At 50.3% G+C, this 45,220-nt stretch carries 35 protein-coding genes, 4 tRNA genes, 1 riboswitch and 1 other annotated feature; of the genes, 37 read left to right on the top strand and 2 right to left on the bottom strand.

Annotation, left to right across the window (positions count from 1 at the left end; genetic code table 11):
* Positions 1-772 precede the first annotated feature (772 nt).
* The 14 genes from rimP (at position 773) to ACI4N7_RS01585 (ending at position 16,223) form a co-directional block, all read left to right on the top strand.
* Complete coding sequence (rimP, locus tag ACI4N7_RS01650) at positions 773-1,246, top strand: ribosome maturation factor RimP (protein ID WP_439731626.1); 474 nt, start codon at positions 773-775, stop codon at positions 1,244-1,246.
* Between the two features lie 21 nt (positions 1,247-1,267).
* Positions 1,268-2,413, top strand: a complete 1,146-nt coding sequence (gene nusA, locus ACI4N7_RS01645) for a transcription termination factor NusA (RefSeq protein ID WP_439731625.1) — start codon at positions 1,268-1,270, stop codon at positions 2,411-2,413.
* Positions 2,410-2,676, top strand: coding sequence for an RNase P modulator RnpM (gene rnpM / locus ACI4N7_RS01640; protein ID WP_439731624.1), 267 nt, complete (start codon positions 2,410-2,412; stop codon positions 2,674-2,676). Before nusA ends, rnpM begins: the two co-directional genes overlap by 4 nt.
* Complete coding sequence (locus ACI4N7_RS01635) at positions 2,669-2,980, top strand: L7Ae/L30e/S12e/Gadd45 family ribosomal protein (RefSeq protein ID WP_439731623.1); 312 nt, start codon at positions 2,669-2,671, stop codon at positions 2,978-2,980. Before rnpM ends, ACI4N7_RS01635 begins: the two co-directional genes overlap by 8 nt.
* Before the next feature lie 17 nt (positions 2,981-2,997).
* Entirely contained in the window at positions 2,998-5,583 is a 2,586-nt protein-coding gene (gene infB, locus ACI4N7_RS01630) for a translation initiation factor IF-2 (RefSeq protein WP_439731622.1), read from the top strand.
* A 334-nt stretch (positions 5,584-5,917) separates the two neighbouring features.
* Positions 5,918-6,271 (top strand): 30S ribosome-binding factor RbfA, encoded by a 354-nt coding sequence (gene rbfA, locus ACI4N7_RS01625; protein WP_439731621.1) that lies wholly within the window; start codon positions 5,918-5,920, stop codon positions 6,269-6,271.
* On the top strand, positions 6,268-7,233 hold the full coding sequence (locus ACI4N7_RS01620; protein WP_439731620.1) for a DHH family phosphoesterase: 966 nt from the start codon (positions 6,268-6,270) through the stop codon (positions 7,231-7,233). Before rbfA ends, ACI4N7_RS01620 begins: the two co-directional genes overlap by 4 nt.
* Entirely contained in the window at positions 7,233-8,084 is an 852-nt protein-coding gene (gene truB / locus ACI4N7_RS01615) for a tRNA pseudouridine(55) synthase TruB (protein ID WP_439731619.1), read from the top strand. Before ACI4N7_RS01620 ends, truB begins: the two co-directional genes overlap by 1 nt.
* A gap of 7 nt (positions 8,085-8,091) precedes the next feature.
* Entirely contained in the window at positions 8,092-9,036 is a 945-nt protein-coding gene (locus ACI4N7_RS01610) for a bifunctional riboflavin kinase/FAD synthetase (protein WP_439731618.1), read from the top strand.
* 977 nt (positions 9,037-10,013) lie between these two features.
* Positions 10,014-11,222, top strand: coding sequence for a PLP-dependent aminotransferase family protein (locus ACI4N7_RS01605; RefSeq protein ID WP_439731617.1), 1,209 nt, complete (start codon positions 10,014-10,016; stop codon positions 11,220-11,222).
* Positions 11,223-11,579: 357 nt separating this feature from the next.
* On the top strand, positions 11,580-12,428 hold the full coding sequence (locus tag ACI4N7_RS01600; protein WP_439731616.1) for a hypothetical protein: 849 nt from the start codon (positions 11,580-11,582) through the stop codon (positions 12,426-12,428).
* A gap of 545 nt (positions 12,429-12,973) precedes the next feature.
* Positions 12,974-13,191, top strand: a binding site (T-box leader).
* 53 nt (positions 13,192-13,244) lie between these two features.
* Entirely contained in the window at positions 13,245-14,732 is a 1,488-nt protein-coding gene (locus tag ACI4N7_RS01595; RefSeq protein ID WP_439731615.1) for a tryptophan transporter, read from the top strand.
* On the top strand, positions 14,725-15,543 hold the full coding sequence (locus ACI4N7_RS01590) for an energy-coupling factor ABC transporter ATP-binding protein (RefSeq protein WP_439731614.1): 819 nt from the start codon (positions 14,725-14,727) through the stop codon (positions 15,541-15,543). Before ACI4N7_RS01595 ends, ACI4N7_RS01590 begins: the two co-directional genes overlap by 8 nt.
* Positions 15,540-16,223, top strand: a complete 684-nt coding sequence (locus tag ACI4N7_RS01585) for an energy-coupling factor transporter transmembrane component T (RefSeq protein WP_439731613.1) — start codon at positions 15,540-15,542, stop codon at positions 16,221-16,223. Before ACI4N7_RS01590 ends, ACI4N7_RS01585 begins: the two co-directional genes overlap by 4 nt.
* 251 nt (positions 16,224-16,474) lie before the next feature.
* Here ACI4N7_RS01585 and queF read toward each other — a convergent pair whose 3' ends face one another.
* Complete coding sequence (queF, locus tag ACI4N7_RS01580; protein ID WP_439731612.1) at positions 16,475-16,969, bottom strand: preQ(1) synthase; 495 nt, start codon at positions 16,967-16,969, stop codon at positions 16,475-16,477.
* 374 nt (positions 16,970-17,343) lie between these two features.
* On the opposite strand from queF, the gene ACI4N7_RS01575 reads away from it, so the two are divergent.
* The 15 genes from ACI4N7_RS01575 to ACI4N7_RS01505 all read left to right on the top strand — a co-directional run bounded on the left by ACI4N7_RS01575 (position 17,344) and on the right by ACI4N7_RS01505 (position 32,650).
* Positions 17,344-18,555 carry an efflux RND transporter periplasmic adaptor subunit gene (locus ACI4N7_RS01575; protein ID WP_439731611.1) on the top strand — a complete coding sequence of 404 codons (1,212 nt, stop codon included), beginning with the start codon at positions 17,344-17,346 and terminating at the stop codon, positions 18,553-18,555.
* A gap of 10 nt (positions 18,556-18,565) precedes the next feature.
* Complete coding sequence (locus tag ACI4N7_RS01570; RefSeq protein WP_439731610.1) at positions 18,566-21,748, top strand: efflux RND transporter permease subunit; 3,183 nt, start codon at positions 18,566-18,568, stop codon at positions 21,746-21,748.
* A 62-nt stretch (positions 21,749-21,810) separates the two neighbouring features.
* Positions 21,811-22,692 (top strand): DMT family transporter, encoded by an 882-nt coding sequence (locus ACI4N7_RS01565; RefSeq protein WP_439731609.1) that lies wholly within the window; start codon positions 21,811-21,813, stop codon positions 22,690-22,692.
* A gap of 462 nt (positions 22,693-23,154) precedes the next feature.
* Complete coding sequence (trpD, locus tag ACI4N7_RS01560; protein WP_439731608.1) at positions 23,155-24,177, top strand: anthranilate phosphoribosyltransferase; 1,023 nt, start codon at positions 23,155-23,157, stop codon at positions 24,175-24,177.
* 10 nt (positions 24,178-24,187) lie between these two features.
* Positions 24,188-24,973, top strand: a complete 786-nt coding sequence (gene trpC, locus ACI4N7_RS01555) for an indole-3-glycerol phosphate synthase TrpC (RefSeq protein WP_439731607.1) — start codon at positions 24,188-24,190, stop codon at positions 24,971-24,973.
* Positions 24,974-24,991: 18 nt separating this feature from the next.
* Positions 24,992-26,176: a tryptophan synthase subunit beta gene (gene trpB / locus ACI4N7_RS01550; RefSeq protein WP_439731606.1), complete on the top strand. Its 1,185-nt coding sequence runs from the start codon at positions 24,992-24,994 to the stop codon at positions 26,174-26,176.
* A 12-nt stretch (positions 26,177-26,188) separates the two neighbouring features.
* The gene (gene trpA / locus ACI4N7_RS01545; RefSeq protein WP_439731605.1) at positions 26,189-26,959 is read left to right on the top strand and encodes a tryptophan synthase subunit alpha; all 771 of its coding nucleotides are present in this window, start codon (positions 26,189-26,191) and stop codon (positions 26,957-26,959) included.
* Positions 26,960-27,429: 470 nt separating this feature from the next.
* Positions 27,430-27,810, top strand: a complete 381-nt coding sequence (locus tag ACI4N7_RS01540; RefSeq protein WP_439731604.1) for a hypothetical protein — start codon at positions 27,430-27,432, stop codon at positions 27,808-27,810.
* Positions 27,811-27,819: 9 nt separating this feature from the next.
* A complete protein-coding gene (locus tag ACI4N7_RS01535; RefSeq protein WP_439731603.1) occupies positions 27,820-28,485 on the top strand; it encodes a DUF1638 domain-containing protein in 666 nt (221 codons plus the stop codon).
* 178 nt (positions 28,486-28,663) lie between these two features.
* Positions 28,664-28,740: transfer RNA gene (locus ACI4N7_RS01530), tRNA-Asp, on the top strand.
* Positions 28,741-28,742: 2 nt separating this feature from the next.
* A tRNA-Gly gene (locus tag ACI4N7_RS01525) sits at positions 28,743-28,817 on the top strand.
* A gap of 3 nt (positions 28,818-28,820) precedes the next feature.
* A tRNA-Cys gene (locus ACI4N7_RS01520) sits at positions 28,821-28,894 on the top strand.
* 34 nt (positions 28,895-28,928) lie between these two features.
* Positions 28,929-29,017: transfer RNA gene (locus ACI4N7_RS01515), tRNA-Leu, on the top strand.
* Between the two features lie 93 nt (positions 29,018-29,110).
* Positions 29,111-29,210: riboswitch (TPP riboswitch) on the top strand.
* Between the two features lie 42 nt (positions 29,211-29,252).
* Positions 29,253-30,560: a phosphomethylpyrimidine synthase ThiC gene (thiC, locus tag ACI4N7_RS01510; RefSeq protein ID WP_439731602.1), complete on the top strand. Its 1,308-nt coding sequence runs from the start codon at positions 29,253-29,255 to the stop codon at positions 30,558-30,560.
* A 443-nt stretch (positions 30,561-31,003) separates the two neighbouring features.
* Entirely contained in the window at positions 31,004-32,650 is a 1,647-nt protein-coding gene (locus ACI4N7_RS01505) for an ATP-dependent nuclease (RefSeq protein ID WP_439731601.1), read from the top strand.
* Between the two features lie 63 nt (positions 32,651-32,713).
* Here ACI4N7_RS01505 and ACI4N7_RS01500 read toward each other — a convergent pair whose 3' ends face one another.
* Positions 32,714-33,157, bottom strand: coding sequence for a universal stress protein (locus ACI4N7_RS01500; protein ID WP_439731600.1), 444 nt, complete (start codon positions 33,155-33,157; stop codon positions 32,714-32,716).
* 520 nt (positions 33,158-33,677) lie between these two features.
* Between ACI4N7_RS01500 and ACI4N7_RS01495 the strand changes: the two genes are divergently transcribed.
* The 8 genes from ACI4N7_RS01495 (at position 33,678) to ACI4N7_RS01460 (ending at position 44,728) form a co-directional block, all read left to right on the top strand.
* Complete coding sequence (locus ACI4N7_RS01495) at positions 33,678-34,292, top strand: hypothetical protein (protein WP_439731599.1); 615 nt, start codon at positions 33,678-33,680, stop codon at positions 34,290-34,292.
* Between the two features lie 607 nt (positions 34,293-34,899).
* Positions 34,900-35,865, top strand: a complete 966-nt coding sequence (locus ACI4N7_RS01490; protein WP_439731598.1) for an aspartate carbamoyltransferase catalytic subunit — start codon at positions 34,900-34,902, stop codon at positions 35,863-35,865.
* Positions 35,849-37,144, top strand: a complete 1,296-nt coding sequence (locus tag ACI4N7_RS01485; RefSeq protein ID WP_439731597.1) for a dihydroorotase — start codon at positions 35,849-35,851, stop codon at positions 37,142-37,144. The genes ACI4N7_RS01490 and ACI4N7_RS01485 overlap by 17 nt, the downstream gene beginning before the upstream one ends.
* Complete coding sequence (gene carA / locus ACI4N7_RS01480; RefSeq protein WP_439731596.1) at positions 37,141-38,205, top strand: glutamine-hydrolyzing carbamoyl-phosphate synthase small subunit; 1,065 nt, start codon at positions 37,141-37,143, stop codon at positions 38,203-38,205. Before ACI4N7_RS01485 ends, carA begins: the two co-directional genes overlap by 4 nt.
* A complete protein-coding gene (carB, locus tag ACI4N7_RS01475; protein WP_439731627.1) occupies positions 38,205-41,405 on the top strand; it encodes a carbamoyl-phosphate synthase large subunit in 3,201 nt (1,066 codons plus the stop codon). The genes carA and carB overlap by 1 nt, the downstream gene beginning before the upstream one ends.
* Position 41,406: 1 nt before the next feature.
* Positions 41,407-42,174, top strand: coding sequence for a dihydroorotate dehydrogenase electron transfer subunit (locus tag ACI4N7_RS01470; protein ID WP_439731595.1), 768 nt, complete (start codon positions 41,407-41,409; stop codon positions 42,172-42,174).
* Complete coding sequence (locus tag ACI4N7_RS01465; protein ID WP_439731594.1) at positions 42,171-43,079, top strand: dihydroorotate dehydrogenase; 909 nt, start codon at positions 42,171-42,173, stop codon at positions 43,077-43,079. Before ACI4N7_RS01470 ends, ACI4N7_RS01465 begins: the two co-directional genes overlap by 4 nt.
* 341 nt (positions 43,080-43,420) lie before the next feature.
* Positions 43,421-44,728, top strand: coding sequence for a Na+/H+ antiporter NhaC family protein (locus ACI4N7_RS01460; protein ID WP_439731593.1), 1,308 nt, complete (start codon positions 43,421-43,423; stop codon positions 44,726-44,728).
* Positions 44,729-45,220: the final 492 nt, after the last annotated feature.

The raw sequence follows: 45,220 nt of genomic DNA, 5'->3' as shown, positions 1-45,220 counted from the left end.
AGGAAGCTGCTGATTAAGGAAAAGGACATCTGTAAGGATGTCCTTTTTGCTTGCCCTTTTTCCTGCTCAGCCAGGTGTCATCCGTGCTGTTTTGGTCGGAATCGCCGGGAGGAGCAGGCCGCCGATTAAGGGGAAGGACATTTGAAAGGATATCCTTCTGTCTGCCTATATTATGAAAAAGAGCCAGTGGTTGCCCACTGGTTCTTTTGGGCTGTATGGATAGTTCTCTGGGTTAATATTTTCGTTTCTGTTTGGGAATGACTGTATTACTGAAGACTATGTGATTTCGTTTTCGAAAGTTATTTGGTGCTGTGAATATACTGTATTGGAATTCAAGGTCAACTGAAATAATCTCTAGCCTGTCTATGAAAGGGTTTTTCTATTGCTCACTTCCCAAGCGGATGGCGAGGTGTGGTGTCCCATAATAATCCCACATAATAACAGATAACAGGTGACAGGCGATTCATCATTCACAGGGCAGTTTGGCCTTATTTAGACGTAAAGCAATAAATAAAGAACTGCTCCCTTTGCATTCCTCTTTTTACTTAAAATCGGGGATTGCTACAAGTGGGAATAAATATATATAAGTGCTTCTTCTGCTAGTAAGATACCTCGCTTAGGCGGAATAATTTCTGCTTTTTAAGCGGAATCTTCTATTATTTGCTACTCTTTACATGATGTGGTATAATTATTGCGTAAGTGTGTGTATAGAGTTTCCTGTAGAGTGAGCTTCGGCTCACTCTTTCTTATATTAAGGACCAAGGGAGGGTATATGGCGCGCAGAGATGTGGAAGAGGCAGTGGAAAAACTGCTGGAGTCTTCGCTGGAGGCGGAGGGCCTGGAGCTTGTGGATGTAGAATATGTGCGGGAACGGAACTGGATTCTTCGCATTTACATTGACAAGGAAGGCGGCGTAGATCTGAATGACTGCCAGTCGGTGAGTGAGAAGGCAGGGGCGCTTCTGGATGAAGCGGACTTGATACCGGACAATTATATGCTTGAGGTTTCTTCTCCCGGCCTTGACCGCGTGCTGAAGAAGGACAAGGATTTTGTCCGCTATACCGGTGAAAATGTGGATGTCAAGCTGTTTGCCCCCCTGGAAGGCAGGAAGGGAGTCAAGGCGTTTACAGCAAAGCTTTTGGGCCTTGGTGACAAAGGCGCTCTTCTTCTGAAAATGGAAGACGGAGAAAAGCTGGCTTTAGAGAGAGATAAGATTTCGCAGGTGAGACTGCATTTTTCTTTTTAATTCCGGGAGGGAATAGTCATCGTGAATCTCAATTTAATTGAAGCAATCAAGGGCCTGGTGAAGGCGAAAAAGGTTGATGAGAAGGTTGTTTTTGATGCACTGGAAATGGTGCTGCTCACTGCCTATAAGAAGGAAACAGGCAGCAATGCCAAGACCTCTGTTACGCTGAACCGTGAAACCGGCGATTACCATATTTATGAAGAAAAGACTGTAGTAGAGGAAATTGACCCCGCTTCTGAAAATGCGATCAATGAAATTTCCGTGGCTGATGCCAAGAAGATTGATAAGACCTACGAAGCCGGTGATATGCTCCGCATTGAAGTGACACCGAAGAATTTCGGCCGTGTGGCTGCCCAGACCGCCAAGCAGGTCATGATCCAGAAGCTCAGAGAAGCGGAGAGAGGATCCATTTATGATGAATTCTCCGGCCGCGAAGGCGATGTGATTACCGGTACCGTTAAGTGGAGCGAATCCCGTACCATTTTCGTAGATCTGGGCCGTGTGGAAGGCATCCTTCCTTTTGCAGAACAGATTGAAGGAGAAGAATTCCATCCCAATGACAAGATCAAGTGCTATGTGCTGGAAGTCAGAAAAACCACCAAGGGACCGGAAATTATTCTTTCCAGAACCCATCCTGGACTGCTGAAGCGCCTCTTCGAGCTGGAAGTTCCTGAAATCTACAGCGGCACCGTAGAAATCAAGAGCGTTGTCCGTGAAGCCGGTTCCCGCTCCAAGATTGCCGTTTACGCCATGGATCCCAATGTAGATCCGGTAGGCGCCTGCGTTGGCCCGAAGGGACAGAGAGTGCAGAATATTGTCAATGAACTGCATGATGAAAAGATTGATATTGTCCGCTGGGATGAAGATCCGGCCGTATATATCGCCAATGCCCTGTCTCCGGCTAAGGTTATTTCCGTTTCCGTATGGGAAGAAGAAAAATCTTCCTACGTCATTGTTCCTGATTACCAGCTCTCCCTGGCCATTGGCAAGGCAGGTCAGAATGCTAGGCTGGCTGCGAAACTGACAAACTGGAAGATCGATATTAAGAGCGAAACCCAGGCTAAGGAAGAGGGCTTCGGTCAGTCTGATGAGGAAGAGGATGATGATATCCTTGGAGATATTGAAGCCGGCGGCGAAGAAGAGATGCAGGAGGAAGATAAGGAATGAAAGTTAAAAAGATTCCCATGCGCATGTGCGTCGGCTGCAAGGAACTGAAACCGAAGAAGGAACTGCTCCGCATCGTCGTGCTTCCCACAGGGGTGATCGAAGTGGACAGAACGGGCAAGAAATCCGGCCGTGGCGTATACGTGTGTGACAATATGGACTGCTTCAACAAGGCCTATGAATCCCATGGCCTGGAAAAATCGCTGAAGCGTCCGGTTTCCAAAGATGTGTATGAAGCATTGAAATCGCAGATTGAAAATGGATGAACCGATTTACAGGATGCTTGGCCTTTGCATGAAAGCAGGAAAGCTGCTTTCCGGGAATGAACAGGTGTCAGAAGGACTGAAAAAAAGGCAGGCCGTCCTGCTGATTGTTACAGAAGACAGCTCCCCGCGAACAAAGGACGAATATATAAAAGCTGCTGAGAGAGCGCATATTTCCTCAAGAATTTTTGGGGAGAAGGAAAAACTGGGCAGAGCCCTGGGAAAAGGGGTACGGACAGCAGCGCTGATTACAGATAAAGGATTCGGCAGGGCAATTGCAGATAAAATTGACCACCGGAAATCATAAAGGTTGGGAGGCTGCTTATGCAGAAGAAAAAGAGAGTATATGAATTAGCCAGACAGTATGGCAAAACAGATAAAGAGGTGCTGGATGTACTGAAAAGCCACAATGTGGATGTCACCAGCCGACTGAGCGGTGTAGATGATAACGGATGCGCTATCCTGGAAAAGGCATTTGCCGTTAAAAAGAAACCGGCAAAACGTCCGCCCATGCGCACCGTCCGCTTTGACCAGCAGGGCCGGCCTACAGATCGGAAACGGCAGGAAACGGGACGGAAGTCCTATTCTTCCTTTGAAGTGCCGGAAGAACCGAAGCCTGCACCCAAGGCAGAAGCTGTAAAGACAGCACCGAAAGCAGAAAAGAAAGAAGAAATCAGAACCGCTGCCCATGAAGAACCGAAGCAGGCATCCAGAACTGAAAAGAAGGAAATCCGTGGAAGAGAGGAAAGACAGCCCCGCCGCCAGGAAAACAGAAATGAACGGCAGGGAGAAAAGACTGCCCGCAGCGAAAGAAATGACCGCTCCGGCCGGGATGGAAGAAACCGCAGCGAAGGCGGAAGACCTTCCAGAAACGGTGGAGAACGCAGCGAAAACAGGAATGAAAGAAACCAGCATCAGGATAGGAATGACAGAAATGACCATTCCCGTCAGGATCGCAGGAACTCCGATAGAAACAGCCATGCAGCTCCTGTAGAGGAGGCACCGGCTCCCCAGCAGAGACGGGAAAAACCGGCAAAGAAGAAATCCAAGAAGGACTGGGAAAGAAGCAGACGGGAAAAGGAAGGCGGTTCCCTGATGGCCCGCTCTCTGAACCAGAGCAAGAAGAAAAAACATATGGCTGACAAGAAGACCACCTCTTATCCTACAGAAGTGGAACTGCCGCCAAGCGTAACCGTTAAGGAACTGGCAGAACTCTTCGGCCGCGAAGTCAGCGAAATTATTAAACACCTTATGATGGACGGCGTTATGGCTACCATCAACCAGAACCTGGATCGGGATACCATTGAAATCCTGGCAGAAGAATTCGGCGTGACCCTGAAAGAAGCAGCCGCTGCTGCAGATCCTACGGAATACAAACCGGCTCCTGATGATCCCCGGTTCCTGAAGCCAAGACCGGCAGTAGTGACCATCATGGGCCATGTAGACCACGGCAAGACCACCCTGCTGGACGCTCTGCGCCAGACCAATGTAGCCATGCATGAAGCCGGCGGCATTACCCAGCGTATCGGCGCCTACCAGATTCGCTACAAGGGACACAAGATTACATTCCTGGATACCCCTGGCCATGAAGCATTCACCGCCATGCGTTCCAGAGGCGCTCAGATCACCGATATCGCTGTCCTTATCGTAGCAGCTGATGACGGTGTTATGCCGCAGACCATTGAAGCCATCCACCATGCAAAGAACGCCAAGGTGCCCATTATGGTGGCTATCAATAAGATTGATAAACCCGGTGCCAACCCGGACCGCATCAAGGAAGAACTGTCCAAGGAAGGCCTTCTGGCAGAAGACTGGGGCGGCGATGTCATTATGACCCCCATTTCCGCCAAGAAGAAGATCGGTCTTGATGACCTCCTGGAAAACATCCTTCTGGTAGCGGAAATGCAGGAACTGAAAGCAAATCCGAACCGTGAAGCTTACGGCGTAGTAGTCGAGGCCCAGCTGGATAAAGGCAGAGGCCCTGTGATGAGTGTCCTCGTACAGAACGGCACCCTCCATGTAGGCGACGGCATTCTGGCCGGCAAATGCTGGGGCCGTGTCCGCGCCATGACCAATGAAAACGGCAGAAAACTGAAAAATGCCGAACCTTCCGCACCGGCAGAAATCCTGGGCATGGACAGCGTACCGGAAGCAGGCGATCATTTCTACGTCATGGACGAAAAGAAAGCAAGAGCCATTGCTGAACTCCGGGCATCCAGAGCCAAGGAAGAAGAACAGAGAAACGTACAGAAGGTTACCCTGGACAATATCTTTGAAAAGATTAAGGAAGGGGAAATGAAGGAACTGGATATCATCATCAAAGCAGATGTCCAGGGTTCCGTTGAAGCACTGGTACAGTCTCTCCAGGCTATCAAGAGCGAAGAAGTCCGCATTTCCATCGTTCACTCCGCTGTAGGCGCTATCAATGAATCGGATGTTATGCTGGCATCGGCTTCCCATGCCCTCATCATCGGTTTTAATGTCCGTCCGGATGCCAATGCCAGAGCCATGGCAGAAAAAGACGGCGTAGATATCCGCCTCTACCGCGTCATTTATGACTGCATCGACGATGTAAAGGCCGCTATGGCCGGCATGCTGGCACCGACTATCCGCGAAGTAGTACTGGGCCATGCAGAAGTCCGCCAGGTCATTCATACACCGAAGGTCATCGTAGCCGGTTCCTATGTACAGGACGGCAAGATTACAAGCACCTGCCAGCTCCGCCTTATCCGCGACGGCATCGTCATTCACGAAGGCAAGATTGCTTCCCTGCGCCGTTTCAAGGATGATGTGAAGGAAGTGGCTGCAGGCTTTGAATGCGGCATTTCCATTGACAGTTACCGTGATGTGAAAGAAGGAGACCAGCTGGAAGCCTTTGAACTGAAGGAAGAAGCTGCTGAACTGAAATAAGAGAGGCTGCCTGAGGCGGCCTGATGTTTGACAGCGCCTGTGGCGCGAGAGTTTCAATGGGCGCTCTTAAAGTTTGCAGAGGCATCGCTTTTGATAAAAACCGTCTCCCCTCTATGGCGGCAGGCAGATCTGATTCGCAGGGAAATGCGGCGACGCACAAAATGCAGTGAGCCGCTTTTCTCCTTCAAAGTCAAAACCTGCGGCAGAGCCATGTCTCTCTGAACTTTTGAATCCGGGGCCCTTCTGCGGTCCTGCATATACAATGATTTACGTATCCGCCTTTATCCAACTGCATAGAAGGCGGATATTTTTATCAAAATGTGAGGTGAAACCCATGTCAGAATTACGAGTACGAAAAGTACAGGAATTTATCAAGCAGGAAGTGAGCAACATGCTCCTTCATGATCTGAAAGACCCCCGCATCGGATTTGTGACGGTGACGGGCGTGGAAGTGACCGGAGATCTTCGGGAAGCGAAGATTTTTGTTTCCCTTTTTGGAAGTGACGAAGAAAAAGCAGCTTCCCTGGAAGCCCTGAATAAGGGCAAAGGATTTGTACGCCGGGAACTGGGACAGCGTCTCAAAATCTACTATACCCCGGAGATTTCTTTTGCTGAAGATACCTCCCTGGACTATGGCATGCATATTGACGGCCTTTTGAAGAAGATTCACAAGGAGGAAAAAGAATGAGTCTTGCACTGCATCATGCAAAAGAAATCGGGGAAAAAGAAGCCTGGGATTTCCTCATGAACCATCACCGGTTCCTTCTGGTGGGCCATGAGCATCCCGATGGAGACGATGTAGGCTCCATCTGTGCCCTTCATAATGTACTGGTGCAGCTGGGCAAGGAAGCGGATATCCTTCTGCCGGATCCCGTGCCCCGGGTATACCGCCTGGTGAAAACGTCTGCCCTGGTGCATACGGAAATGCCGGAAGGCAGGGACTACGATGCCCTGGTGTTTACGGATCTGGGAAATCTGGACCGCGGTGGTCATTTTGATTTTCCCGATGTAGACAGCCTCTGCATTGACCATCACCGGTCCAATGAGGGTTACACGGACTATCTGTACCTGCAGTACAAATATGCGGCAACTGCGGAAATGCTGGCGGAAATGTTCTTTGACGCAGGCATTGAAATGGACGAGGATACCTGCAATGCCCTCTACATGGCTATCGGCACGGACAGCGGTTTCTTTAAGTTCAGCTGCACCTCCGCCCATACTCTTCTCATGGCCAGCCGGCTGGTAGCAATGGGAGCCAAACCGGACTACATTGCCAACCGTCTGGACGAGAAAACAGAAGAAGCCATGAAGTGCTACCAGCTGGTAGCCGGCACGGTTCATTCCTACCATGACGGAAAAATCGTCATTGCCTATATGGGCAAAGAAGCCATGGATCTGGACGGGGAGAATTCCGATTATTATGCTTCCATTCCCCGCTGCATCCGGGGATGCCAGATTGCAGCACTCTTCAAGTACAAGGGAGAAAAGGAAACACGGATATCCCTCCGCTCCACAGAGCACGCCAATGTTGGCGATCTGGCTGCAGAATTCGGCGGCGGTGGACACTGGAAGGCTTCAGGCTGCACCATTCATGAAAGCTTTGAAGACGCAGAGCCTCTCTTTGTGAAGGCAGCGGAGAAATATCTCTGATGGACGGTGTCATTAATGTAGTGAAACCGAAGGACTGGACCTCCTTTGATGTGATTGCCAGACTTCGCCGGATCTATCATCAGAAAAAGATCGGTCACGGCGGTACTCTGGATCCCATGGCGGAAGGTGTACTGCCGGTCTTTCTGGGACGGGCGGCACGGCTTATCGAATATGCTCCTATACATACCAAGACCTACAGGGCGCAGTTCCGCATGGGACTTGCTACAGATACGGAGGATATGACCGGAAAAGTGGTGGAAGAGGGACCTCTTCCGGAAGACCTTTCTATTTTTGAAAGAGTGGCGGAAAAGTTTCGCGGTCCCATTATGCAGGTGCCCTCCAGCTACTCTGCTCTGAAAGTGAAAGGAGAACGGGCCTACAAGCTGGCCAGGGAAGGAAAGAAAGTGGAACTTCCCGCCCGGCCTGTTACCATTTACAAACTGGAAATCACGGCAGTGGATCCGCCGTTTCTTTCCATGACCGTCACCTGCTCCGCCGGCACCTACATCCGTGCTCTGGGGAGAGATCTGGGAAAGGAAGCAGGCTGCCTCCTCACCATGAGTGCCCTCACTCGCACGGAAATGGGTCCCTTTACTCTGGAGGAAGCCAAGACACTGGAAGAGATAGAAAAGAACCCCGAAGGAGCGGTGATCCAGGATCTTCATCCCATCCTGACGGGCCTTCCTTCCATAGAACTTTCCGAAAAGGAAGGGGAAGATTTCCTCCAGGGGAAACGGCTCCGCTTTGGCGGCAGCGATCAGAAAGCAGCCGCTGTCTTCTGTGGCACCCGCTTCCTGGGGATTGCCTCCCTTTCCGGCGGTATCATTCATCCGAAAAAAGTTTTTTCCTGAGGCATATATGGAAATCTATCATTCATGGGAAGAAATTCCCGGAAATCAGAAAATTGTGCTGGCCATGGGTTTTTTTGACGGCTGCCATCTGGGACACCAGGATGTCTTTCAAAAGACTCTTGCCCTGGCCCGAAAACTGCATGCCAGGCCGGGAGTTTTGACCTTCTGGCCCCATCCCATGGCTGTACTGGCACCGGACATCCATGTGCCCCTTCTCCAGGGAAGAAAAGAAAAAGAAGCCTTCATGGAAAAAGCGGGTATGGATTTTGTTCTTTTCCTGAAGCCGGATCAGGAATTCCTGCAGGAGCTTCCGCAGGCCTTCATGGAAAAGCTGGCTTCTCTTCCGGGACTTACAGGCCTTATTGCCGGAGAAAACTTTACCTTCGGCAGGGGAAGAGCAGGAAACAGCTCTCTTCTGCAGTCCTGGTTTTCCAAGCGGAAGATTCCTGTGGAAATTGTCCGCCTTCTGGCGGAAGAGGGGAAAACAGTCTCCAGTACGGCCATCAGAGAGCTCATTCAGCAGGGACGCATGAAAGAAGCGGCTCTCTTTCTTGGGAGAAACTACACCATGGAAGGTGATGTGGTGCATGGATTCCACCGGGGAAGCGATGTACTGGGCTTTCCTACGGCCAATCTGTCCTTTACCGAAAACCGGGTGCTTCCCAAAGACGGCGTATACGCCGCCAGGGCTGTCATTGACGGCAGATCCTATCCGGCCATTACCAATATCGGGAAAAATCCCACTTTCGGCAACAGCGAAAGAACCATTGAAACCTTCATCTTTCACTTTGATTCTTCTATTTACGGCAGTCCCTTTACTCTGGAATGGGTAGAACGGATCAGGGACGAGATCCGTTTTCCTTCGCCCCGGGCTTTAAAGGAGCAGATAGAAAAGGATATTCGGAAAGCAGAAGAAATTCTGGCAGCAGAACAGAACGAAAAAAGATCCTGAGCATCTGTGCTTCAGGGTCTTTTCTGTGTCATCGAGCCAGTCAATAACTTCTTTCAAATCATAAATAATAAGTTATATAATACATGAATACAAAAGTATTTGACCTGACAAGGACTCTATATGCATGGATCCTTACTTTCAGGTAACCAATATCCTGTAATCAATACATAAATGAAATGATTTTACTATATATTTATGCTATGGGATATATGAATGGCTATTCAAGTGATGAGATAAACTTCGTAAAAGAAATATTGGATAGATGGGTATAAAAGATATATATTATACACATACCAAGTATTTTGCAAAGGGCCCGTCAAGCGGGCTGTTTTAATGGAGGCAGAAACAGACATGAAAGAACAGCAGGTTGAAAACGAAGTTATGGTGGAAGAAGAAAAACAGGAAGAAGTATGCTGGGCATTACTTGAACTGGAATCTTTGAACAAACACTGATTTTTAACCTCCTGCTGCCGAAAGGCAGCTTTTTTTTTGCCCAATATAGAGGCGGATCTGTAAACCTTATTTTATTTGACATCTCTATAAGCTAGTTTTACAATAAGAATACTAAGGAAATACTGGATGAATCAGAGAATCAAATTTCAAAGGCGTTGATCCGATGCTTCAAATGATCCTGCTGCCGGCATTGACTCATGTCCTGCAGGAATCCAAAATGCACAATGAAACTTTGATGCCGATTTAACCGTATTTCCCCGGGTATGCCCTGATTCATTTGCGTTATGGTATTTCATTGATTTTGACGCAAAGCTTCGACCTCAGTTTACATCTGTGAGCCGGCTTTTTTCCTTTATGGAATCAAAATCCGGATATGAAATTCCCGGGCGCTTCCATCAGTGCTTCCCTGATACTGTTTATATTTGCCGGCAGGCCGGTTTCTCCGGCAGCAGACGTAATATAACAAATCTATGGAAACGGAATGAATCTTCATTTCGCTTTCGAGGAGTAAAGGAGAGATTTTTATGGCAATTCGTTTTTCCGATGTACTTGCAAACATGAAAGGTTCCGATCTGGGTCCGCTTCTGGCACTCACCGCGCAGCCTGATATTATTTCCTTTGCCGGCGGCCTTCCTGCACCGAAGACCTTCCCGCTGAAGGAACTCACAGAAGTAGCCATTAAAGTCAGAGAAGAAGACGGTGCCGGTGCTATGCAGTACGGACCATCCCTGGGTTACATGGGACTTCGCCAGGCCATTGCTGACCGCATGAACCGTATGTATCAGCCCATGGGCATGTACAAAGTAGATCCAAAGAACATTATGATCGTTACCGGTTCTCAGCAGGGCCTTGATATTACCGGCCGTGTATTCCTGAACAAGGGTGACGTAGTTGTATGCGAAAGCCCGACATATCTGGGCGCTATCGGTGCATTTGATTTCGAACAGCCGAAATATGTAGAAATCCCCACCGATGATGACGGCATTATTCCGGAAGAACTGGAAAAAGTTCTGGCTACCAATGACAAAGTAAAATTCATCTATGTCATTCCGAACTACCAGAACCCCAGCGGCCGCTGCATGAGCCTGGAACGCCGTAAGAAATTCATGGAAATCGTAACCAAGTATGAAATCCCCGTATTCGAAGATAACCCCTATGGTGATCTCCGCTTCGAAGGCGAAGAAATCGCTCCACTCATTACCATGGACCCGAAACATCTGGTTATGTATTCCGGCACCTTCTCCAAGACCCTGGCTCCCGGCATGAGACTGGCATGGATGGTACTGAATGATGAAATTCTGCCGAAGTTCGATCTTGTGAAAGGTTCCACTGATCTGGCTACTCCGTCTGTTACCCAGCGTGAAGTGGCTATGTACATGAAGAACTACGACTTCGAAGGCCACATTAAAGAAAACTGCAAACTTTATGGTCATCGCCGCGACGTAATGTGCGATGCCATTAAGAAATATTTCCCCTCCAATGTTAAATGCACCTATCCGCACGGCGGCCTCTTCCTCTGGGTAGAACTGCCGGAAGGCTGCAATGCCCGTGACCTCTTCCAGTATGCACTGGACAGAAAGGTAGCTTACGTACCGGGCGATTCCTTCTTCCCTGAATCCAAGAAGAAGAACTATTTCCGTCTGAACTTCTCCTACAATGATGATGATGTCATTGAAGAAGGCGTAAAGAGACTGGCTGATGCTCTGAAAGCTTACCTGGCTGATCAGAAATAATATTGAAAAAAAGAAGCTGCTCCGGCGGCTTCTTTTTTTGTGGCGGAAATTGTAGTATATTTAAGAAAAAGATACACCTTTTGCGCACAGAAGGCCGCTAAGCGGTTCGGGTTCAAAGGGTTCAGAAGGTTTCAAAGGGCGATAGTGCGCCTTTTAAATCATATAAGGTGCCAGTTTGTATAACTATTACGTCCATTCTGGCGGGCGAATAGAAAACAGGCAGACCGTTCTTGCGTATCGTCCTGCGATTCACAGGAAGGTACTTTTATGTGCAGGCGAAGGATCACCTTCTGCACTCTCACGCTGACAAGCCTGACCAAAGCGGCGAAGCCGCATCCAATAAGGAGTTGATACCATATGACATACATAAAACCCATAGCTCTGGCGGCAGCACTGCTCACCGCTCTTACCATTTCCTTTCCGGCTGAAGCAAAGTCCGATACCCTTTCTTCGGCGGAAGAAGCACTGGAGGAAGGGAAGGTTTCCAATAAGGACCTGGATGCTCTCTTTGATCGGCTGAAGGAAGCCTACCGGAAGGGCGGAAAGGAAAACAGTTTTGACTGGAAAGGCATGAGCAGTGTCATTCTGGGAGAAATCCTCAAATCCGATGATATTCAGAAAAACAAAAAGCTGAAAGATATTCTGGATATTCTCACCGACGGAGAAAGTAAGAAGGAAGAGCCTGAGGTGGAAGAAACAGGACCTGACAGGACCATTGACGCGGAAGTGCAGCCCAATGATGCCATCCGACGTGCGGTGATTTCTTCCTTTGATATCCCGAAAAAAGACTGGAAAACCACGAAATACTCCTATAACTTCATGGACCTCGACCATGACGGCAGGATGGAAGCCCTGGTTCTGGTACAGGGACCCTATACCAGCGGTAGCGGCGGGGACACCCTTCTGATTCTGAAAGAAAAGGATGAGGGCTGGGAAGAAGACCAGGCCATTTCCATCGTTCATGCACCTATTCTGGTAGCAGCGCCTGGTGAACTGGACCTTCCCTCAGATCGTAAAATTCTTATTCTCAAACGAAGCGGCGGAGGCGCCAAAGAAGCCTACGTGGCCCTCACCAGTCATGACGGGAAATATATTAGCGTAGGGGAAGCAGAGGAAATTAAAGACCAGGAAATTCACGGCACTCTTCTTCTGGTGCAGAAAGAAGAAGCGCCCACTCTGGAAGAAAAAGAAAAGATCCGGGAATAATGACAGAAGGGGCTTTGAAGAAATGATTGAAACTCTATCAGAGAGTCAGTCAATCAGATTTCAGACGCCCCATTGTCAGTTCGAAAGGAAACAAATTATCATAAGTGCTACTCTCCCATTCGTCATTTCGAGAGGAGGACAGCGGCGGAATGATACAGAGGATGGAGCACTTCTGCCCTTCATTGCTTTTCAAGTGATAATAAGCTGCCTGTTGCTGCGTCATCTCGAGCGGGGCTGCATGGCGGTATGAGGATGAGTTTGCTTTCTCTCTATGAAAACTCTGAGTCGAGAGATCTCTTGGATCAGAGCGGCATGCACCGCTGAGGGATGGGATTACGGGCCTCGCTGCCGACTTTCAAAATGACGGCTGGTGGGGGAGTGCTTCTGCGGAAAAGAAGAAACAGGAATTCTTTGCAACAACAGTATAAAAAGATTTTTTGGGGGGGCAGGAGAGCGCAGAGAAAGGCAGGCGGAGGACGCGGGAATTTGATTTCCTGTTTTCCCGTTGACACTTGTTTCTGCTGGTGATATACTCTGTTCATATACAAAAGCCTTAGAACAGGAAGAGTAGTCCTGATGGAAGCCATCCAAGGGAGCCGGCGCAAGTGGAAGTCCGGTATGGCAGTCTTGATGAATGGGCCTGGGAGGCGCTGCTTTGAGCCGATGCGGGGTAGGAGCAGACGGGAGTCTTCGTTATGGATGATGAGTCGGGCTTTTTGCCAATATGGGTGGTACCGCGGAATTATATCCTTTCGTCCCTTTGCTGTGAAGCAGGGATGAAGGGATTTTTTGATTGATTTTTCAGGAGGTTGCATCATGGAGCAGGTTATGGATGTGTCAAAGCTTGTCTATACGAAGGCGAGGGGAGGAAGGTTCCGCTGGCTCACGATTTCTACGCTGATGCTGGCCATTGGTATGCTTCTTCATCTGGTATCGCCTTCCGTGGCCGGTTTTACGCCGAACTGGATGATTGCCTGCTATGTGGTGGCCATTCTTCTGACGAAGCCCAGCTACAAGCAGTGCCTGGGAATCTGCATGGTGGCAGCTTTGATGGAGGTATTTACCAGTAAGTCCGCATTCCCTTACGGCGATTTTGCTTCCGAGTTCTTCGGCGCCTATGTGGCAGGCTTCTTTGCCCATTCCGTGCCGCCGATTAAAATCGGAAAGTTTTCTCTTCGTCCGGCCATTGCCGGTTTCATTACCACCTGTGTGTCCGGTTTCACTTTCGTTTCTATTCTGACCCTTGTCATGGGCATTCCTCTGAAGGTATACCTGTACGGCATGCTGCCGGCAGTAGCCATGGTAGGCGTAGGAAACGGAATCATCACGCCTTTCCTTTATTTCCCGGCTCTTCGGCTTTTCAAGTCCATGCATTACATGGCGGAATCGGATGTGGAGGACAGTGACCACAGCGGCCTTGTGCTGCATCAGCAGCAGGAAGGGGTCATCAGTGTGGAGCATCTGACCTACACCTATCCTTTTTCTGACAGGAAGGCACTGGAGGATATCAATCTGGCAGTGAAGGAAGGAGATTTCGTGGTAGTAACGGGGCCGAACGGTGCCGGCAAGACGACGCTTCTCATGTCCATGGCCGGTGCGATTCCCCATTATTACGGCGGCACCATGCAGGGCATGGTATTTACCGGCGGAAAGGCAGTAACCCAGCATACCATTGCGGATCTGGCTTCTTCCATCGGTGTCATTCTTTCTGACTACAAGGCACAGATCGTGACTCTGACGGTAGGGGAGGAAATGGCCTTTACTCTTGAAAATCACGGCTTCCCGCCGGAAGAAATCCGGCGCCGGTCGAAGGAAGCACTGGCCAAGGTACATCTGGACGGTCTGGAAGACAGGAAGGTAGCCACTCTTTCCGGCGGCCAGTGCCAGCGTCTGGTGGTGGCCGCCGTTCTGGCAGAGGAACCGGAAGTACTGGTATTTGATGAACCGACTTCGGCTCTGGACCCGGAAGGCATCCGCGAATTTTATGAAATGGTGGGCGAACTGAACCGGAAGGAAGGACTTACGGTGATTGTGGCAGAACACCATCTGGAAGCCACCCTGCCCTATGCGAAAAAGTTTATCCTCATGAACCAGGGACGGATCATCAGCCAGGGCACGCCGGAAGAGGTTATGCGGGTGATGAAGAAGGACCACATTTATGAGGAGGCTATTCCGGATATGTACCGGGCCCAGCTGGAGCTGGAAGAGGCGGGGATTTCCTTTGAAAAGCCCTTCCTGAATATCAAAGACGCAGAGGAATCTGTGGTGGATTCGTTTAAGAAAGGAGAAGGGGAAAATGCTTGAGCTGAATGATATATCCTTCCGTTACGGGAAGGGGCTGCCCCTTGTCCTTGCCCATGTGTCCCTGTCCTTTGACAAGGGAGAATTCGTGGCTATTACCGGAAGAAACGGAAGCGGCAAAACGACCATTACCCGTCTCCTTACGGGATTGGAAAAACCGGCAGCAGGCCGTGTTCTTTATGACGGCAGAGATGTGACGAAGGAGGATGCATCCGCACGGAGCCGTTTCATCGGTTATGTATTCCAGCAGCCCGACCGGCAGATGTTCATGCCTACGGTGCGGGAGGAAATCGCTTTCGGTCCGTTCCATCAGGGGAAACGGGGCAGTGAGCTGGAAGAGGCCATTGACCGGGCCATGGCGGACACAGATACGGAGTCCCTGTCCGGTGAGTACCCCAGAACTCTTTCCCGGGGCGATCAGCAGCGTGTGGCTATTGCGTCTGCTTTGGCCATGAATACGGAATACCTGGTGCTGGATGAACCCACCAGCGGTCAGGACGGCAGGGAAAAGAAGCGGCTGATGGCGCTGATGGAAAGGCTGCAGGACAAGGGCATCACCATCATCCTTGTCACCCATGATATGGATATCGTAGCCAGGGACTGCACCCGGGTCGTGGTTATCGCCAATCACGGAGTGGTTTTTGATGATAAGCCGGAAGTGCTCTTCTCTGCAGCCAACAGGCCGGAAGACTGGGGTCTGGCCTATCCGCCGGCTGTGCTGCTGGGACGGCATCTGCCCGGAGCGCCCTACTGCCGGGATATGGACAGTTTCTGCAGGGAATTCATGAAACGGAAAGGAGGCGTTTCCCAATGAGAAATCTTGTCCCGTTGACAAAAATCCTTTTAACTCTGGGAACGGCGGTATGGGCCATTGTGCTCCATAAGCCGGAAAGCCTTCTGGGTCTCTGCGTGCTGGAACTTTTAATTCTTCTGGTATCCAGTGAGCTTTTCAAAAATATCAAGGCACTGATCATGCTGATTATTTTTGCCGCTCTTCTGGGCGTTATCGAAAAGCTGGGCGGCGGCAGCACGGAGGAATCAGTGGTGGCGGCGCTGCGCATGCTGGGCATGACCATCATCTTCATTTACCTTCTGGGGACAGTCAAGCTCCAGGATCTGACGGCTTCTATGGTGCGCCAGCTGAAGGTGCCCTACGAATATGCCTTCATGTTCACCGCAGGACTTCGCTTTATTCCTGATTTTATCGAAGAAAACAAGGCGGTATCTGAAGCCCAGGCCTGCCGCGGTCTGGCAGTGAAGGGCAATTTCTTCAAGCAGGTAAAGCGGTACATGTCCATCGTTCGTCCGCTCATGCTGCGTTCTCTGGGAAGAAGTGAAACCATGGCTCTGTCTCTGGAGCTCCGCGGATTTGGCGGTTCCCGCAGAACATTCATGGAAAGTGTGGCACCCAAGGGCAGAGACTATCTTTTCATGGTGCTGATTCTTCTGGTGACAGCTGCTGTTATTTACGGACGGCTCAAGCTGGGCATGTAGTGTGAAATCGACCTCCTCCATGGTACGGGTCCTGCTGCGGCGGGAGATCTCTCGACGCAGAATTTTCATAGAGATGAATGCATGCATTCTCATCATGGCCACACCGCTTGAGATGAGGATACCAGCAGACCGCTGCATTGCTATTTCGAGGTTTGGCGGGGGAGCCTGAAAAATCTCGAGAGAAAAAATATAGAAACCATAAAAAAAGGCTGTGAAAAAATGATTGATCATTTTTTCACAGCTTTTTTCATTTACCGGTTATCTATCTTTTCCGGATTCATATCATGATGGAGCAGACGGAAACGAGCGAAGTCCCGCCACTCTGTACCGGGAATGCCGTAGTTGCAGTAGGGGTCAATGGAAAGACCGCCCCGGGGCAGGAATTTTCCCCACACCTCAATGTAGCGGGGACGGAGCAGGCGGATGAGGTCGGTCATGATCATATTCACGCAGTCCTCGTGGAAATCTCCGTGGTTTCTGTAGCTGAAAAGATAAAGCTTCAGGGATTTACTCTCCACCATGTACTTGTCGGGAATATAGGAAATATAAATGGTGGCAAAGTCCGGCTGTCCTGTTTTGGGGCAGAGGCTTGTAAATTCCGGGCAGTTGAACTTGATAAAGTAATCGCGGTCCGCATGTTTGTTGGGGATCTTTTCCAGCAGACCGGGGTCGTAGTCATAGGTATACCGGGTATTTCGGCTGCCCAGCTGCTTCAGCTGGTCCAGCCCTTCTCTTTTTTCTGTCATAGGGTACCTCACATTCAAATCATTCTATACAGTTTATACAAGAATAGCATAGAAAAAGAGGGATGTAAATACAGAAAGGGGATAAGAAGCAGGGCTGCGAAGGTAAAAAATTTCTTATTGTGAATTGATTCATTTTTCGGGTTCCCTGCAGATAGGTGAGAAAAGAGATGAGACCGGGCTTTTTCAGTCATATGGAAAAAGAGAATGGCCTTAAATAATTATCAAAGGTAACGAGTCACATTCACAAACAAGCCTGATTATGGTAAACTGAAAGAAAAAAATGTGTGGAACACCGGCGATGGACTGGTTCATGCTGCATGAATCATTGTAATCCGGGGGAGCAGACATTTTAGTTATGCAGAAAGGACATCCTTATGATTCATAAAAAGTTCAGGAACCGCCTGGCCGTGCTGGCGGCTGTGATTTGCATGGGAGCCGTTTCTCTGACGGCAGGCTGCGGCAGTACGGCCCAGCAGAAGTCTTCCGCTGTTTCGGTGAAGGCTATGAAGGTGCTTCAGCAGGACACCAGCGTGAGCCATGATTATTCAGGACAGATCAAGTCCATGGATGCGGTGGTGATTAAGCCGAAGGTATCGGGGTCTATTGTGGAAAAATATTTCCAGAGCGGCCAGCCGGTGACCCAGGGACAGGCACTGTACAAGATTGATGACCGGCAGTATGAATCTGAGGTGCTGTCTGCCCGTTCCAATGTGGATAAGGCGAGAACTACGCTGAATAACTCCATCATTGATCTGGGACGGTATCAGAAGCTCCAGGCTTCCGGTGCCATTGCTGAACAGACCCTTACCACCCAGGAGGCTACGGTGGCATCGAACCAGTCCAGCTACGATGATGCGGAAGCTCTTTTGAAAAAGGCCCAGGAAAATCTGGATGATACGGTAATTCGTGCCCCTATCAGCGGGAAGCTTTCAGTGGATGATGTGGCTGTAGGTACGTATGCTACGGCAGGCAATACCTCTCTGGTATCGGTGGGCTCTATCAATCCGATTTATGTCCAGTTCTCTATCAGTGAAAATGAATACCTGAATTTCCGTATGGCCGATACGCCGGACAAGGACAGCGGCGTCCATCCGGAACCGCCGAAGGCAACGCTGACTTTGAGCAACGGCAAGAAATATGATGAAGTATCTACCAGTTATCTGGCGGATCGTGAACTTTCGGAAAGTACGGGCACTTTGACCATCAAGGCTGTTTTTGCCAATAATGACGGCGTTCTTCTCCCCGGCATGTTTGCCCGGGTCACCGTGGAGGGACAGCCGCTGAAAGATGCTATCCTGGTGCCTCAGCGGGCTGTACAGCAGGTGCTGAACAAGTCCTTTGTCATTGTGGTAGGGGCAGATAACAAGTCTGTTTCCAAGATGGTGACACTGGGAGATCAGATCGGCAGCTACTATGTAGTGGAAAGCGGTCTGACCAAGGATGACAATGTAGTGGTGGAAGGCCTGACCAATCTGAAGGAAGGACAGGACCTGGATGTGACGGAAACCAATGCAGATGAACTGGGTCTGTCTCTTACCACCAGTGATTCCACCAGCTCCCAGACTGCCACGGTAACGGCGCAGTAAGGAGGCCTCTATGTCAAAATTCTTTATCCGGCGTCCTATCTTTGCCATCGTCATATCCATTATCATTGTGCTTCTGGGGGCCATTTCCCTTTTCTCTCTGCCTATTGCCCAGTATCCGCAGATTTCTCCGCCTACCATCAGCCTGAGTACATCCTATACCGGTGCTAACGCTACCATTGTGAACCAGACGGTGGCCCAGGTTATCGAAGAGCAGCTGAACGGTCTGGAAAATATGTCCTACATGTCTTCTACTTCCAGCAATGACGGCTCTTACAGTCTGTCCATCGTGTTTGACCTGGACAGCGACGGCGATACGGACTCTGTCAACGTGCAGAATGATGCGAATCTGGCCAAGAACAGTCTGCCCAGTGATGTGCAGACCACGGGCCTCACGGTGCGCAAATCTTCCGGCGATATGGTGCTTATGGCCAACCTGTATTCGCCTAACGGCACTTATGACCAGGCCTTCCTGAAGAACTATGCCGACATTTACCTGCTGGATAAGATCCAGCGTATCGACGGCGTCGGCAACGTCAATACCTTCGGCTCCAGCTATGCCATGAGAGTATGGCTGAACCCGGACAAACTGGCCGAAAGAAATCTGACGGTAGCAGATGTTATTTCCGCCATTAAGGAACAGAATATTTCTGCACCGGCAGGTACCGTTGGCGGACAGCCTGCTCCGGATACCCAGGAAAAGCAGTACAGCGCCAAGGTAGAAGGACGTCTGACCACACCGGAACAGTTCGGCAATATTATTCTGAAATCCGCATCCAACGGACAGTTCGTCTATCTGAAAGATGTAGCAACCATCCAGACCGGTACCCAGAATGAAAGCAGCAATTCCAAGATCAACGGCAAGAACGGTATCGGCTTTGGTGTACAGCTTACCAACGATGCCAATGCACTGGATACCATCAGCCAGGTAAAGACGGTGCTGTCCCAGGCTAAGGACAGTTTCCCGCCGGATCTGGACTATACCATCGTCATGGATAACACCAGCTTTATTAATGCATCCATCGGCGAAGTGCGGGATACCTTCATTGAATCCCTGCTCCTGGTTATCCTGGTGGTTTTCGTATTCCTGCAGAAATGGCGCACCACTCTGATTCCGGTGCTGGCAGTGCCGGTTTCCATTGTAGGCACCTTTGCCACCTTTACGGTTCTTGATTTCACCATCAATACCCTTACCCTTTTCGCCATGGTACTGGCCATCGGGCTGGTAGTCGATGATGCCATCGTAGTCATTGAAAACGTAGAAGAGCACATGGCGAAAGACAGGCTTTCCGCCAAAGAGGCAACGGAAAAGGCTATGGAAGAAGTGCAGGGGCCGATTATTGCCACCACAGCCGTGCTGGCCTCCATCTTCATCCCTGTTGCCTTCATCGGCGGTGTTACAGGCGTGCTGTATAAACAGTTTGCCATCACCATCACCGTGTCTGTGGCAATTTCCGCCTTTGTAGCTCTTACCCTGACACCGGCCCTCTGCGGTCTTCTCCTGAAGGCGGACGACAAGGGCATCCAGAGCGGTCCTCTGGGGTTCTTCTTCCGCAAATTCAACAGCGGCTTTGAATCCTGGCGTGAAAAATATACCGGCCGGGTATCCTGGATGATTCATCATCTGAAGTATGCCGCCGTATTCCTCATTCTGGTTACCGGACTGATGGGCGTATTCTATGAAAAACTTCCGTCCACCTTCGTGCCGGAAGAAGACCAGGCCTTCTTCATGGCCAGCATTACCATGCCGGAAGGTACATCCCTGAACCAGACCATTAAGACTGTAGATGCCATTGCCGATGAAACGAAGAGCATTCCCGGGGTAAAGGATATCATGACCCATACCGGTGGATCGACTTCCAACTCCGGCAACCTGTATGTATCTCTGGACACCTGGGATGAAAGAACCACTTCGGATCTCAGTGTCAATTCCATTATTGCCAAATTCAACAGCACCGTGGTTCCGCTTCATCCGGAAGCCCGTGTTTCCGCTTTCAACTCGCCTGCTCTGCCGGGACTCGGCATGGAAGGCGGCTGGACAATGCAGCTGCAGGATAATGTAGGCCTTACGGATACAGAGCTGGGCGATGTGGCTGATAAGGTAGTAGCAGCCTGCAGTGCCCGTCCGGAACTGTCCGGCGTCCGCACCAGCTATGCCACCAATACACCAAGCGTGCAGTATTCTGTCGATCGTGAAAAGATCAAGAATCTGGGCATCGATCTTTCCGATGTATTTACAGCCCTCCAGGCCAATTTCGGCGGTTCCCAGGTCAACGATTTCAACCAGTTCGGCCGTTCCTACAAGGTCATTGTACAGGCTGATACCCAGTACCGTTCCCAGGCGGACAGCCTGAAATTTATTTCCGTTAAATCTTCCTCCGGCAATATGGTGCCTCTGGATACGCTGCTGACAAGCTCCATCACCACAGGCCCGTCCTCCATTACCCGCTTTAACGGTGTAAGAAGTGTCACCATTCAGGGCAGTGCCGCCAACGGCTACAGCTCCGGCGAAGCCATGCAGGCTGCCGAAGCCGCTGCCAAGAGCGTCATGCCTTCCGGCTTTACGATTGAATGGTCCGGCCAGAGCCGTGAAGAAAGTACATCCTCCAACTCCACCATGAAAGTGCTCGTTATGGCACTGGTATTCGCATTCCTCTGTCTGGCAGCCCTCTATGAAAGCTGGTCTATGCCTTTCGCCGTTCTCTTCACCGTGCCGACCGGTATCTTCGGTGCTGTATTCTCCGAATACATTATCCGTACCCTGGCTACCATGCTGGGTGCCAATGCTACCGGTTTCCTGAACAGTGTGTACATGCAGATCGGTATCATCATGATCATCGGTCTGGCGGCCAAGAACGCCATCCTCATTGTAGAATTTGCTAAGGAACGTGTGGATAAGGGAATGGATCCCATGGAAGCAGTCGTCATCGCATCGAAGCTTCGTCTCCGCCCGATCCTTATGACTGCCTTCACCGCCATCATCGGCTGTCTGCCGCTGGCTCTGGCCACCGGTGCCGGCGCCGGTGCCCGCTGCGGCATGGGCGTGGCGGTTGTAGGCGGCATGACCTTTGCTACTCTCTGCGGCCTCTTCCTTATTCCGGCCTTCTACATCATTTCCGAATATATGGCAAGATACTTCCGGAAGGTGACCGGATTTAAGGGAATCAAGTTCAAGTATCGCATGCTGAGAAGGTAATTGTCCGTTTTCGCAGGCAAGAGGGAGCAGACGCCCCCTGTTCAAAAAGGAACGTGACAGACATGACTCTACACGCACAGGAGAACAAAGCCCGTCTTATGCTATGGACCACCGCCCTTATCTGGGGCGGTGGTTTTGTGGCGGGAAAAATGGCACTGACGGGGCTTTCTCCCTGGGGTGTTCTGTTTTGGCGGTTCGGACTGGCAGCGCTCTTTTTTGCACTTGCTTTTCCCCGGGCCATTGGCCGGCATGGAAAATCCCTCCTGCGGTTCGGCGTGCTGTCCGGTTTTCTTCTGGCGCTGGCTCTGGGCGTACAGCTCTGGGGGCTGATGTATACGACCAGCGCCAGGCAGTCCTTTCTCTTTACCACCTATGTGGTGTGGACGCCTTTTGTAAGCTGGCTGCTCTGGAAGAAGAGACCATCCCCCAGGGCCTTTGCCGGCGGCTTTCTGGCTCTGGCCGGCATCGGCCTCATTGCGGCAAAGGGGGAAGGGGACATCCGGCTGGGTGACTGGATTACCCTGGCTTCGTCCCTGCTTTTTACTCTGCAGATCGTGTTTGTAGGGAAATTTATGAAAAAGGACATGGATATCTTTGCCTTCTCCTTCATTCAGTTTGCCGCTGCTGCCCTGGTATCCCTCTGCTTTCTTCTGGTGCAGGGAGATCCTTTTCTTCCTTCCGGCATGGAATGTATGGAAGGAGTCCTTTTCCTGGGCATTCTGAATACGGCGGCCGCATTTACCCTGCAGAACGCAGCCCAGAAGTATCTGCCGGATGTAACGGTATCTCTTATCAGCAGCATGGAGTCCGTCTTTGGGTTTCTCTTTTCCTGCCTGTACTATGGGAATCCGGTGACCCTGCGGTTTTTGGCCGGCGGGGCCCTGTGCTTTGCCGCCATTCTGGTGAATCGTTTGGGAGATACCCGTCCGGAGAGCAGAAACTGAAAGGCCTTTGCTATAAGGCTGGGAGCCTCATAAAAAATTACTTGACATTCAGACAGCGGGGGATTATAATAGCCACAACTTAAGAAAAGCAAACCGTTGAAGCGGAGATAAAAATAATTCGTGCACTCACAGGGAGCCGGGGTATTGAGAAGCCGGCAGAACGCAGGTTATTAAATGGACCGCTGAGGGCGCGGTGAAAAGGATTTCCTTAGTAGCCTGCGACGTAGGGCATACGTCAGTTGCCGGAGATATGCTGGTATCTCGCTAAGAGCAGGGGTCATTCCCTGAAGCAAGGTGGCACCGCGGAATTACATCCGTCCTTGACAAGTATTTGTCAGGGACGGATTTTTTGTTGTCCTCCCTGAAGGAGGAAAAGATGGACTCAATCAGACGATGGCAGGAAACAGGCAGACTTGAATAATTGACAGTATGTGTAAAAGAGAAGTACAGGAGGAATACAAAATGATTAAGGAAGCTATTCAGAAAATCGTCAGAAAAGGGGATCTCACCTACGAGGAAGCTTATCAGGTTATGAATGAAATTATGAACGGGGAAACGACTCCTACCCAGAACGCCGCTTTCCTGGCAGCTCTTTCCACCAAGAGCACCCGGGCAGAAACCATTGATGAAATTTCCGGCTGCGCTGTGGCAATGAGAGAACATGCTACTCCCGTTCCTCATCCGGGCATGGAGGTTCTGGAAATCGTGGGAACCGGCGGAGATAAATCCAACAGCTTCAACATTTCCACCACCGCTGCCTTCGTAGTAGCAGCAGGCGGCGTGAAGGTAGCCAAACACGGCAACCGGGCTGCTTCTTCCAAGTGCGGCACTGCCGATGTGCAGGAAGCACTGGGAGCCAATATTTCCCAGGATCCGGAAAAGGCACTGGAAATGCTGAATAAGGTAGGCATGTGCTTCCTCTTCGCTCAGAAATATCACTCCGCCATGAAGTATGTAGGACCCATCAGAAAGGAACTGGGCTTCCGTACCGTATTCAATATCCTGGGACCTCTGACAAACCCTGCTAATCCGGATTACTTCCTCCTGGGCGTATATGACGCTTACCTGGTAGAACCGGTTGCCAAGGTATTGGATAAGCTGGGTGTGAAGAATGCAGTAGTAGTTCACGGCGAGGACTGCCTGGATGAAGTTTCTCCCAGCGCACCGACCCTTGTATGCGAACTGAAGAACGGCTACTACCGCACCAGTGAAATCAAACCGGAAGACTTCGGCCTTGCCCGTGGAAAGAAGGAAGAACTGGTAGGCGGCACACCGGATGAAAATGCAGAAATCACGAAAGGCATCCTTTCCGGAAAAATCCAGGGCACAAAGAGAAATGCAGTGCTCCTCAATGCAGGCCTCGCTTTCTATGCAGCAGGCGCTGTAAAGACCATGGAGGAAGGCGTCAGGAAAGCAGCTGCTCTCATCGACAGCGGAGACGCTTACAGAACCATGGAAAAGTATATTCAGGTATCCAACGAATAACGGGGGCGCCATGATTCTTGATGATATTGCCGCAGAAGCAAGAAAAAGGACGGCCAGGCTGAAGGCAGAAGGGTATTATGATGCCATTCATGAAAAGGCAGCCCATTTTACTCCTTCTGACAAGCACCTCTTTTACCGGAATCTTTCGGCACCGGGTCTTTCCTTTATCTGTGAACTGAAAAAAGCATCTCCCTCCAAGGGGCTGATCAGTCCTGATTTCCCCTTTGAAGCCATTGCCAGGGAATATGAAGAGGCAGGGGCCTCCGCCATTTCCTGCCTCACGGAACCGAAATGGTTCAAGGGAGACATTGCTTACCTGAAACGGGTGGCAGGAGAAGTCCATATCCCGGTACTTCGGAAGGATTTCATCATTGATGCCTGCCAGATTGAAGAGGCGGCTCTGGCCGGTGCTTCGGCCATCCTCCTCATTGCCGCCATACTGAAGGATGAGGAAATCCGATCCTTCATGAAGCAGGCGGAGGAACTGGGGCTGGACGTGCTTGCAGAAGCCCATGATGAAGAAGAAATGGAGCGTATGCTCAAAGCCGGCGCCAGAATCGTAGGCGTGAACAATCGGGACCTTCGGGATTTTACCATTAAAATGGAAAATACCGAAAGGCTGGCCAGGCTGGTACCGGAGGACGTGCTTCTGGTATCTGAAAGCGGCATGACCGACAGGAATGCGGTGCATCAGATGAGACAGGCCGGCGCCGATGCAGTGCTTATCGGAGAAATGCTCATGCGGGCAGAAAACAGGACAGAACTTCTCCGGCAGATGATACAGGAAAATTCTTAAAAGAAAAGGATGGAATACATGATGAAAACAAGATTTGGTGAATACGGCGGACAGTACGTACCGGAAGTTTTAATGAATGAAGTCAATAAAGTAGGCAAAGCCTTTGAAGAATGCAAAAAGGACAGGGAATTCCAGGATGAACTCCATCGCCTTTTTGTGAACTACACCGGCCGTCCCTCCATGCTTTATGAAGCAGAAAATATGGAAAAAGACCTGGGCGGTCCCCGTATTTTCCTGAAAAGAGAAGATCTGAACCACACCGGCGCTCATAAGATCAACAACTGCATCGGCCAGGCTCTCCTGGCTAAACGCATGGGCAAGACCCGCATTATCGCTGAAACCGGTGCAGGCCAGCACGGTGTAGCTGCTGCTACCATTGCTGCCCTTTTCGGCATGGAATGCGAAGTCTTCATGGGAGAAATCGATACGGAAAGACAGGCATTAAACGTATACCGCATGAAACTTCTGGGCGCTAAGGTCCATGTAGTCAAGACCGGATCCCGGGTGCTCAAGGATGCGGTCAATGCAGCCATGCAGGAATGGAGCCGCCGCTGCGATGATACCCACTATATCATCGGTTCCACCACAGGCCCGGCTCCCTTCCCGGAAATGGTCCGCTATTTCCAGAGCTGCATCGGCCGCGAAGCCAGAGCGCAGGTGCTGGAAAGAACAGGACGTCTTCCCACCAGAGTTTATGCCTGCGTAGGCGGCGGATCCAATGCAGCAGGCACCTTCTATCCCTTCGTACAGGATGCAGGTGTTGCCCTGATCGGCTGCGAAGCCGGCGGCAAAGGCATTGACACCCCTTACCATGCAGCAACCATCAGCAAAGGCAGCGTCGGCGTATTCCATGGCATGAAGTCTCTCTTCTGCCAGGACGATGACGGAAATATTACCGAAGTATATTCCATTTCCGCAGGCCTTGACTATCCGGGTGTAAGCCCTGAACATGCTTACCTCCATGATATCGGCAGAGCCAGATACATTGCCATTACCGATGAAGAAGCGGTACAGGCCTTTGAATACCTGGCAAAGACAGAAGGCATCATCTGTGCCATTGAATCTGCCCATGCTGTAGCAGGAGCAATGAAAGAAGCAAAGAACATGACAAAAGACGACATTGTCGTTATTACCCTGTCCGGCCGCGGAGACAAAGACGTGGCTGCCATCGCCCGCTATCGCGGAGAAAACCTGCATGACTAAGGAGGAAATATAATGAGCCATATTAATGAAGCATTCAAAAACGGTAAAGCACTGATCGCCTTTCTGACCACCGGTGTTCCATCCCTGGAAGACACTGTAAGATATGTACTGGATATGGAAAAAGCAGGAGCCACTCTTATCGAGCTGGGCGTGCCCTTCTCCGATCCTATCGCTGACGGTCCTGTCATCATGGAAGCGGATGTCAAGGCTCTGGAAAATAAGATTCACCTGCCCCAGGTTATGGAGACGGTGAAGGAAATCCGTAAACACACTTCCATTCCTCTGGTACTTCTTACGTATTACAATCCCGTTTTCCGCTATCCGGCAGATAAATTCTTCCAGGAAGCCAGAGACATCGGCATTGACGGTGTTATCATCCCCGATCTTCCCGGCGAAGAACAGAAGGAAATCCGTCCTCTGGCTGATGAAAACGGCGTCGACATTATCCAGATGGTTGCTCCTACCTCGGAAGCCCGCATCCGTGCCAACGTGAAAAATGCCACCGGCTTTGTCTATGTAGTTTCCTCCATGGGCGTCACCGGCATGCGCGGCGATATTAAAACCGACCTGAAGGATATTATCAAAGTGGTCAGAGAAACCACCGATACTCCTGTTGCTATCGGCTTTGGCATCCATACTCCGGAGCAGGCTAAAGAAATGGCAGCCCTGTCTGACGGCGTCATTACCGGCAGCGGTGTGGTAGATATTATCAACAAAGAAGGAAATAAGGCGGATAAAGACCTGGAAGCCTACATCGGCGGGCTGAAGGCAGCCATTGAGTAAAACGGTTCCAAAAACTGACAGTATTTACTTGATAAGGTGATAAGGAAAGGGAAGCATCGCTTCCTTTAATGAAAGAAGATGGGCGTCTGTTGTATGACAGACGCCCATTTGCATTGGAGTGTTTATTTGTATGGAGTATTTATTCATATAAAGAAGGACAGGTCTCCCTGAAGGACGTCATGAAGAAAGGATGATTTACAAATGACCATGGTTATGACAAAATAGAAAAAGAAGCATGATTTAAGGAAGTGCTGACTCATTTATGGAGTCTGATTTCATGATTATTTTTATGTACTGCTTTGTCATGGGATTTTTTAAACAGCCGAATTTGAGGTATTCCATTCCCTGTATTGCCAAAAATGAAATCAGACAGCTATTGAATCGGTGCTTTCCTGGAAATTTCCTTTGGGAATGCAGTGATGAATCTGAAAACAGGTGAATCAGCATGCTCCCGGGAAGATGAGGCTGGTATGGATGAATTTAATTTTCTGTTTCTTGCGCTGGGGCTTCTGGCAACCCTGTGGTGCTGGACAGCAGTGAAGAAACCGGGCCCTGAGAGGGTATATCCTTTCTGGTACCATCTGGTGAGGACAATCTGCTTTCTTCTTATCCTTCTTCCCTCGATTCTGGTCAGTGTCCTGGACGGGGGAGAATCCTGGATTTCCTCTTTCCTTTATGTGGAGGTGGGAGCCTTTGTGGTGCTCCTGCTTTTGGAGGGGGAAAAATCCCGCTTTGGCAGAGTGAAAAAAGAGGCATCCGGGGAGAAGAGAGAAAGCCGGAAGATGGTTATGGTCTGGGGAGGCGCTGTGACAATTCTCATGTGGCTGGCCTTTTTTTATATGTTCAGGTGAGGTGCTTTTATGAATAATCATACAGTCATTCTGGCCTGCCCCACATTGGAAGGGGAACTGAAGAAGGCACTGGAAGAGGCGCATTCTGATAGTGTGGTATATTTTATGCCTCCGGGACTGCATCGGGATCCCAGGGCGCTCCATCATTATGTGCAGGATAAAATTGATCATTTCTATAATGTATCCCGTATTGTGGTCTGCACCACCGGCTGCGGCGGAGGCAATGAAGGCATGAGGGCTTCGTCGGCTCCTCTGATTTATCCGAAAACCCGTGACTGTTTGGATATTCTTCTGTCAGGAAACTCTTTGAAGAATCTGCAGAGGGATATGCATGGCGTCTTTTTGACGGAGAGCTGGATGCGATTCATGCAGGAGTCCTCCATTGATATGGCCAGACTGGAGAAAAAGATGGGCAGGGAGGAGGCCCGGGACTATCTGAAGAAGCTCTATGGCTCTATCCGGGACTTTTATATTATTGATACAGGCTGCTATGATACGGCACCGGTGAAGGCTTATATTGAACCGCTGGTGGAGCTTCTGCAGGGGCGCCTGCACCAGGTGAAAGGGGAGTACGGCATTCTTCGAAAAATCGCCAGGGGCACATTTGATGAAGACTTCTTCGAGGTTCCTTTGGGAGAAACGGTGAAACCGGGATCATTTCCTTCCAATTTTTAAGGAAGGGAGGAAAAAATCCGCAAATTATGGAAAAGTTTTTTCGGCGTTTTATGAATGAATTTCCTGTATGCTATGATTCTCTCCCTTTTTCTCCTGTTTTTACCGCAAAATGATGGGCCTTTGCATTCCCTTGACAAAACGGGGGATGGTGGGTATACTTATTAAGTAACTTACGTGCGGCCCGGTGGTGTAGTGGTCTAACATGCCGCCCTGTCACGGCGGAGATCGTCAGTTCAAATCTGATCCGGGTCGCCAGTGCGGAAGTAGCTCAGTGGTAGAGCACAACCTTGCCAAGGTTGGGGTCGCGGGTTCGAGTCCCGTTTTCCGCTCCATATGGCGGCATAGCCAAGCGGTAAGGCAGAGGTCTGCAAAACCTTTATCCCCAGTTCGATTCTGGGTGCCGCCTCCATATTTAATTATTACATCATCATAATAGACAACCTGCCGGGGTGGCGGAACTGGCAGACGCAAGGGACTTAAAATCCCTCGAATCGTGAGATTCGTACCGGTTCGATTCCGGTCCTCGGCACCATCATGATGATTCAAGCTGGAACGTTATGTTCCGGCTTTTTTTGTTTTGCAGCTCCATCAAATCCTTTGCACCTTTCTTTCATATGGTATAATACATACATGCTGGGGGAGTCAGTAGACTGAGAGGAATGTATTTCCGACCCTTTGAACTTGATGCGGTTCATACCGACGTAAGGAAGCAGATTGCTGTTTGTTCAAAGCCCGCTAAGGCGGGCTTTTTTTCATGGGAGGAATCTATGACACAACTGGAAGCGGCAAGACAGGGAATCATTACAAAGGAAATGGAGACCGCTGCGCGGGAAGAGGGCGTAACGGCAGAATTTATCAGGCAGGGAATCGCAGAAGGCACCATTGTCATTCCCGCCAATATATATCACAAATCCCTTCATCCCTATGCCATCGGGAAGGGTCTTCGCACGAAGATGAATGTGAATCTGGGGATTTCGGAAGATGTATGCAATTATGAAACGGAACAGGCAAAGGCCAAACTGGCCTGGGAAATGAAGGCGGAAGCCATTATGGACCTTTCCTGCTACGGGGAGACGGCGCCTTTCCGGGAATGGCTGGTCAGGAACAGCCCGGCCGCCATCGGCACGGTGCCCATGTATGATGTCAAAGGGGTGCTGCATAAAGGGCTGAAGGACATGACGGCCGATGATTTATTCTCTGTGGTGGAACGGCATGCGAAGGACGGCGTGGATTTCATGACCATTCATGCAGGTCTGAACCGGGAAACGGCAAAGCATATTATGAGAAACAAGCGGATTACGAACCTGGTGTCCCGTGGCGGCTCCATCCTTTTTGCCTGGATGTACATGCATGGCAGGGAAAATCCGTTTTATGAACAGTTTGACCGTCTGCTGGAGCTTTTGAAGAAATATGATGTCACCCTTTCCCTGGGAGATGGCTGCCGGAGCGGAAGCGGCCATGATTCCACCGATGCGATCCAGATTTCCGAACTGATCAATCTGGGAGAACTGGTGCTCCGGGCGAGAAAGGCCGGAGTGCAGGTGATGGTGGAAGGACCGGGACATATGCCGATTTCCGACATCCGCATGAATGTGGAAATTGCCAAAAAGCTGACCCATGGAGCGCCTCTGTACGTGCTTGGGCCTATTGTCACCGATGTGGCACCGGGATATGACCATATTACCGCAGCCATCGGCGGCGCTCTTTCCGCTTCCTGCGGCGCTGATTTCCTGTGCTACGTCACACCGGCAGAGCATCTGCGCCTTCCCGATGTGGATGATGTGCATGAAGGTATTGTGGCATCCAAGATTGCCTGCCACGCTGCTGATCTGGCTAAAGGAATCAAGGGAGCGTCCCGCTGGGATGAAAAGATGTCCTGGGCCAGAAGAAAGGTGGATTTCAAAGAAATGATTCCGCTGGCCATTGATCCGGCCAAGGCCAGAAGATACAGAGAAAGCAGCCAGCCGGAGGATGAATTTACCTGCACCATGTGCGGCTCCATGTGCCCCATGAAAACGCTGGATGAAATCCTGAACAACAGAAATCCGGAAGACGATCCCTTTGAGAATCAGTAAGAAGGGATGCTACGGACTTCCTGCAGGATGCCGGTCATGAATCAGTGAGGAAAAAAGCGGCGCTCTTTGAAATAGGAGGGCGTCGTTTTTTTAGTGGCAGGAGAGGGCGGGAGAGCAAAAAATGACAGTTTGGGAAAGGAGAAAACGGGTAATGCTGACTATAAAAATCCGGCGGCCTTTTATGATGTAAAGGGCGCTGCCATCCCCCCTTGAGCGCCGATGCAACCTTTTTACACGGCCCGCTGCCATAGGCGGTGCACAGTGAACACGCTTTGAAGAAGCAAAGCACAAAATGGAGTAAGTCGTTTCTTCTTCAGGAGCCATGACCTTCGGAGTCGAAGAACCTGGCAGCCTCCCCTTTTGCTCCCTTTGAACACTTTTCACCCCTTCTCATCATGATATAATAAAGAAAAGAAATCATTCAGGTGCAAGGAGGGGTGTCCATGTTTATATCCCATATGGTGGTGGAAAACTACCGTACCTTCCGGCATGTGGAACTGCAGTTTGACAGCCGGGTGAACTATATTGTAGGGGATAACAATATCGGGAAAAGTAATTTTCTCACTCTTCTGAAATTTGTAACCCATGGATATGGATTTAAGGAGAAGGATTTTCTGGATGCGGATGAACCGATCCGGATCAGTCTGACACTGTCATCAGAAGATGACGGTCTTAAGGATACGGCTCATCTGGAACTCCGCCAGCATGTACGGGAAGTGGTGCCCAAGCTGTATAATCTGGATGACGGGAAAGAGCTTCCTCTGGAGTATATGCGCTGCCTTTTCTACATCGATTTTGCGCTGAATGAAGTGCCAAGAAAGATGATTTCCGAAGAGGATATCGCCAAAACCATTTCCATTTTTGAAGGTTACCTGTCCAGCGGGCCCGAAGTGATTCAGGAGGTGGAAACACTGCTGAATGAGCGGGGGTTCCATCTTTCTCTGCCCCGAGAGGATGCAAGAAAAGCTACGCTTGTGCTATTCAATGAAATTTTCCGCTCCATTGCCATCGGCACATCCTACGATTCTACTATGAAGCTCATGATCGCTGTGGGGACATCGCTTCTGATCAAGATGATGAATAAGAAGGAAAGCCGGGCCATTTCCTTTGAAAACATGGTGATTACGGACAAGAAGGGGCGCCGTTTCCTTCCCATGACAGTAAGTATTGATGAACCGGAACTCCATCTGCACCCCTATCTGCAGCGGGCTATGCTGGCGTTCTGTCGCTCTATCCTGAATAATGAGGAGCCCTTTTTCCTGAAGCTGGTACAGACGATCCTGGGCGTGGACGGACTGAACGGCCAGCTTTTCGTAGTGACCCATTCCACCGATTCCCTGGTGAACGATTACCGGCAGATTATCCGCATGTACTGGGATGACAGGAAAAAAGTACAGGCCGCCTGCGGCGCTTCTTTCCGGTTTGACAGCGAAATAGAAAAACATCTGATCATGCATTTCCCGGAAGTAAAGGAAGCACTCTATTCCAAATGCACCATCCTGGTAGAAGGAGAAACGGAGTACGGCTCTTTCGGCTATTTTGCGAAGACGCTGGGAGTTAATTTTGACTACCACGGGATCTGTCTCATCAATGCCAGAGGAGAGAGCTCCATTTCCAAAATTGCCCAGCTGGTACGAAGATTCCATATTCCTGCCGTGTGTCTATATGACCGGGATGTGATGAATACAGCCAGGCAGTCGCCCTATGTATTTTTCACCGATTATATCTGCTATGAAATGGACGTGGTGAAGGCATGCCTGGCCCATCGGGGCAGAAAAGTGCTGGATCAGGTGATAGGAGATATAGAAGAAGCAGGTGATGTGGTAAATACCTCCCTGATCAAGAAGGCAGGAGCCAAGCTGGGGCTTCCCAAGGGGTACTACCCGCCGGCCAAACTGAAAAATATCAACCCCCGAAACAGGGAGGCACTGGAGTTTTACTATTTTGCCTGGCTTTACGGGAACAAGGGCGTCATCATCGGCAGGGCTTTGGGAGAAAGACTGAGCAAAGAAGTGATTCCGCCGGCCTTTGCCAGGGTCATTGATGCGGCAGTCCGTTTCTCTTCAGGAGAAAAAGTAAAAAGTGAGTGAAACTACCTGGGCCTATACAGCAGAAAGGAGGCTTCCTTTAACGGAAGCCTCCTTTTTGCTGCCCTATTTAATAATCCATACGGAACATTTTACATTATTCACCAGGTGGCTGGAAACGGAACCCATGAGGAGACTCTTCAACGCGCCCCTGCCGCGGCTGCCCATGATGATAAGATCAAAGGGTTTCTGCAGGGTCAGTGTTACCAGTTCTTCTCCAGGATTGCCTACACGAAGAATCAGTTCCCGGGGAATGTTTTTTGGAATGAGAGCATCTGCTTCTTCCAGCAGGAGTTCACCTGGATTTTTCGGCGGCGGCTCATCCACGGATGCCGTGGATTTGGAAATCCGTACTTTTTCCTTTGGCTGTTCAGCCGGTGTTACGGTTGCAATGAACAGCACTGCGCCGGGAATCAAAGCGGCCGTATCGCAGGCTGCAGCCAATGCTTTCTTCGCATAGGAAGAACCATCATAAGGAACGAGAATCTTCTTGAACTCTAACATTTTCATCAGCCCACCTTTCTGTATAAAATTGTGATGAAGGAAAAGTTCATCGTTTTCTATATATATTTTAAATCAAAATTGGTTGACGGTCAAAAAATGAGGATGAAAGCTGCCGGATTCCTGCTATGAGGAAAATAGAGTAAATATCGGTCATAAAGGGCTTTGAAAATTATTCTATAAGGATTTAGAGAAAAATTATTATACCATATATTGTATGTAATAATAGAAATAGATACTATATGCAGGATTTGAAAGGACGAAATCAAGATAGGAAGGTTGATGCCTTCCCTCCGGGAAATGATACGGATCTATCCTGCAGGGGGGTTCATGCCTGCTTAATCAAGGTGCTTTTTCATAGACCGGCACGGCTGCTTAAAATTTTTATTTATTTTTAATATTTCTTTGCAGGAGAAGTGCAGCGCATTTTCTTATCATGGTATAATAAATAAAAGATAGGTTTGTTTTTGAAAATCAGGAGTTTTCTGAGGGCCGAGGTCCGGTTTCTTTTGGAGAGGAATGAATGCTGATGAAAAAACAGAATGGACAGGATATTATTGAATATGCACTGATGCTGGCTATGGTAGTAGGCATCGGTTTTGGCATTTATTCCTATGGCGGAGGCGGCATAGGAAATTCCATTTCCAACGTTTTTAATAATGCCGGCAATCTTTTGGATAAGGCGGCGCTTCCGGTGGCCTCTACGTCTGACGATATTATCAGGCGGCTGGGGGCTGGTCGGTACCAGAACCTGGCGGATATGCTGCAGGGAAATCCCTCCGGCCAGGCGCTGGATATTTCTTCCGACAGCGCGGACGGACAGGCACTGGCGCAGAAGCTGAATATCGAGACGCCTGAAGGGGACGGCTGGTATGCCAGGGTCAATACGAACGGATTCTTCGTGGTGTCTTATTATTCGGCGGCAGATAATAAAGGAGTCACCTTTAGTCAACTACAGAGTGATTATAGCAATAATCCTGATAAATATGCTAAGAACGACAGTACCGGCTATTATCAGAATCCCATAAAAATCAATGAAGGATATTATTATCCCAATGGAGATTTAAAAGTTTGGAATAATACAACCGGTCATGTAGAAGGTAACGGGAAAGAGATGACGAGTATTTATCCCGGTGCCAAATGAGAGAGGAGAAAATTATTAGCGGCTTCTTATTTCAGAAACCATGGACTTTCCAAAAATAAATAATCATGAAAGCGGAGACATCCTTAAATCATGAAGGAGGTCTCCGCTTTTTATAAACAGGAATCCTCAGCCGTCCTCCAATTTTACCCATGGCAGAAGCCGCTGCCTTCCTTTATCATTCTCTCAGCAGCTGTTCCCTGAGATCCGGAAACCAGAACCAGGAAACCAGAAACTGGAGTAGATTTCTCGACTTCGCTCGAAATGACGGGGGCGGCCTCCGGCCGGGACTGCAATCGGGACCGGGGCGCAACGACATGAGTATCGCTGTCCGATAAGACGGTGCGGCGGTCAGACGTCAGACTACAGACAGTCAGACCATGAGAATCCCTGGATACGCTCAAAATGACAGAGAAGGCCAGCTCACCAGATTACTGACTAAACTCTACTTCGCCTCTTTATGAACATTTTCATTTCATATATAATACATACAGATGGGACACTGCCTGTCTGTAAGGGAATTTTAATTTTTCTTCCTATTGAAAAAGCAGGTCAATCTCTATATGATTATAGAGATAACTATTTTGATGTTATTTTTTAGGAGGCCGGCATGAGCGCGATTTCACTACAAGGGCGTTCCGTTCTCGGATTGGCTGATTTTACAGCGGAAGAGATCGAACGAATCCTTCAAGTAGCAGCACAGATGAAAAAGATTGTTTTGTCTGACAACAAGAAGAAAGATTTCCTCAAAGGGAAATCCATTGTGACAGTGTTTTCCGAAGCATCTACCAGGACACGCAGTTCTTTCGAGCTTGCCGGTAAGTATTTGGGAGCCGATGTGATTAATATTACGAAGAGCGGCAGCTCGATGACGAAAGGTGAAAGCATGCGAGATACATTGCTTACCGTTTCCGCAATGGGAGTGGATGCAGTGATTATTCGCGATTCGTCAGAGGGGGCCGCTCTTTTTGCATCCAAAGTGATGAGCCCGAAGGTGAAGGTGCCGGTGGTGCTGAATGCAGGAGACGGGGCCCATGCCCATCCCAGCCAGGCGCTTCTGGAACTGTTCACGCTGAAGGAAGCAGGTAAGAAAATTAAAGGAATGAAGTATGTCATTATCGGCGATATCCTTCATTCCCGGGTTGCCAGAAGCGATATTGTGGGCTTTTCCAAGCTGGGGGCAGAGGTGCACCTGGTGGGACCCCGCACGCTGGTGCCGAAGGAACTGGAAGCCATGGGCTGCATTGTGGATGATGATCTGGAAACAGCCCTGAAGGATGCGGACGCTATTAATATTCTCCGTATCCAGCTGGAAAGAGCGGCTGCCGGGTTTATTCCTACCACACGCGAATACGCCCGCCTCTTTGGCATCAACAAGAAACGGCTTGCCCTCTGCAAGCCCGATGTGGCGGTTATTCACCCCGGTCCTATGAACAGGGGCATAGAAATCGGCTATGATGTGGCCTATGATGAAAAATCCTGGATTCAGGAGGAAGTGCGTAACGGCGTAGCCGTACGCATGGCTCTGGAATATTTGACACTGACGGAGGGTAAAGACATTGATGCTCTTAATTAAAAACGGAACGATTGTAAATCCCGCCAGAAAGCAGCATGAAGTGGGAGATATCCTCGTAGAAGACGGAAAGATTGCAGAAATCGGAAAGGAAATCCCGGTTACGGGCAGTGATGTGGAAGTGTTCGATGCCACCGGTCTGGTAGTAACACCGGGTCTCATCGACATGCATGTACACCTTCGGGAACCGGGACAGGAAGCGAAGGAAGACATCCATACAGGCACCCAGGCAGCTGCTGCCGGCGGTATCACCCGGGTGGCTACCATGGCCAATACAAAGCCTGTCATTGATAATTCCGCTGTGCTCCGGGATGTGCTGAAACGGGCCCGGGACGTGGGCGTGGTGAAGGTCAGTGTCATCGGTTCCATTTCCAAAAATCTGGAAGGAAAGCAGCTTTCTGAAATGGGAGATATGGCGGCTGACGGTGCGGTGGCTTTCTCTGATGACGGACACTATGTAGAAAGTGCCAATTTCATGAGACGGGCTATGGAATATGCCGATATGCTCCACAAGATGGTGATTGACCATGCGGAAGACATGACCATGTGCGGCGGCGGTTTCATGAATGAAGGAAAGGTATCCTATGCCATGGGCGTTACAGGACGTCCGGCGGCAGGAGAAAATATTGCAGTAGCAAGAGACCTGCTTCTTTCCGAGCTTACCGGCTGCCATATCCATATTGCCCATGTTTCCAGCAAAAAAGCGGTGGACCTTATCCGGGAAGCCAAGAAGAAGGGCGTGAACTGCTCTACGGAAGTAACGGCTCAGCATCTGTATTTCACCGATGAATGGCTGAAGGATTATGATACCGCTTTCAAGATGGCTCCGCCTATCCGTACGGAAGATGACCGGAAGGCTCTGATCGAAGGCCTGAAGGATGGCACCATTGATGCCATCATGACGGACCATGCGCCTCACTGCAATGAAGAAAAGGATGTGCCTTTCAACTGCGCACCCAACGGCATTGCAGGACTGGAAACCTCTCTGGCCTCCACGCTGACTGTGCTCTATCATACCTGCGGCTTTACACTGGACCGCATTGTGGAACTCATGAGTGTCAATCCGGCCAGACTCCTGGGCGTAGAAGGCGGCGTGCTGGAAAAGGGCGCTCCTGCGGATATTACTGTATTTGATCCGGACAAAGAATGGACAGTGCACGGGAAAGACCTGTATACCAAGTCTCTCTTTACGCCTTATGAAAATATTACCCTCAAAGGTAAGGCTGTACTGACTGTAGTTGACGGAGAAATCGTTATGAAAGAAGGAAAGGTGCTCAAATGAAAGGCCTCTTGATTTTGGAAAACGGCGCCCGTTTTGAAGGGGATCTCCTGGGGTCTGTGGAAGGCCTGGGAGAACTGGTATTTAACACGGGCATGACAGGATACCAGGAATGCTTCACGGATCCTTCCTATGAAGGGCAGATCCTGACGCTCACCTATCCGCTCATTGGCAATTACGGCGCCAATGACCTTTTCATGCAGAACAGAAAACCGGCAGCTGCAGGCTATGTGCTGGATCAGATTGCAGAACATCCGAGCAACTGGGAATGCAAGGAAAAAATTACGGATTTCATTGAAAGATACCATGTGCCCTGCCTGTATAACGTGGATACCCGTGCGGTGACCCGCATGGTCCGCACCCAGGGCGTCATGAAAGCTGTCATTGTCAGCGCTGAACGGAGCGAAGAGTTCATTCAGGCCCAGCTGGCAAAGCCGCTCCACCGGGATCAGGTGGAACGGGTGACCACAGCATATCCCTATACCTACGGAAATGGGAAATACCAGGTATCTCTCCTGGACTGCGGTCTGAAGAAAAATATTCTGGTCAGCCTGGCAGCCAACGACTGCACCGTTCATGTTTTCCCTGCCCATACGTCGGCAGAAGAACTGATGGCAGGCAATCCGGACGGTATTTTCCTCTCTCCCGGACCGGGGGATCCCCAGGATGTGCCCTATGTGGTTGATACAGTGAAAAAGCTTATCGGGAAACGGCCTATTTTCGGTATCTGCCTGGGCATCCAGATGCTGGCCACTGCCCTGGGCGGCCATACCTTCAAACTGCCCTTCGGACACAGAGGCTCCAACCATCCGGTGAAGGATCTCCGTACAGGCCGTGTCTATATTACCAGCCAGAACCATGGCTATGCGATTTCCGATGAAGGCCTTCCGGACTGCATTGAAGTAACCCACCGCAGCGTGAACGACGGCACCATTGAAGGCATCCGCCACAAGACGCTTCCGATTCAGGCAGTGCAGTACCATCCGGAAGCTTCTCCGGGACCAAAGGATAATTTCTATCTCTTTGCTGAATTTACCAAGGCCATGGAGGAATTTAAAAAATGATCAATAAAGACGTCAAGAAAGTGCTTGTCATTGGTTCCGGCCCTATCGTCATCGGACAGGCAGCCGAATTTGACTATGCCGGCACCCAGGCCTGCCGCTCCCTCCGTGAAGAAGGGGTGGAAGTGGTCCTGGTAAACAGCAATCCTTCCACCATTATGACGGATGTGGACATTGCTGACCGGGTATATATCGAACCGATTACCCTTCCCTTCGTAACAGAAGTCATTAAAAAGGAAAGGCCGGATGCCCTGCTGGCTACCCTGGGCGGACAGGTGGGCCTCAATATGGCCGTACAGCTGTCGGAAGCAGGAGTGCTGGAAAAATATAACGTAAAACTTCTGGGCTCTTCTCTTCATGCCATCAAGCATGCGGAGGACCGTGAGCTCTTCAAGGAAGCCATGGAGGAAATCCACCAGCCTGTACCGGAATCGGATATTTTTGAAGAACTGGAACCGGCTGTGGCTTTTGCAGATAAAATCGGCTACCCCGTGATTATCCGCCCTGCCTATACCCTTGGCGGCACCGGCGGCGGCATTGCCCACGACCGCTATGAAATGGAAGAAATCGCCAACCGCGGCATCAAGCTGTCTCCTATCAACCAGATTCTGGTGGAACGTTCCATTGCAGGCTGGAAGGAAATCGAATTTGAAGTCATGCGGGACAGCGCAGACAACTGCATCATCGTATGCGCCATGGAAAACATCGATCCTGTGGGTGTCCATACCGGCGATTCCATCGTCGTGGCACCAACCCAGACTCTGACGGACGGCCAGTACCAGATGCTCCGTACCGCTTCCATCAATATTATCCGCTATCTGCAGATCGAAGGCGGCTGTAACGTGCAGTATGGCCTGGATCCCAAAACAAACCAGTACTATGTCATTGAAGTCAATCCCCGTGTGAGCCGTTCCTCCGCCCTGGCTTCCAAGGCTACCGGCTATCCTATTGCCAAGGTAGCAGCCAAGATTGCCCTGGGCATGCACCTGGACGAAATCACCAATGCCATTACCGGCAATACAAAAGCGTGCTTCGAACCGTCCATCGACTATGTGGTCTGCAAATTCCCCAGATGGCCCTTTGAAAAATTCACCCTGGCAGACAGGGAAATCGGCACCCAGATGAAAGCCACCGGCGAAGTCATGGCACTGGACCGCACCCTGGAAGGAGCCCTGCTGAAGGCGCTCCGTTCCCTGGAAGTAGGGGAAGGATACCTTCATTTGAAGAAACTGGACGGCCAGTCCCTCTATGATATCCGCTGCCTCTTAAAGCGTATCGACAATGAAAGAATCTTCGTAGTGGCAGAAGCGCTCCGCCGCGGTATTGAACCGGAAGAAATCAACCGCATTACCCGTATTGACCTCTTCTTCATCTACAAGATCCAGAATATTATCAAAATGGAACGACGTCTCCTGAAGGAAGGCCTTACAGAAGAAACGCTGAAAGCGGCCAAACGGATTCAGATGCCTGATGAAGCCATCGCCCACTTTGCAGAAGTAACAGTCAAGGATGTGGAAAACTTCAAGAAGAAGCTGGATTTCCATCCTGACTTCAAGATGGTCGATACCTGTGCTGCAGAATTTGAAGCCCATACGCCCTACTACTATTCCACCTACGGCGCAGAGGATGAAGTTAAACCCCAGGGCAAAGGCTCTGTAGTCGTCTTCGGCTCCGGCCCCATCCGCATCGGGCAGGGCATTGAATTCGACTACTGCTCTGTTCATGCTTCCTGGGCACTGAAAAAGGCAGGAAAGAAATCCATCGTTATCAACAACAACCCGGAAACCGTATCCACGGACTTTGATACCTCCGATTCTCTCTATTTCGAACCGCTCACCGAGCAGGACGTGATGGAAGTCATTGAAAAGGAAAAGCCTGAAGGAGTCATCTGCCAGTTCGGCGGACAGACTGCCATCAATCTGGCTACCCCCATGGCCAAGAGAGGCGTCCGTATCATCGGTTCCTCCAATGAATCCATTGATATGGCAGAAGACCGCGAACGGTTTGATACTCTCTGCGGCCAGCTGGGTATTCCCCGTCCGAAGGGCTGCCTGGTAGAAAGCGTGGAAGAAGCCATGCAGAAGACGGAAGAGCTTACCTATCCGCTCATCGTCCGTCCGAGCTACGTATTGGGCGGCCGTGCCATGCAGATTGTCTATGACCAGGCAGAGCTCCGTCAGTATCTGAAGGAAGCAGTGGTTGCTTCTCATGAACACCCCGTGCTCATTGACCAGTACATGGTAGGCCGTGAAGTGGAAATCGATGCCATTTCCGACGGCGTGGATGTCTGCATCCCCGGTATCATGGAACAGATCGAACGGTCCGGCGTTCATTCCGGCGACTCCATTGCCGTGTACCCGCCGCAGCACCTGTCCCAGGATGTGATTGAAACCCTCACCAAATATACAAAGGACATTGCCTGCGCCATGAACGTCAAAGGCCTTGTCAATATCCAGTTCATCGTAGTCGGCGGAAAGGTATACGTCATCGAAGTGAACCCCCGCGCCAGCCGTACTGTGCCCTTCATGAGCAAGATTACGGGCATCAACATGGTAGAATATGCTACCCGGGTGGCTCTGGGCGAACCGCTCCATTCCCTGGGTCTGCCGCTTGGACTTGTTCCGCCGAAGAACTATGTAGCCATCAAGGCACCGGTGTTCTCCTTCTCCAAACTGGGACTGGTTGAAATCAAGCTGGGACCGGAAATGAAGTCCACCGGTGAAGTTATGGGTATCGGCCATACCTATCAGGAAGCCCTCTACAAGGCAGTCGTGGCAGCCAACCTGATGGTTCCTGCCGGCGCCAATGTACTCATTACTGTCAGCGACAGAGATAAACCGGAAACGGCAGAACTGGCCAAGGGATTTGTAAAACTGGGATACCATCTTATCTGCACCTCCGGTACCGGTGCTTATTTCCAGAGCCTGGGCATTCCGGTGGAAATCATCAAGAAGATTCATGAAAAAGGGGAAAACTGCGAAAAGTATCTGAAATCGGGCAAGGTGGATATGGTGCTGAATACCATTTCCTACGGCAGCCAGATCGAACAGGAAGGCTATGATCTCCGCCGCATTGCGGTAGAACTGGCCATCCCCTGCATTACCTCTCTGGATACGGCGAAGGAAGTGCTTCGCGTCATGGCTTCCACCGGCGGCGCTGAACACCATGTAGAAGCTATCCAGGACTATGTGAAGGAGAATTGATATGTCAGGTTTTGTTGAAAAAGGGATCATCCGGGTCCATAACCATGTGGGACCGGATATCTGGCTCATGCAGATCGAACTGCCCCGGATTGCCAAAGAAGCAAAGCCCGGTCAGTTCGTCCATGTGAAGGTGAATGATCCCCGCTATATCCTGCGCCGGCCTATTTCCATCGCCGGCACGGATCCCGGCAGGGGTCTGGTAGAAATCATTTACCGCATTGTGGGAAAGGGAACGGAAGCCATGTCCCATCTGAAGGTGGGGGATACCCTGGACTGCCTGGGACCCCTGGGCACCTCCTTTGATATGGATAAAGACCACATCGTAGGAATCGGCGGCGGCGTAGGCATCGCCCCCATCCTCTTTATGGCCAGAGTCTCCCGGGAAGGCCAGATGACTGTGGTCATTGGCGGAAGAAATAAGGAAGAAGTCTTCTGGAAAGACCTCTTCCCGAAGAAAGTAAGGCAGATGATCGTCACCACTGATGACGGATCCTACGGCATCAAAGGGTTCTCTGTGTCCGTGCTGCCCAAACTTTTCGCTGAAGAAAAGGTGGATGAAGCCTGCGTCTGCGGCCCCGGCATTATGATGCGGACCGCTGCCCAGATGGCAAAGGACGCCGGCGTATACTGTGAAGTGTCTATGGAAAGGCGCATGGGCTGCGGCATAGGCACCTGCCTGGGCTGTGTATGCGACAGAAAAGACGGAAAAGGTCATTACAAAGTCTGCGCTGACGGTCCTGTATTCAATGCAGAGGAGGTTGTATTATGAGCAGTCTGGCTGTCAATTTCCTCGGCATCCCCATGGCCAGTCCTGTTATCGGTGCCTCCGGCACTGTGGGATTTGGCCTGGAACTGGCTGATTACATCGATATGCACAAAGTGGGCGCCCTTTCGGGCAAAGGACTGGCGCCTACTCCCTGGAAGGGCAATGAAGGCGTCCGCATAGCGGAAACTACGTCGGGCATGCTGAACTGCATCGGTCTGGAAAATCCCGGCGCTCCCTACTTCATTGAACATTATCTTCCGGAGGTCAGAAAGCTGGGCACGCCTTTTATTGCCAATATGGTGGGCAAGAGTGTGGAAGAGTATGCAGAATGTGCCAGAATACTTACCGTTCCCGGCATCTCCGCCCTGGAAGTTAATATTTCCTGCCCTAACGTGAAAGAAGGGGGTGCTGCCTTCGGCACGGATCCTAAACAGGCAGCAGCTGTGACAAAGGCAGTCAAAGAAGCCACCAGCCTTCCGGTTATTGTAAAGCTGTCCCCCAATGTGACGGATATTGTAACCATTGCCAAAGCAGTGGAAGAGGCAGGGGCTGACGGGATTTCCCTTATCAATACCCTGCTGGGGCTGGCCATAGATACCCGTACCCGCCGTCCCATTCTGGGCAACATTACCGGCGGCCTTTCCGGTCCGGCAGTGAAGCCGGTAGCCCTGCGCATGGTATGGCAGGTGGCCAAAGCCGTTCATATTCCCGTTTGCGGTCTGGGCGGCATTATGACCGGCGAAGATGTGGTGGAATTCATGATGGCCGGCGCGGCAGCCGTGCAGGTAGGCACTGCCAATCTGGCGGATCCTACAGCCATGGAACGCATTGTGGATGAATTGGACGCCTGGTGCGACAGGAATAACGTCAGAGACGTGAATGAAATTGTAGGCACCCTGCAGGCATAATATAATAGAAAAGCAGCGAAACTCTTTTGGAGCTTCGCTGCTTTTTTGATTGGAGCAGGGAAGAGATCAGTCTACGGCGTTTGATAGATCTAAAATCATGGAGGACATGGAGCAGGAGAGTTTTAAGCGGTGTATATTTTCAGAAAGTAATGATAGATGTGCCGTGATGGCCGCATGGACACCTTCCTATAGCAGATTGCCTATGATGGGCGGCTGTTCTTTATTCATGACAGATAAAATTTGTTAAAGCAGTTAAAAAGAGCTGTTTTACTTGCAGACTTTGATTTTATATAATCATTTTATATGAAATATGATGTTTCCCTGCAGCTGCGGAGGATTTTATGGAATTCATAATGCTGGGCTTTTTTGCCGCCGGGCTCATAGCCTGTCTTCTTTTCGGAGCATCCATCGTTTATGCCCTCCTTTTTGGCTATTTGATCTTTTTCGCCTATGGCCTCCATCGCGGCCTTTCAGTGAAACGGCTCTGCCGTCTGTCATTGGATGGTATTTATGGTGTCCGTATGGTGCTTGTGGTATTCATGCTTATTGGCGGTATAACGGCTGTATGGAGAGCATCGGGAACCATTCCTTTTATTGTCTATGAGGCGGGTCATTTCATCAGTCCCGAGGCCTTTCTTCCGGTTACCTTTCTGCTGAATGCAGGACTTTCCATGCTGATTGGCACATCCTTTGGCACGGCGGCGACCATGGGTGTGATTACCATGACCATTGGGAATTCCATAGGCGTGAATCCGGCCTGGAGCGGCGGTGCTGTTCTGAGCGGCATATATGTAGGTGACCGTTGTTCTCCGCTTTCTACCAGCGCCCTGGTGGTGGCGTCCATTACACAGACCGATTTATACGAAAATTTAGTGCAGATGGCCCGGCGCGCAGCAATTTCCTGCCTGATAACCTGTATTTTCTATGGCTGCATGGGGTGTATGCTTCCTCATGAGCAGGTGAATCTGGATATACTGGATAAGTTTCAGGCATTTTACCATTTGTCCTGGATTGTATTGATACCGGCACTGGTGGTGATTGTCATGTCCATAGCCAAAATCGCTGTATGGAAGACCATGCTTGTCAGCTTACTGGCTGCTTCTGCCATATGCATGACCTGCCAGTCCATGGATATGAAGTCATTGGCCATGGCTATTTTCAATGGTTATGATGCACCGGATGATTCGCTGGCAGCCATGATGAACGGAGGCGGTGTGAAATCCATGATTTCTCCTGCGCTGATCGTGTCCATTTCCTGTTCCTATTCCGGTATTTTTGAGGAAACAAATCTGCTGGAGCGGATCCAAAGGGAAATATATAAGCTGTCTTCTTATCTGAATCCCTTCGGCTGTACGGCCGTCGTGTCATTGGGCGTGGCTTCCGTAGCGTGCAATCAGACGCTGACATCGATTATGGTAGAAAAGCTTTGCGGGTCACTCTTTCCCAATCGCCGGGAAACGGCCCTGGGGCTGGAAGATACGGCCATTGTCATTTCTGCCCTTATTCCCTGGAGCGTAGCCTCAGCCGTGCCTCTCGCTGCTTTGGGGGCGCCGGTGTGGAGCATGCTGTTTGCTTTCTATCTTTATCTGCAGCCTCTGGCAAGCGGAATTCTTTTCAGAAAGCGATATGACAGGAAAAGAAATCAATAATCAATCATGCAGCGTCCTTGGGAAAGAGGGACGCTGATTTTCATTGGAGCTGACAATGCGGCTTCCCTGGTGTTTCACGGGCAGTGAAGGAGAATTCAGGAAGACGAATTCTACCGGCACAGAAAGACCCTGTCTATGTTGAAAAGAAAATGATACAAAGCGGGGCGGGAAGGCAGGGCGTGTAATGCAGGCTCTTTCCGGAGGAAGTAGGCTCTGGCGCTTCGTCATGGGGCACTGGAGAGACAAAAGTAAATCCCGTAACGCTGACTTTATACTCATCACTGCCGAAGGCGGTGATACCACCAACCTCTGAACCCGCCCGCCGGAAGCGGGCAGAACCCTATGAACCTTCTGAACCCGGGCCGCGCAGCGGCCCCATGGGTGCCACCGCAGCCTTTCAGGCCTTTGGGGCCTGTCAAACCCTGAGAACTCTGAGGACCTTTGCCTGTTAGGGCTGTCAACCTTCACTCCTAAAAGGGAAACGACTCACTA

The sequence above is a fragment of the Dialister sp. genome (assembly GCF_051885895.1).
Classification (GTDB): domain Bacteria; phylum Bacillota; class Negativicutes; order Veillonellales; family Dialisteraceae; genus Dialister.
The sequence above is the reverse complement of the archived record's forward strand: the minus strand, read 5'-3'. Positions and strand labels throughout refer to the sequence as shown.

What these genes read in the sequence shown, in the direction of transcription:
- queF (WP_439731612.1), bottom strand. Translation starts at nt 16,969, where the DNA reads ATGACAGAAAAAAGAGAAGGGCTGGACCAGCTGAAGCAGCTGGGCAGC.
- ACI4N7_RS01540 (WP_439731604.1), top strand. Translation starts at nt 27,430, where the DNA reads ATGGATGAATTTAATTTTCTGTTTCTTGCGCTGGGGCTTCTGGCAACC.
- ACI4N7_RS01620 (WP_439731620.1), top strand. Translation starts at nt 6,268, where the DNA reads ATGAGTCTTGCACTGCATCATGCAAAAGAAATCGGGGAAAAAGAAGCC.
- ACI4N7_RS01635 (WP_439731623.1), top strand. Translation starts at nt 2,669, where the DNA reads ATGGATGAACCGATTTACAGGATGCTTGGCCTTTGCATGAAAGCAGGA.
- ACI4N7_RS01535 (WP_439731603.1), top strand. Translation starts at nt 27,820, where the DNA reads ATGAATAATCATACAGTCATTCTGGCCTGCCCCACATTGGAAGGGGAA.
- ACI4N7_RS01490 (WP_439731598.1), top strand. Translation starts at nt 34,900, where the DNA reads ATGAGCGCGATTTCACTACAAGGGCGTTCCGTTCTCGGATTGGCTGAT.
- ACI4N7_RS01585 (WP_439731613.1), top strand. Translation starts at nt 15,540, where the DNA reads ATGAGAAATCTTGTCCCGTTGACAAAAATCCTTTTAACTCTGGGAACG.
- rbfA (WP_439731621.1), top strand. Translation starts at nt 5,918, where the DNA reads ATGTCAGAATTACGAGTACGAAAAGTACAGGAATTTATCAAGCAGGAA.
- trpA (WP_439731605.1), top strand. Translation starts at nt 26,189, where the DNA reads ATGAGCCATATTAATGAAGCATTCAAAAACGGTAAAGCACTGATCGCC.
- trpB (WP_439731606.1), top strand. Translation starts at nt 24,992, where the DNA reads ATGATGAAAACAAGATTTGGTGAATACGGCGGACAGTACGTACCGGAA.
- ACI4N7_RS01605 (WP_439731617.1), top strand. Translation starts at nt 10,014, where the DNA reads ATGGCAATTCGTTTTTCCGATGTACTTGCAAACATGAAAGGTTCCGAT.
- trpD (WP_439731608.1), top strand. Translation starts at nt 23,155, where the DNA reads ATGATTAAGGAAGCTATTCAGAAAATCGTCAGAAAAGGGGATCTCACC.
- truB (WP_439731619.1), top strand. Translation starts at nt 7,233, where the DNA reads ATGGACGGTGTCATTAATGTAGTGAAACCGAAGGACTGGACCTCCTTT.
- ACI4N7_RS01575 (WP_439731611.1), top strand. Translation starts at nt 17,344, where the DNA reads ATGATTCATAAAAAGTTCAGGAACCGCCTGGCCGTGCTGGCGGCTGTG.
- ACI4N7_RS01600 (WP_439731616.1), top strand. Translation starts at nt 11,580, where the DNA reads ATGACATACATAAAACCCATAGCTCTGGCGGCAGCACTGCTCACCGCT.
- ACI4N7_RS01495 (WP_439731599.1), top strand. Translation starts at nt 33,678, where the DNA reads ATGAAAAAACAGAATGGACAGGATATTATTGAATATGCACTGATGCTG.
- ACI4N7_RS01570 (WP_439731610.1), top strand. Translation starts at nt 18,566, where the DNA reads ATGTCAAAATTCTTTATCCGGCGTCCTATCTTTGCCATCGTCATATCC.
- ACI4N7_RS01505 (WP_439731601.1), top strand. Translation starts at nt 31,004, where the DNA reads ATGTTTATATCCCATATGGTGGTGGAAAACTACCGTACCTTCCGGCAT.
- ACI4N7_RS01590 (WP_439731614.1), top strand. Translation starts at nt 14,725, where the DNA reads ATGCTTGAGCTGAATGATATATCCTTCCGTTACGGGAAGGGGCTGCCC.
- rnpM (WP_439731624.1), top strand. Translation starts at nt 2,410, where the DNA reads ATGAAAGTTAAAAAGATTCCCATGCGCATGTGCGTCGGCTGCAAGGAA.
- ACI4N7_RS01460 (WP_439731593.1), top strand. Translation starts at nt 43,421, where the DNA reads ATGGAATTCATAATGCTGGGCTTTTTTGCCGCCGGGCTCATAGCCTGT.
- ACI4N7_RS01610 (WP_439731618.1), top strand. Translation starts at nt 8,092, where the DNA reads ATGGAAATCTATCATTCATGGGAAGAAATTCCCGGAAATCAGAAAATT.
- thiC (WP_439731602.1), top strand. Translation starts at nt 29,253, where the DNA reads ATGACACAACTGGAAGCGGCAAGACAGGGAATCATTACAAAGGAAATG.
- infB (WP_439731622.1), top strand. Translation starts at nt 2,998, where the DNA reads ATGCAGAAGAAAAAGAGAGTATATGAATTAGCCAGACAGTATGGCAAA.
- carA (WP_439731596.1), top strand. Translation starts at nt 37,141, where the DNA reads ATGAAAGGCCTCTTGATTTTGGAAAACGGCGCCCGTTTTGAAGGGGAT.
- ACI4N7_RS01595 (WP_439731615.1), top strand. Translation starts at nt 13,245, where the DNA reads ATGGAGCAGGTTATGGATGTGTCAAAGCTTGTCTATACGAAGGCGAGG.
- ACI4N7_RS01465 (WP_439731594.1), top strand. Translation starts at nt 42,171, where the DNA reads ATGAGCAGTCTGGCTGTCAATTTCCTCGGCATCCCCATGGCCAGTCCT.
- ACI4N7_RS01565 (WP_439731609.1), top strand. Translation starts at nt 21,811, where the DNA reads ATGACTCTACACGCACAGGAGAACAAAGCCCGTCTTATGCTATGGACC.
- rimP (WP_439731626.1), top strand. Translation starts at nt 773, where the DNA reads ATGGCGCGCAGAGATGTGGAAGAGGCAGTGGAAAAACTGCTGGAGTCT.
- ACI4N7_RS01500 (WP_439731600.1), bottom strand. Translation starts at nt 33,157, where the DNA reads ATGAAAATGTTAGAGTTCAAGAAGATTCTCGTTCCTTATGATGGTTCT.
- trpC (WP_439731607.1), top strand. Translation starts at nt 24,188, where the DNA reads ATGATTCTTGATGATATTGCCGCAGAAGCAAGAAAAAGGACGGCCAGG.
- ACI4N7_RS01470 (WP_439731595.1), top strand. Translation starts at nt 41,407, where the DNA reads ATGTCAGGTTTTGTTGAAAAAGGGATCATCCGGGTCCATAACCATGTG.